Here is a 55,845-nt window from a genome sequence, read left to right as displayed (position 1 = left end):
GCGAGGTGTTCGAGCGGTTGCTTCGAGATCACCTGCAGGTGCTCGGGCGCATAGTCGTTGATGAAGGCAAAGGCCTCCTCCGGCGTCCGGGTCAGCACGATGCCGCCACTGCTGCCCCCGAGCACGGTCGACGAAAAGCCGACTCGCAAGTCGCTCATCTGTTTCCAGTATTCGGGCACCGCCGCCCGCGCCGCCTCTGCGACTTCGCGCGACCAGGTAACGAGGAAAGCCGAAGAGTCCGGACCATGTTCGCTTTCAATGATCAGGTCTAGCGCCGCGATCCGGCCGTTCGCCGTCTCATCAGCAAGGATCATGCTTTCGCTGGGGCCGGCGGGCAGGCCGGTGTCGATCCGGTCCGACAGCAGCCGCTTGGCGGCCACCACCCATGGGCTGCCGGGGCCGATGATCTTCAGGCATTTCGGTATGCTGGCCGTGCCAAATGCAGCAGCCGCCACCGCCTGCGCCCCGCCTACGCGATAGACGCGCTCCACGCCGCCCAATCGCGCTGCAACCAAGGTCGCCGCATCGATCCGTCCGTCGGGACCGGGCGGCGTGAGGAGGATGGCTTGCGGCACCTTGGCGACTGTCGCCGGGATCGTGGTCATCAGGGTGACCGACGGGAACGACCCCTTGCCGCGGGGCGCGTAGCAGGCGACCGCGTCGATCGGCGTCGTGCGCTCGCCGACCAGCACGCCGGGCCGGATTTCCTTCATCCACATCTCGGGCGGCATCTGCGCTTCATGGAAGCGCCGGATATTGTCGGCCGAGTAGCGCAGCGTCTCGATCATTTCGGGCTCGAGTTCAGCGAAGGCCTGGTCAAACTCGGCTTCCGTCGCCATCAGGTGCTCTGCATCGACCGGCGCCTTGTCGAAATCGCGCGCAAACCGGGCGATTGCCGCATCGCCTTCAGTCCGCACCGCCTCGATGATCGGGCGCACCTTCTCGATGAACGGGCCGAGATCAGCCTCGCTGCGAGTCAGCAGTTCGGTGCGTTCGGCAGCAGAGAGCTGGCTCAGCTCGTGGAGGGCTACAGGGTTGGTCATTGAAAGATCTCCGTCAGGCGGGGTCGAGCGCCATGACTTTCAGGGTTTCCTCGCGGATATCGGCGAGGATCTCACGCTTCAGCGCGGAAAATTCTGGACTGGTGACGATATCGAAGCGGCGTGGCCGCTCGAGCTTGACCGGCAGCACCTTCTTGACGCGGCCCGGGCGCGACGCCAGCACCACCACCCGGTCGGCAAGAAAGATCGCTTCTTCGACGTCATGGGTAACGAACAGCACCGTGACCTTGTGCTCTTCCCACACCTTGAGCAGCAGCTCCTGCATCATGCCGCGGGTCTGTGCGTCGAGCGCGCCGAACGGCTCGTCCATCAGGAGCAGCGAGGGCTTGTAGACCAGCGCCCGGGCAATCGCCACGCGCTGCCGCATGCCACCGGAGAGTTGGCGCGGATAGGCGTTCTCGAAGCCGGACAGGCCCACGGACTGGATGAACTCTCGCACAAGTGCGGCCTTGTCGGCTTTGCTCAGCGCCGATTTTTCCAGCGCAAACCGGATATTGCCCTCGACCGTCAGCCATTCAAAGAGGCTGTAACCCTGGAACACGAAACCGCGGTCCCGGCCCGGCCCGATTACCGGCGTACCGTCGATGCGGATGTCGCCAAAAGTCGGCTCGCTGAGCCCGCCCACCATGTTGAGCAGCGTAGACTTGCCGCAGCCGGAGGTGCCGACGATCGAGACGAACTCGTTGGCGGCAATCTCAAGGTCGATTCGGTCGATGGCGAGGAACTCCCCCGCACCGGTGCCGAAGACCTTGCCGACCGCGTCGATGGCAACTTTTGGCGCGCTCATCGGTCGGCCGCCCAGCGGAACATCGAGCGCCCGACCCGCTTGAACAACAGGTCGGTCACGAGGCCGAGGAGCCCGATGAACAGCGTGCCGAAGATGATCGTGTCGGTCGCGAGATAGCGCTGCGCATCCATGATGCGGCGCCCGAGCCCAGTTTGCGCGGCCACCAGTTCTGCGACGACCAGATAGGTCCAAGTCCAGCCGATGGTGATCCGGAACGTGTCCCAGATCCCCGGCATGGCCGCAGGAAGGATGATGCGCCAGAGGATTTCCGTGTCGGAAAAGCCCAGCGTCTGGCCGGCCCGGATCAGGTTGATGTCGATGTTCTTGACGTTGTCCATCACCATCAGCGCCATCTGGAAGAACGTGCCGAGAAAGAGGATCAGGATCTTCTGCTCGTCGCCGATCCCCGCCCAGAGTATCGAAAGCGGGATCAGCGCCACCACCGGCATGTAGCGCACGGTGGAGATCAACGGCTCAAGCGCGCCCTCGAAGATGCGGAAATTGCCCATCAGGATGCCGATCGGAACGGCGAGCACCATGGCGGAGAGCCAGCCGACGACAATGCGATAGGTGCTGACGGCCGCGTCCTGCAACAGGATACCGGTCGAGAGCTGACGCCAGGCCTCGTCCAGCACTGCGAACGGGCTGGGGAGGAACAGCGGCTTGACCAGTCCCAGTCCCGATACCGCCATCCACACCAGAACCAGCAGCGCCGGCACAACGAAGCCGACGCTGGTGAAGATGTTCTGGGGAATGGGCTGGCGCAGCCGGAACAGGCTTGCCTGTTTTTCGGCTTTGCGGCGATCCGCGCGGCCTTGAGCGGCCGCCTCGGCGACGGTGGGACTGTTGGGCATGGTCGGAGACAATAGGGCGGCGCCCCCCGGGTTTGGGTGGGGAAGGCGCCGCGCCAGCCTTACTGTGCGAGGCCCTTGAGGGCGGTGAGGTCGAGGATTTCGTCGCCGGTCGGGATGGTCTTGATCTCGTCGGGCTTGGCTTCCTGCATCAGCGCGCCGATCTCACCGACGGTCGCCTGGAAGTCGCCATCGAGTTCGGCAAGGTTCTCCTTGATGTCGAACAGCTGTACGCCGGCAAACGCGGTCTTGAACTCGTCGATCGGCGAGCCGACGGCATCGGCGATGATCTTGCCACCTTCATCGGGATTGGCACGCAGATACGTGACCGCCTGGTCCCAGGCCTTGATGATACCCTGCAACTCGGTCGGGTGCGCAGCAAGGAAATCGGATTGTGCGGCGAGGATATCGCTGATCAGGCCGGGCTTTTCGCCGGCAGAGAACAGGATCTTGAAATCGGGGCCCTGGGCGAGGGCGGCCGAGATATAGGGTTCGTAGGTCACCGCCACGTCGACACGGCCCGCGATCAGCGCCAGCCCGGCGTCGGAGGCGTTGATCGGCACGGCCTCGATGTCCTTGAGGCTCATGCCGTTGACCTTGAGGGCGTAGTTGATCAACAGGTCGCTCGTGGCGCCGAGCTCATAGGCGACCTTCTTGCCCTTGAGTTCGGTGATCGAGTTGACGGACTTGTTGGAGAGCACGGCGTCGGCCGTGGTCGAGCCGTCCATCAGCATGAACGCCTTGAGGTCGATGCCGTTATTGCGCTGCAGGATCAGCCCGTTGGTGGCAATTGAGGTGACGTTGATGTTGCCGCTGGCAAGCGCTGCCGCAAGGTCGGCGTCCCAGCTGAAGTTGACGAGCTGGACGTCGACACCCTGCTCCTTGAAGAAGCCCTGCTTCTCGGCAATCCACAGCGGGCCATAACCAAGCCAAGGCTGCAGCCCGATCTTGATGGTTTCGGCCTGCACGGGCGCGGCCATGAGGCCGAGACCGAGCGCGAACAGAGCGGCGGATGCAAACTTCATGGGCAGTTCCTTTTTTGATGCGTTCTTGAGCAGATCCGCATTTGGCACACTCGCTTTCACTTTGAAAAGTGCCGCAGCAGGTTGAGCGTCAGTCTGCCGACATCGTTGTCCCCGCCCTCACCCGGCAAAGCGCCCAGAAAGGCCACTGAGCTGGCCGAAAACACGCTGCCGCCCCTGCTATGGCGCCATAGCGTCATATCCGCGCGCCGGTGCGCCCGGCGTTCGGCCTCGCCCCCTTCGAACCATCTATTTGAATCGTCGACATAAGCGTCGGGGAAGCCGCTGGCGGTGGCGAGGATGATGATGTCCTCCGGGCTGCCCAGATGATAGTTCACCGCGTCGACTTCGTAGCCGGCCGCCGCACCGAGGACGATACCGCTATCGCCAAAGCTCTCCGACACACCGTCGAACAGCCACCCAAGGTCGTCCTCGTGGCTCCGCGCGGTGCGGACATAGGGGCGGCCCGGGCTGAACCCCATCAGCGAAATACCAACGCCGACAAGGCTGTATTCGCCGCGTCCCCGATCGCGGAGATAGCCGCCGGGCTCATTGGTCAGCGCCAGCCCCATCTCGGCCAGCGGCCCGTCCCATGTCCGCCCCGCCTGGGTCGGTCCACGCCGCAACTCCATCAGGTCATCGCGATAGGCGACCGTGGCAGCGAACCCGTTGCCGCCCAGATAGGCGAGGTCGCCGGATTGGGAGACGTAGTCCCTGTAAGCCTGCTCCATCCGGACGGAGAGATATTCCGGATGGCTTCCTGTGACGACGCAACGGTAGGGCGAAAGCAGAGCCAGCCCCTCGGCATGAAGCTCTGCGTCCGTCGCCACATCCACCGCGATTCCGTGTCGCGCGCAAAAGCGCAGGAAGTGCAGGTCGACCGGCAGGTTGTGCGGATCGCCGCAGAGCGGGTAGCGATAGTCGTCGCGCAGCGTCGCCTTGGGCCGGCGCGACGAGACCAGCGACACGCCGCTCTGGTCGGAGTGATAGTCGTAAAGCGAGCGCAACTGGTTGTCCCGGGCGAAGACGTGTCCGCGGTCCGTGCCGAACCACTCGTAAAGATGCGGCGGCAGGTACTCGTCGGCATAGGCGAGGTAGGTCGAGGTGGGGACGATGAACAACACCGCAGCCGTCGCCACGCGAGGGGCGACAAAGAAGGCGATCCGCTCCGTCACCCCGTCCGCGACCAGCTCAAAGGCATAAGCGCCGCTCTCAGCCGTCTCCGGTACGAGCACCTCATAGCTCGCCGGCCAGTCGAGCCCGGCCATATCGGTATCGTGGAAGTGGATCGCGTCGTAGTGCGCGGCATCGAGACGAGGATCAAGCACCGATCCATCCCATCGGGCCGAGGTGACACAGAACGTCGGGTTGCCGTGAAGCTTCAGCTCGACGCCCGCCGCCGAAAGCGGCTCGGCGGTGAACAGCGTCGGGAAATTCCAGGCCGCATTGCCGCGTTCTCCCGCCAGGTGCGGCTTGGCCATCCGGCAGTTCAATGTTGGAAAGGCTTCATCAGTATCAGACAGCAAGCAGAAGCAGTTGGGAGCAGGGGCTTCGAACGGCGCCGAGATCGAGTAGGGCCGCATGTCGTCAATTGCGTTGATGCTCACCTCCCGCTCGCTCCAGTCGATGACCAGGTCCAGCCACTGCTTCGCGGGGACATGGGCAAGCCAAGTCTGCACGTCATCTTGACGGAGGGAGAGTTGGTTGTCCTCGATCCATAGTGAGAAACTCCGGCAATCGAGGAGAACGCGTTGTCCCGCGTTCTCGGTCAACAGCAGCTCGAAGCGCAAACTCCGGATAGCGCCGAGACTTTCGAACTTGCTGATCTCCGCGAAGGCGCCTTGCGAAAACTCGCGGTGCGCTACTGCCGACAGTTTCTGCACGGGCCAGTCCATCCGGGGCATCCCATCGCGGTCAAGGCGGCGAATGGACACCGAGGTGGTTTCCGCGCTGGCCGACATGCTCAGCTGTCGCAGCGGTTCGGTGCCCGTCCAAGGCTCGACATATCCGGCAATGGCGAGGGCGCGGTGCTCGACTTTGCGGCGCATGACGGTCTCCAATCGCTGTGCATTGAGGCAGGATCGATGGGTTTGTGCAAACCGGTGTTTCCATAACGGCCAAACCACACTCATAGTGCAGACTTCTGACAGTCTTTCACGGTTAAGCCATGACCAAACGCAACCGCTTTGACCTCTCCGGCCAGCTCGCACTGGTCACCGGTGCCAGTCGCGGCATCGGTGCCGCACTCGCTTTGGGTCTGGCCGAAGCGGACGCCGATATCATTCTTGCCGCCCGCAGCATCGGCGATCTCGAATCGGTCGCAACCACCATCCGCGCGCTGGGACGCAAGGCGCACGTCGAACCCCTCAATGTCGCCGATGTCGATGATATCTCAGCGCTATTCGCCCGTCTTACTGCCGCCGGCCTGACCCCCAATTTGCTCATCAACAATGCCGGCACCGAGCAGGTTTCCCCCTCGCTCGAGGTCACCGAGCCGCTATGGGACAAGATCGTTGGCACCAACCTCAAGGGCGCCTTCTTCGTCGCCCGCGCCTTCGCAGCGCACCTAGCGGGCCAGCCGGGGGCCATCGTCAACCTCTGCTCGTTGAGCTCGGAAGTCGGCATCCCCACAGCGGTACCCTATACATCCTCGAAGAGCGGAATTGCCGGCATGACCCGCGCCCTGGCAGCCGAGTGGGCTGCCTTAGGCATCAGGGTCAATGGTCTCGGGCCAGGGTACTTCGCCACCGAGATGACGGCCGGGTTCTATGAGGACCCGGCTTGGAGCGCCGCCATGCTGGCAAAGCTCCCCATGCGCCGATTTGGCGAACTCGACGATCTCATCGGCGCCACCATCTTCCTGTGCGCACCTGCCTCCGCCTATGTCACGGGTCAGGTGCTCTACGTGGACGGTGGCTACCTCGCGAGCATCTAGCCTGCTTACGGGACGATATGCCCGCCGGCCTTGAACAGGCTGTACCATTCCTCGCGGCTCAACAGGATGTCCGACCCTGCAGCGCTGTCGTGAACGCGTTGCGGGTTGGTGGTGCCGAGGACGACTTGGATATTGGCGGGATGCCGGGTGATCCAGGCCACCGCGATGCCCGTGGGGGTCACGCCATATTTGGCGGCCAGCCGATCGAGCTCGCTGTTCAGTTCGGCATAGTTCTCAAGATCACCGATGAATACACCATCGAAAAAGCCCTTCTGGAACGGCGACCACGCCTGCAGCATCATGCCCTTGAGCCGCGAATAATCGATGAGGCCGACATCGCGGGAGATCGACTGGTCCGACCCGGCCATATTGGCGGCAACGCCCTGGGCGATCAGGTTGGAATGGGTGATGCTGAGCTGCACTTGGTTGAACAGCAGGTCCTGCTTGACCGCGGTCTTCAGCAGTTCGATCTGGCCCGGGGTCTGGTTCGAAACACCGAAATGGCGCACCTTGCCGGCCGCATGGAGGGTATCGAACGCCTCGGCGACTTCCTCAGGCTCGACCAGTGCGTCGGGACGGTGCAGCAGCAGCACGTCGAGATAGTCGGTCTTCAGCGCCGCAAGCGAGCCATCGACCGACGCGAGGATGTGGTCGCGCGAGAAGTCGAAATAGCCTTTGCGAATTCCGACCTTGCTCTGGATGACAATGGCTTCCCGCTCTGCGGCGGAGAGTGTCACGGCCTCGGCGAAGCGCTCCTCGCAGCGGTGGCGCTCACCGCCATAGACGTCTGCGTGGTCAAAGACCGTAATGCCGCTGTCGCGCGCCGCGTCGAACAGGGCGCGGATATCAGCATTGGCCATTTTGGCGATGCGCATCAGGCCAAGCACCACGCTCGAGACCTCGAGCGTGCTGTGAGGAACCTTGTAGAGTTTCATCAAAATCGTCCTTGCAAGGGGAAAGGGTCAGGCGCCGGGAACGTATTTGCGCCAGTTGTGCTGTTCCTTGAACCCCAGCACTTCCCGGATCTTTCGGTTCGAAAGCGGCGCCTCGCGCTCGCCCATCGGGCGGGTGATGGGCGTGTTCGGCGCGTACTTGCGGAGGATCTCCGCCGTTGGCTCGTTGGCGACAATCTCGTCATTGACCGCATTGAACACCTGGAACCCCAAGCCATCCTTGCCGACGCAGAGATCAACGATCTGGCCGAGGTCGCGCGCGTCGATATAGCTCCAGGCGTTGCGCTTGCGCGACGGCGGATTGGCGAGATAGCCGGGAAAGTTCGCGTAGTCTTCAGGCGACATCACGTTGCCGATGCGCAGCGCGTAGATATCGGCGCCGGTGCGCATGGCAAAGGCGCGCGCCGTCTTCTCGTTGACCAGCTTGGAGAGGCCATAGCTGTCCATCGGGTCCACGTCATAGTCTTCCTCAAGTGGGAAGGAGTGATAGTCCCGGTCGCCTTCGGCAAAGCAGACGCCATAGGTGGTCTCGCTCGAGGCGATGACGATCTTCTTGATCCCGAGCTTGGTTGCCGCTTCGATCACGTTATAGGTCGAAACGACGTTGGCCTTGAACGTCTCGTTGTCTGGCTGCAGCAGGACGCGCGGAATGGCACCGAAGTGCACAACCGCATCGACCGGTGCCGGCCCCTTGCCGGTCTTGAAGCCGTCGAAGTCGAAGTGCATCGAGAGCGCGTTGAACACCTGACCGCTATCGGTGAGGTCGGCATTGAGCGTATTGACGCCAGCAATATTGAGCGGCTTGAGGTCGAGGTTGAAGACGCTATGCCCCTGGGCAAGCAGATAGGCGACGGCGTGTTGTCCGGCCTTGCCGCTGCCGCCGGTGAAAACGATACGCTTGCTCATGAGTTCTCCTGAATTTGCCCGTGGCCGATCGGCCAGCCGCCATCCCGCCCGGCCGATGGTTTAGCCCTGGAGCAGGTGAAGGCCAAGCCTAGATCGGCCGCTTCAGGGTGGTAGCCTTGCCGGTGGCGTGGAACGCCTTGATCGCTTCGTACTGGTCGCAACTCGGCGCCATTTCCATGATCTCGATGCGGTTGCCGTCGGGGTCCACGACCCACATGCCACGATTGCCATCAACGCCACGCTTGGCTGGATCGAGTGGCGAGACCAATGGCACACCGACCTTGGCGAGGTGCGCTGCGGTGGCTTCGATATCCGGCGTCGTCAGGCAGAGGTGGTTGAGCCCGGCCGCCTGCTGGTCACCGGCACGGCCCGTGCCACCCGGCAGCAGCTCGATATAGAGCTCATCGGTGATCCTGAGGTAGACGATCCAAGTGCGCCCATCCGCCTGCGTCAGGCGCAGGAACTCGGGAAAACCGAGTTTGGCGTAAAAGTCGATCGAGGCCTGCAGGTCAGTTGCCTTGAGGTTGAAGTGACCGAGGCTGGTAAAGGGCTGCATTGAAATCTCCATGATGCGCGGCGCGAAGGGCCGGCGATGTCAGGTGTTGTCGCGCCTTGGGTAGGCGACATAGGCGAAGCGCCGGCTGTCCGGGGCCCAGCTGTTGACGTTGATGGTCCCCTGCCCGCCAAAGAACGAGGCGATATCGCGCTGCCCCGTCCCGTCCGCGCGCATGAAGCGCAGGATGACGTCCTTGTTGGGCGGATGGCCCGTCGTGCCGGTGGGGTAGCTGATGAAGACGATCGACTGCCCATCGGGCGCAATATGCGGGAACCAGTTGACCCGTTCGTCGAATGTCAGCTGTTCGATGCCGGTGCCGTCAGGCCGCATGCGGAAGCACTGCGAGTGGCCAGGCTGCGTCGCGGCGCGCTCGGAGCTGAAATAGATCCATCTCCCGTCAGGCGAATATTCCGGCCCGTCATTGGGATAGCCGACGTCGCTGAGACGGGTATCCGGGCCGCCGGTGGCGGGAATGGTGAACATGTTGATGCGCCGCCGCTCCGCCGGCCCCTCGACGGCCACGTAGGACAGGGTCAGGCCATCCGGCGAAATGCCGTGCAGATAATAGTGGTGCGGCGTGTCGTGGATGTTCGACACCCGGCGCCAGGCACCGCCACCGATCGGGAAAGCGTAGATGTGCCCATCATTGTCGCTGCCATAGATGGTCTGGCCATCAGGCGAGAGGACGTGATCGTTGTTGAGGTCGCGGATCGGGCCGGTGTCGATCTTTTCAACCGTGCCGCTGCCATCAGCAGCAATGCGCCAGAGCTCGCCGCCCGCGTTAAAGATCAGATGCCGGCCATCGGGCGTCCAGTTTGGCGCTTCGATAACCTCGTCGGCCTCGAGCAGCAGGGTCTCCCCCGATCCGTCCGCAGCGATCGTGATGAGGCGAGCCACCTGACCTTCGAGAAGGGTGCGGCCGCTACGGGTGAACTTGGGAGCAGCAATGGGGGGCATGGGGTCCGGGCCTGATGCCGGCAACGCGCCGGGAGAATAAGGAAGGCCGGCGAGAGACTGGGAGGCTCCCCGCCGGCCGATCGATCAGTTGAAGGTCTGATCGTATGCGTCTTTGAGCGCCGCGACGGCATCATCCGTCGTCTGGTTCTTGTCGCTCCAGAAGTTGTACATCGCGGTCCAGATGCCGTTGTTCCAGTCGCCGGTGATGACGTTGAAGGGGTTCTTCACCGCACCATTGGGCTTGTTCATCGCGTCCATCGCTACCTGGTTGCAGGCATCGCGGAACTCGGTCGGGGCGTCTGAGCGCGGGCTGGTCGAGCCCTTCTGCTGATTGGCCTTGGCCGAGATAATCGGATCGACGAACGCCGCGACGAGGTCAAGTTCGGCCTTGTCCTTTTCCGCAGGCTGGCCACCGAGGATGCCCATGGCATCGGAGGTGACAGGAACTGCAAGGGCGCCAGGGATCACTTCGCAGCCGAAGTCGACGCCCGGAACCTTGCCCGCAGCCAGCCATTCGCCTTTCATCCAGTCACCCATGATGTGGAACAGGGCCTGGCCGGAGATCACCGTATTTGTGGTCTCGTTCCACGGACGGTTCTCACTTTCGGGCGTCGCTTCATTGGAGAACGCGCGCACCACTTCGATGGCCTTGCGAACCTCGGGCGTATCGAAGGCGGTCGGGTCCGGGGTTTCCGAATAGATACGATTGTATATGTCCGGCCCGGCAAGGGCCGCAACCATGGCGTGGAACAGATACCCTACCTGGAACGCCTGTCCACCGACCGCAGCAGGCACAAAACCGGCCGCCTTGATCTTGGGGAAGTCGGCGATCATTTCGTCGACGCTCTTCCAGGCAGTCGGATCAACGCCCGCCTTCTTGGCAACATCCATGTTCCAATAGACCATGCCGTCGATGTGGAGGAACAGCGGCACCTTCACCATCTTGCCGTCTACGGTCGACAACTCGCGCACGATCGGGAAGAAATTGTCTGCCGCACCGATCTCCTTGTAGTAGTCGGTCAGATCGCGTTCGAGGCCGAGGCCAGCGAGGTCGCGGAAGATGTGCGGATCAGACGTCACGAACGCGTTCGGGGGATCACCGCCCGTCACCATGTTGACGATCGAGACGTTGACGCCCGAATTGTGTGGGATCGCCAGATCTTTCCAGGTGTGGCCCTTCGCGTTCAGGGCGCCCTGCAGGATGTTCAGCGCCGCCACTTCGGCCTTGGACGACCAGCCGTGATAGACGATCAGTTCTTCGGCTGAGGCTGCAATCGGCGCCGCACCGAGCAGCAACGCAGCCGCCATAGTCGCTAGAGTCTTCATACGCATTCTGTCTCTCCCTCTTGGCTCGCGTTCCGGCGGGCCGACGTTTTCACATCCCTGCCGGGACATCCGGCGATGGATCGTTCCCCGGCGGTTCCTCCAGGCAGCCGATTGGACTGGCTGCCTGCCTTGCCGGGGCCTTTGTGTGGCCTGCCGTCGCCGGCTGGGCCCATTCGTCCGGGCCAGCAGGTCCGGTCTTTGCTCCTTTGCGGCCCACAGCGCCAGGCCGGATCATCCGATCCGGTCCGCTGACTGGCCGTAGCCTAGAGTCGGCGCCCGCTTTGGGCGTCGAAGACGTGCAGCTTCCCCTGCGGGAAGGAGATGTTGACGGTATCGCCCTGCTTGAAGCGGCCGATCTGTTCGGGATCGACGCGTGTCGCGATCAGGCCATCACCGAACTTGAGGTAAGCGGTCGCGTCGCTGCCGGTCTTTTCGCAGTATTGAACCGGCAGCGAGAAATTGCCCGCCGGGTCCGCAACTGACGCGTCCGGCTCGCCAAAGTGCTCGGGACGGAGCCCGATGACGACACCCTGTCCATCCTTTGGGGCAGTGACGAAACCATAGTGGCTGACATCGAGATCAACACCCGCCGCCCGCGCCGCGACCTTGCCCCCAGACACCGAGAGCGTAGCTGGACGAAGGTTCATCGCCGGCGAGCCGATGAAGCCTGCAACGAACATATTGGCCGGCCGGCCGTAGATCTCGTCCGGCGTTCCGAACTGCTGGATGACGCCTGCGTCCATGACCGCGATGCGCGTCGCCATGGTCATGGCTTCGATCTGGTCGTGCGTCACATAGACGATGGTCGACTTCAGCTCATCATGGAGCTTCTTGATTTCGAGCCGCATCTCGGTGCGCAGCTTGGCATCAAGGTTGGACAGCGGCTCATCGAATAGGAACACGCCGACCTTCTTGACCAGAGCCCGCCCGATCGCGACGCGCTGGCGCTGGCCACCGGAGAGCTGCGCGGGCTTCCGATCGAGCAACGGCTCGATCTGCAAGAGTTTGGCGGCCCAGGCAATACGCTGCTCAACCTCGGCCTGCGGCAGCTTGTGTGCGGCGAGGCCGAACTTGAGGTTCCCGCGCACGGTCTTGGTCGGATAGAGCGCGTAGGACTGGAAAACCATGGCCAGCCCCCGGTCCTTGGGGTCGAGGTCCGTCACATCCCGGTCCCCGATGGTGATCCGCCCGGCAGTGACGTCGAGCAGGCCTGCCAGAAGGTTCAGCAGCGTGGTTTTTCCGCAACCCGAAGGCCCCAGGAGGACCAGGAACTCGCCGTCGTCGATCGCAAGGTCGAGATTCTTGAGAACCGTCAGACGGCCATAACTCTTGATGATGTCTTCAAATGCTACGCGTGGCATGCCCTACCCCTTGATCGCGCCGGCAGTGATGCCCTGGACGAAAAACTTGCCGAGAACGAAATAGATGACGAGCGGCGGGATGGCGGTGAGGAGCGCCGCCGCCATGTTCTCGTTGTAGGCAGCCTCGCCGGTGGTGGTGATCACCACATTGGCGAGCACCACACTCATCGGTTGGGTGCCGAGACCGCCGAAAGTGAGCCCGAGGAGAAAATCGTTCCAGATCGAGGTGACCTGCAGGATCAGCACCACGATGAAGATATTGCCGCTCATCGGCATGATGATCTCGCCGAAGATGCGCCAGAAGGACCCAGAGTCCATCATTGCGGCGCTCATGATCTCCTGCGGGATGCCCTTGTAGTAGTTGCGGAACACCAGCGTCAGGAACGGCATGGAGAGCACGGCGTGAATGATCGCGATGCCCCAGATCGTGCCGTAAACCTTGATCCCCGAGCTCAGGATGATCAGCGGGATCATGATGATCTGGAACGGCACGAAGGCGCAGATGAACAGGATGAACAGGAACGTCCCGGCCCAGCGCACATTCCACAGCGCCAGCGCATAGCCGGTGATCGAGGAGAGCGTCATCGAGAACACGAGGCTCGGGATCAGGATCGCCACCGAGTTCCAGAAGCCAACCTTCAGTCCCTCGCAGCGGATGCCGGAGCAGGCATTGTCCCAGGCGTTGATCCAGGGCTCGATCGTAATCGGCGAGGGCAGCGAGAAGATCGCCCCCTCGCGGATCTGCGCCATGGTTTTGAACGAGGTGGTGATAATGATGTAGAGCGGCACGCAGAAGAACGCGGCGCAGATGGAAAGGAAGATGAGGATCGCAATCGAGCGCCCCGAAATCCCCTTTGGCTTGCGCGGAAAGCGCGGCGCGCTGTCGACCACGGCTTCGCCGGGCTGGATGGCCATGCTCATGATGTCCTCGCACGTTCGCGCCAGGCGGTCAGCAGCACCAGCGGCAGGAAAATCAGCCCCGTGATCAGCAGCATCAGCACCGCCGCTGCCGAAGCGTAGGCGAGGTTCGATTTGACCCAGTAGGCATTGATGGTGAAGTAGCCCGGCACCCACGTCGCCTGCCCCGGCCCGCCATTGGTCATGGCGACCACGATGTCGTAGGCCTTGACCACACCAAGCGAGAGCAGGATGGCGCAGGTAAGGAAGGTGAACTTCATCATCGGGATGATGATTTCGGCGTAGAGGCGCCAGAAACTCACGCCGTCGAGCTTGGCCGCGCTCCAGATCTCGGTGTTGATGGATTTGAGCCCCGAGAGCATCAGCGCCATGTAAAAGCCGGCGCCCTGCCAGACCGAGGCGAGGATGATGCCGTACATCGCCGTCTCGGGCTTCGACAGCCAGTCGAAGCTGATCCATGTCAGACCGATCGAGTGCAGCGCGCCCTGTAGCCCGAAGCTCGGGTTGAACATCCAACGCCAGGCAACCCCGGTCACGATCAGCGACACAGCGAGCGGGTATAGGAAGATCGTACGGAAGAACCCTTCACCCCGCTTTTCGCGATCGATCATGGCGGCAAGGATGAAGCCGAAGACAATGGCGAGGAAACTGCCGATGCCCAGCACCAGCATGTTTTTCAGGGCGATGGTCCAGCCCTTGTCCTTGAACAGCCGTTCGTACTGCTTGGCCCAGTCGGTCACATCAATGCCGTAGGTGGCGAATGCCTTGGACGTCGTGAACGACACGTAGATCGTCCACAGGATCGCGCCGATGAACACCACCGCGGTGATCACAACCGCCGGAGTCAACGCAAGCTGCGGCGACCATCGGCTCCACCGAAAGGCCATGCAATCCTCCCTCCTGCACCACAGCCGGCTTTTGCCTCGCTGCGTTCCCTTGCCCTGTTTCAGGGTCGTATTATCGATAATCTAAAGAGGACTGTGCGCTGCCGTCAATGGCCTATTTTCTGTGCGCGCCTCAATCCGTCTCGCCTTCTCGTTGACGTGTTTTTGTCAATCAGCAGACCATCCAATGCTGATGCAAATCTTCGGAACCGAACATAATATAATAAAATCAAGGTACTAAAGACGGTTCACTAACCCGCCGCAGCTGCTAGGCGACCCAGGAGAGGTGAAAAGGCAATTGACAACTGAGCTTCGTTCGGACACCTCATTTCCGTATTAGCGTTCACTACGAAGGCGCATTGGGAGGCTGTCAATAGCCTCGCAGGGTGGACCTACAGGGAGGAAAATATGCAGGGAATCAATGGTGTGGGACATGTCGCCATCAAGGTGACGGACCTCGACCGGTCGCTCGACTATTACGTCAACAAGCTCGGTTTTCCCGAAATGCTCCGGCTCGCAAAGGACGATGGTACCGTCTGGCTGGTCTACCTTCGGATCACTGACGAGCAGTATCTCGAGGTGTTCCCCGGTGCCGAGAACGACCGGGCGCCGGGCTGGAACGCCAATGGCATGAACCACATGTGCCTGACGGTCGACAACATCGACGAGGTGCTGGCGAGGATCGCTGCCGCCGGGCTTGAACTGCTCTTGCCGCTGAAGACCGCTATCGATGGCAACCGCCAGGCCTGGCTTGAAGACCCGGACGGCAACCGCATCGAGCTGATGGAAATGGCGACCGACAGCCTGCAATACGCCGCTATCCAGCGTCTGCGCAGAGAGGGCGCGATCACCTGAAAGGCGAGCGAAACTGCGCGCCATGGCGGAACGAGTGAAGGTGACCCGCACCGAAGACCCGTGTTATCGATGGCGCGCTGATTTGTGCGAAGGATCGCCTGTGCAAGCGCTGGATGGACATCTTGGGTAAAGGTATTGTCCGCCTCCGCGATATTGCTGCACGGACAGGCTTTTCACTCAACACGGTGTCCCTGGCGCTGCGCCACAGCGAGCGCATTCCGGTTGAGACGCGGAACAAGATCCAGTCGGCAGCGCTGGAATTGCGCTATGTCCCCAATCAGATCGCCAAGTCGTTGGTCAGCCGCGAAACGCGGACCATCGGCCTGGTGCTGACCGATATCCTCAACCCGACGCTGACCCAGACCGCACAGGCCGTGGAAATCGCCTTGGCCGCGAAAGGTTATGGCACGCTGTTCGCCACCTCCAACAACACGCTGGAAGAGGAGATCAAGGTCGTCGACATGTTCCGCTCCCGCCAAGTCGATGGCATCCTGATCTATCCAGCCCGCCACCGCGACCTCGAGCACCTGCGGCCGCTTCGACGGGCCAATTTTCCGCTGGTGCTGTTGATTGCCGACCCCGACGCTGGGATCGACGGCGTGAGCGTGGACGATCGCAGCGGCGGCTACCAGGCGACGCGCTACCTCATTGGCCGGGGCCACCGGCGCATCGGCTTTCTCGACGCTTCACATTCAAACGGCAACGACGAAAAGCTTGAAGGTTATCAGCAGGCCCTGACCGAGGCCGGGATCGAGATTGACCGCGACCTCATTGCACCGACCAATGGCCACTACGGACGCCACGGCTATTTCGCCCTCGATATGCTGATGAATGGTGCCAAGCGCCCGACAGCGGTGCTGGCGGATAACGACTCGCTTGCATTGGGCGCGCTGCGCTGGTGCCACAAGCACGGCGTCCGCATCCCCGACGATCTCGCCATCATGGGCTATGACAACATCGCTTTCACCGAGTTCGGCGAACCGCCGCTGTCGACGGTGAACTACGACGCCGCCGCCGTATCGCAAATGGCCGTCGACCGGCTGATGCATCTGATCGCCGCAGGCGAAAAGCTGCCGTCCCCGCGTGTGACCCTGATCAATCCCGAACTCATCATCCGCGAAAGTACGTGATCGATCATGACCATACTCGCATCCGGTCCGCGCCCAGCCCCCCTCGCCAACAATCCCTTGCCCCTGCTGCCCATGGCGCAAGGCGGCTCATGGTACGCCAAGGATGTGGCGGATGCAGATCTGCTGAGTGCCCTGGAGGCAGCCTATCGCGCCGGCATCCGGCACTTCGACACTGCGGCAGGTTACGGCAATGGCAGGTCTGAAACCCTGCTCGGCCAGTTCCTTGAAGGCAAGCGCGAGAGCGTCTTTCTCGCCTCCAAGTCGCACACCGATAACCTCACGGCAGCGGCGAGCCTCGCCGAAGTCGAGGGCAGCCTCAAAAGGCTCGGGGTCGAGTTCATTGACCTCTACTACATCCATTGGCCTCGCGCCGGCCGGGACATGCGCCCCGTCATGGAAGGGCTCGAAATCGCACGCGCCCAGGGCAAGATCGGCGCCATTGGGGTCAGCAACTTCAGCGTTGCGCAAATGGAGCAGGTCTCCGAGGTCGGTCGCATCGACGTCCATCAACTCGGCTACAACCTGCTGTGGCGGTATGCCGAAGTTGAAGCAATTCCCTATTGCCGCGGAAAGGGTATCGCGGTGGTGGCGTACAGCGCCCTCGGTCACGGCATCCTGACCGGAAAATTCGGCCTCGACCCGGGCCTTGTCGCGTGCGATCAGCGTCATTCGATCCTGCCGTTCAGGGCGGATATCTGGCCGCACGTATACGCTGGTGTTGAAGAAATGAAGCAACTCGCCCACAACTTGGGCCTGCCACTCTCGACCCTCGCGATCCGCTGGATCCTGAACCAGCCAGGGATCCACTCAGTCGTCGTGGGGGCTCGCAGCCCCGACCAGGTCACCGCAAATGCCGCCGCGCTGGAACCCGAAATCTCCGCCGGCGCCTTCACCCGCCTGACCGCAATCAGCGACAAAATAATGTCACACGTCCCCGACGCCGGAAACCTGTTCAACCATTACCCGTGAGCGGGCGTAAGTCTGGTCGGCGGCCGTGGGAGTACGCGACACAGTTCCGCGGAAAAGTTGCCAATCGTGATGGAAATGTCACTTCTTTTTGACTTCCGCGCTGCTATTCTACTGTTGAGTTGCGTTGGGCATTGGGGGACTTTTGAATGATTTCAAGAAGTGGTTTGGCTGTTGGCTTTTCCGTTCTGGCGTTTGGCTTGGCCATGTCGCCGACAGCGCAGGCTCAGGACCTGAGCTTTGACAGCCCCTATGTTGAGTTTGGTGCCGGTGGAAACTGGCAAGAACTGGCGCTGGACAACCTTTCGAGTTCCTCGAACTACACACCGAGCTCAACCGAAGTCAGCAATCTTGAACTTGGTGCCGATCTCTACGCCGCAGTGGGTGCGACACTGATCCCGGGGTTGCGAGCCGAGATCCAGGGCAGTTACCACACCAATTCGGGCGCCCGCTTCGACGTGCAGTCTGAAGGTTCAGCGACGCTGACAGCCGACTCAGCGACGTTTATGGTCCTTGCCAACCTGTGGAAAGACTTTGCCGTCACACAGGGGATGACCTTCAGTGTCGGCGCCGGTCTAGGTCTGGGTTCCTCGCAGCAGACCGCTGAGAGCGGTGCCTACACCACGGACATCAATACTACCGGCCTCGCCTACATGATCGGCGCCGGTGTCGGCTTCGACATTGGTTCGGGCATGGTGATCAGTCTGACCTACTCGTTGAGCGGAATCGCTGGCGGCACCAGCGGGCAAGTGGCCTTCGACAGTTCGGATAGCGACGACGAACCCTTTACCGGTGATCTGTCGAGTTCGATGAACCAGTCCCTGACGGTCGGCCTGCGCATCCCGATGTAAGACGGACCTCCGGTCTCTTTGAAGTGAGATTGCTTGAGCCCGGCCACAGTGCCGGGCTCAGTCTATCAGGCAGACGAATTCCTGATACTTGCCGCCCGGCTCCCGCGGAATCTCATCGACATAGCGGAAGTGTATCGTCATGGGCTCGGGCAGCTTCTTCGCGATGGCCTGCCGAATCCTGTCCTCGGTCTCAGCCGAGACGGTGTCTTTTGTGGCAAAGACCACTTCCAGTTCATCGTAGCTGAGCTGACGGAACTGGTGTTGCACCACGTGCACCAGCGACGAGTAGGCCTTGGCGCCAAAGCTCGGCCAGAAGGTCCGGCCGTCCCGGACACGAAAGATGTTGCGGATGCGCCCAACGACCCGATTGAGCACCCCGAAACAGCGACCGCACGAGCAGACCGCGCCACGCTCGGCAAGGTCACCGATATCGTACCTGAGCAGCGGCGTTGCGTAGTTGAAAAGTGGCGTGATCACCAGCCTGCCGGTCTCGCCCGGGGCAACGGGTCGGTCATCCTCGCTCAGCACTTCCACGATCAACGCATCGTCCATGGTGTGGTACCGGCGGGTGTTCGGACACTGCAGAGCAATCACCCCCAGTTCCTCGGCGGAATAAGTGTCATAGAGTTCAGCGCCCAGGTCATTCCGGCAGGCATCGCGCAACTCGGCGTCCACGGTTTCGCCGACCGTAGAGACGCCGAGCAGGCGGAACGGCATCCTCCCCTCCCGTGCCGCACGCGCCGCCATGGCCCGAATAATGGACGGGTAGGTCAGCAGGTAGTCGGGCTTGATCCGCGACAGCCATTCCCATTGCTGCTCGAGACTTGCCTTGGTGTCGAGATGGGCCGACGGCCCGGTTTGCAGAGGCACTGTCGTGACATTGCCCCAGCTCGGTTCGATGACACCTTCAGGGTAGGGCGCCATGGTCTTGAAGTGCACCCGGATCGTCGCATAGGTCTTGCCAAAGTCCCGGCCAGCCCAGAGTTGGGCGCGCAGGTTCATGCCGGATTGCCAACCGTGGCTGATATTGGTGGTTTCCACCGCGACGACCTGACCGCTGGTTCCGGATGACCGCTTCTGTCCTCCAAAGCTGTGCCCGGTGGGCAATTGCAGGCTACGGTAGTCCAGCGGATTTCGCGCCAGCGCACCACGCGTCAGGATCGGAATAGCCGACAGCGCTTCCGGCAAGGTCTTGGCGCTGCTGACGGAAGCAGCGAAAGCGGCATTGGCATAGGCTTCTACCTCGCGTGTGCCAAAGCCGACCAGGCGTTTGAGGTGATGTAGCTGGTACGCGGCGAGTTGAGGCTGATCCATCAGGGCGCCCGCTTCGAGCTGCTTTTGGAAGGCAAACGCCTGCTCTGCCGCCGGTCCGGGTAGTCTCTGGGCCGTCAGCTTGTGGAGTGGGACTGCTCTATCTCTCATGGGATAAGTCTGTATCCTGCGCCGACCGATGGCCATCCATGCCGCGCATTGGTAGTTATCGCAAGCTCTGGGAGGAACGACATTGACCATGACCACACCGCTAGCTCTCCGCCGTCGGCACTTTCTCGGAATTCTTGGCGCGGTGGCGGCCACGTGCGCGTCGCCCGGCCTCGCCTGGGCGGCACAGACCCTGCGCATTGTCGTTGGGACCGATCCCGGTGGCACACTCGATGTTTCGGCGCGCGCCTTCGCGACATTGCTCAAGGACTACCGCGGCGACGCAGCTATCGAAGTGGAAAATGACGGTGGTGGCGGCGGACGCTTTGCCCTGAGCGCGGCGTTCGAGGCCAAGGGTAGCCCCGACCTCATCTCCTTTGTTCCTGGCAGCATGATCTATGGGGCGTTGTCCGACGACGAGCTGTCCAGCCAGTTCGCTGCCGTGCAGTTCCTCGGCTCGCTCGGCCGTGACCAGCGCGTGCTATTTGTTACGGAGAGGGCCGGCGTCAAGAGCTTTGCCGAGCTCCTTGCGTCACAAAATGCAATCACGGTGCCGACGCCGCGTGCCACGTCATCATCACATTTCGAGACGCTACTGACCAATGCAGTGAGCGGCAGCCGCATCAAGCCGGTTGGCGGCTATGGCAGCGCCGGTCGCAAGGTGGCAATCATGTCGGGCGAAGTGAATGCAGCACTGGGCTCCTACGATACGTTCTCAGACCTTGTCGCTGATGGTACACTTATGCCCATTCTCGCCCTCAACGCTCCCATAGCCGGGTCTGCGCTGGCCGACCTCCCTGTGCTCAGCAGCTTCGCGAACACCGAGACCAAAAGGCAGATCCTCGACATCATGACTGCCGCCGCAGAATCCGACCAGATGGTTATCGTGCCGCCCGACATTGACGCGGTGAGCTTCGCCGCCCTCGAAGCAGGCTTCGTCGCCTGCGCGCCCAAGGTTACTGACGCATTGCGCGCCACGAGCGGCAACGGGTCGGCGTTGCCGGTCGATACTGCAGCGCTAAGACAGACCATCAGCGCCATCTTTTCCGAGCGGGAGCTATACGCCAAGGTGCTGAAGTCGGCAGTCGCGTGCGGAGCAGCCCTGAGTGATGGACAGGCCTGCGTCCTGTAGGCAAAAGGTGGGCAGATGATGATCACTCCGTTTGATCGGCCGGACGCTCTTGTCGGTCTCGGGGTAGGGTCGCTCATTGGCGTCATCATTGGGCTGGTGCCCGGTGTCAGTGCCCGCGCAGCATTGCTCATCATAACGCCGTTTCTGCTTGGTCTGCCACCGCTGGTGGCGGCCATCCTGCTAGTTGCCATGCATGCCGCTGCTCAGGTGTCGGGAACTGTTCCGGCTGCCTTGTTCGGCGCACCGACGTCTGCGGCGGAGGCCGCAACTGTCATCAACGGCTATCCGCTGTCGCTTCGCGGCGAGGCATCGCGGGTGGTTGGTGTGATCCTTGGGTCAAGCGCCTTCGGAGGCGTAGCTGGTGCACTGGTACTGCTGCTGGTGGCGCCCTTCATGGCCAAGGCGCTGCTGTTCATCGGCACCCCAGAGGTTGCCGCTCTGGCCTGCCTGGGGCTGGTGGGCATCTCGGCAGTTTCAAGCAGTGGACTGCCCGCGGGAATTGCCCTCGGCGCGCTGGGAATCCTCTGTTCGACCGTCGGGGTTGATCCCATCCAAGGCGTCGTCAGGCTGACCTTTGGCGTGCCTCGACTAATCGACGGGTTCGGCATTCCTGCGGTCATAGCGGGTATCATCGCTATCCCCGAACTGCTGCGCCACGAGCGAGCGACAGAGCGGACACGCGCCAAGCCGGCGCTCCGCCTGACCATCGATGGCCTGCTCGAACCGTTCCGGCACCTCGCCCTCTCCCTCAAGTCGGCTGCCATCGGGGTGCTCGTCGGCATCACCCCCGGGATCGGCACCAGTGTTGCGGTCTGGATGTCCTACGGCATGGCCGCACGCGCGAGCCCACGTGAACTGCCGTTCGGGGAGGGGGCCGTCGAGGGTATCGTTGCACCCGAAGTGGCCGCCGGCTCCAAGGAGGGCGGGGCTTTTATCCCGACCCTGTTCCTCGGCGTGCCGGGGAGTTCCGGCATGGCGATCATCCTCGCTGCTTTCGCCATGATCGGCATCCAGGTGGGCCCGGCGATGATGCGCGTCCAGCCCGAACTACCCGCAGCCATAGCCCTGACCATCGGTGCCTCCAACCTGCTGGGGCTTGTGATCTGCCTGCTGTTTGCGCCGCTTTTGCTCCAACTGGCGCGCCTGCCGCGTCGCGGTATCGCCGTTGTCTCGCTTTGTAGCGCGCTGATCGCCACCTACTATACCGCACCAAACGCTGCGACCGTCTGGCAGATGCTCGGCTTCGGCATATTCGGGCTGCTGCTGATCCGCGCCGGCATAGCGCGCGCGCCCTTCCTGCTCGGGTTCATTATCGGGCCGGTGCTCGAATCTGCCCTGCAGCGCTCAACCATCCTTTATGGCTGGGGGACACTGCTTCGCCCGGGCGTCCTGATCTTGCTCGGACTGACTGCAGCGCTGGTGTTTGGCGCGCGCCTGACGCGGCGCCGGGGAGCGGCACGGGCAACTGCGCCGAACGGCGTTTCACCCGCTGCCATCGCTCCGCTCGGCCTCGGGGCCGCAACTGCCATTTTGACGCTGTTTGTAAGCCAGTACTATGCCCCGATGTCCGCCATGATGCCGCGCGTCGCCGCCATCACCACCCTTGGGGCGCTCGCGGTGCTCGCTGCGCTGCAACTGCTGCGACGGCCGCCGGCCAAGCCCGTTGAGACGATCGAATGGCTTCCGGCGGGGCTGGGGTTGGTGGGACTTGCAGCCGCGAGCCTCGTCGGCTGGGTGGCATTGCTGTTGCCACTCGCGGCATTGCCACTCTCCCTGATACGTCCACGTGCCCGACAAGACATCAACAGCGAGGTCTCAACATGAGCCCAGTGAGTGCTCAGGATCTGGCCGATGCGGCCGAAGACTATGCCTATGCCGTGGCCAACTGCGCTGGTTGCACCGACTACCATGCGACACGCCCCTATCTGGTGCTGTCGGGCGAGCGCATGGGTGCAGAGCGCGACAAGGAACAATTCGGCGCACTTGCTTCTGGCCTGTTCCCCGCCTCGGGTGATTTGCTGATTGCCGGAGCAGCCGACGCGGGGCTGCTGGAGTTCGCACTGGATGTGCTGGGGACCAGGCTGCACCAGGTCCACGTCGCCGATCTCTGCCCTTCACCGCTCCACGCCAGTGAACGTCTCGCGAAACGGCGCAGCGCTCCACTCACCACCTTTGTACGCGACCTGACGGCGGCGGCTCCATTTGGCAGCTACGACATGATCATAGCGCACCTGATCCTCCACTTCATGCCGCCAGCCGGGCGTCTCCGCTACCTGCGGCTGTTGCAGCAGATGTTGAAACCAGGGGGAGTCGTTATCGTGGCCACCTCCGGCGGACGGCTAGTGCCTCGAGCCCCCGGCGATCACGCTCAGCAGATACTCGACGCCCTTGCCGAGCGCCACATTTCGCTGCCGGCCACCGTCTCTGAACTCCGCGCGCGCATTGCCTCCATCGTCAACCGCCCACCAACTGAAAGCGCCATGGTCGACCTGCAGCACAGCGATCGCAATTTTGATCCGGATGAGTTCCGAACTTCGGGCGCCTACGAAGCGGCGGGATTGCGCATTGTCGATGTCCACAAGTTCCATTCCGACAACGGGGGCCGCACCCGCCGACGCACCTACACGGTCGCCAAAGCGGCGCCTTGAGCCCGGAGGCACCTCGGTGCATAAACCGGATGGACTTGGTAAATCGTAGGCTACTGAGTAGCAGACCAGCGCCGCTTCAAACCCAGAGTGTCAGTAGAGCCAGAAAGGAATGGCGGAGAGAAAGGGATTCGAACCCTTGAGACGGTTCCCCGCCTACACACTTTCCAGGCGTGCGCCTTCGACCACTCGGCCATCTCTCCGCATGCAACCACACCAGGCGGTGAACTGCAGTGCCTGTGCCGATGATACGGCGGAAGCGGCGGTCAGACCCCTTCGCAAGCGGGCGCACTATACTCAGGAACGTGCCGACCGCAAGGGATCAGATCGATGTCTTTGGCCATAGTTTTCATGCCTCGGTTGGCGATGATCTTGTGCACGGGCGAAGGGGCGTGCGACAAGTGCCTTGAAGTGGGGCGGTCGCTCCTCAGACGCTGAAGGTTCGGCAGACAGAGATGCGGCTCATTGTGCGAGTGTTGGGCACCTGGCTCGTTGGCCTAGCGCTGATCCTGCTGATCATTGATGGCACAAAGTCGTTGGGCGCCGATCATCTGGTGCTGACCTCATTCGAGCAGACCTGGAGCTGGATCAACGCCGAAAGCCTCGCTGCTGCGCGGACATTCATTGCGAGCCGCCTGTTCGGCCCTGTCCTCGAAGTGAGCGTGAATGCTATTCTGGCTTTCCCCGGTTGGGCGGTGCTGGCGGTTCCCGGGGCCTTGCTGGCATGGCTTGGCCGGTCGCGGCGCACCCGGCTCTTTGTGCGGCATGACCAGATCTGACGGGCTGCCATGACCCTCCACAGTCACGATGGATTTGTCCGCTTTATCGCCGGGTTACCGGCCACCACCACTGTCGCGCAGTGGGGGAGTTTGGTCGCGAAGGTAGGTGGCAAGGTGTTCTGCCTCCTGGGCGACACGGAAGGCGCAATTGCGTTCAAGGTCACCGAGATCGCCTATGCGGGGCTCGTTGACCTGCCGGGAATCGCTCAGGCCCCATATTTCGCCAAGGGACAATGGGTGCTGGTTAATCCCGGAGCGCTGGAGGAAGTTCTGCTTGCCGGCTACCTGACTGAAGCCCATCGGCTGATTGCTGGAAAACTCACGCGCAAGGCACGGGCGGAACTCGGCCTATAGCGGCTTGACGGTGTAGATCTCCAGCGTTGCGCCGGGAACGCTGACCAGCTTGAGCCAATCGGGCAGCGTGTGTTGTGCATAAAGGTGCACGAATGCGCCTGCGTCCGCATCGGGCAGGCCTTTGAGTTCCGGCATCGAGGGGCAGATCACAACGAGCGAAATGCCGCGCGAAACGAGGATGGCGCGCGCCTCTGCGATCGGGGCGTTGAAGAAATCGAAGCTGTCGTGCAGCCCGGCGACATCGCGGTGATAGGGGGCGCCGACCACTTCGTGCGGCGTGAAGGCCAACAGGTGGGACCCCAGGTCGATCGGGGCCATGATGCGCGCTTTGGGCAGGCCAGCCAGTGGTACGAAAGCGGCCGGCATCAGGCAACTTGCCTTCTGTGCTGATTGCGGCGTGTTGTCCGGAGCACTCGTGGCGCCGGGGAGCAGTGTGAGGACGGAGTTGGCCATCAGGGCGAGGGCAAGTCCAGCAAAGCCCACCCACCCGGCCACGAGACCCATCACCGGAAAGACACCCTTTTGCGCAAGATAGCTGGCCCGGGCGGCAACAATGAGTGCCGCACCGGCTGGCGCCGCCAATGTCGTCGCGAGCCGGGCGCCACGCACCTGCAGCAGCATCACAGCGATTGCGAGGAGCAGTACAACCGCATAGGCCACCCATCGGCTGCGCCACGCCGTGTTGGGATGGAACAGGTGATACAGCGTCACCAGGACTGCCAACAGGGGAGGCAGGCCGACAGCCGCGACGTAACTCGGGTTGCTGAAGAACGCAACCCAGAGCGGCTTGGCCTCATCAATCCGGTCGATCCAATGGGTGATCAGCCATGGGTCGAGATTTGAATAGGCGCCGTGAAAGCAGGTGGGGAACACCTGGTAGAGCAGCGCAACCACGGCCACGCCAGCAAAGCCGCCTGCCGCCAGCCGTTGTGTTGGCACGCGGCGCGCCAGAGGCAGGAGCGACAGCAGCACAAAAAACAGCCCGGTGCCGACCGCAGCCGCAGCGTAGACCACTGAAATCGCATCGCAATACGGCTTGAACCAGCGCTCTGGGGGGAGGGCCAGGACCAAAAGTGCCAGTGTGCCGAATGCGAAACTTGCGCCAAAGTTGCGCAGCAAGGCCGCGTGGCGACCATCGATGACCCAGATGAGCCCGGCGGCAAGCGCCCCTGCTACGGCCGTGGGCAGGCTTTCGGCGCCAATTGCGATGGCACACGCTGTTGCGAGGCCTGCTGCAAATGCCATGCGGGACCGCTCAATTGCCTCGATGAGACAGAGCAGCATGGTCAGCGCCAAGAGGATCTGCACGGAGTGATGGTCAATACGGCCGGGCGCAAACTCGACCATTGAGATCAATGAGAAGGCCGGCAGGACCAGCCCGGGGAGAGCGGCCTCTGGGCCGGCGAGGCGGACGCTGATCCCGGCGCTCAGCTGCATCAGGACACCCAAAAGGAGCAGCGGCCATACATAGGCGGCGACCGATTCCGTCAGGTCCCCCGCCAGCGGGTGAAGCAGAAGCATCAGCCCGGCGATCGGGGCATCGATCAGCCGTGACCAGTGCATTTCTGCGCCGAATGGCGTGTTGAGCCTGTGCTGGATCAGGTCGTACCAGCCCTGGCCGCCAAGAAAGTCGCGGATTTCGACGAGACGCATGGCATCGTCGGTATCGTTGAACAGGGGCACTGAGCCTTGCGTCAGCACGGCTCGCGCCACATAGGCTGCGGCTGTGAGCGCAAACACCAGGGCAAAAAGCCTCCAGTCCACTCCATTGCGCTGCGTCGTCATCAAGTGCTCCCAGTCGGGAAGACACTAGGCCCGTCGCCGTTAAGATCGGCTGAAACGCGGAGGCGGTTGACGAAATCTCCGCTGCCTCATCTACTCAGATTGCATTCAAGAGGGGGCGAACGTGGTTGCAGGTCTTTTGTTCATCATCGGGCTGGTTTCGGTGCTGGTGAGCGTGGTGATGCTGGGCTTAGGTGCGCCGGGGGTGCTGCAAATGGCGCAAGCTGCGCTGGCAGCGCCTGATGCCAGCTACTTGGCCGTTGCCATGGATGTGGCGCGAACCACGTCGTGGTCGGTGGCGCCCATCGTGGGCGGGCTGCTGCTGATGGGCGTGGCCCGCATCATAATGTTGCTCGCCGCCATCAATCGAAGCCTGCGGGGCGCGGCCTGACGAAATAAAGACGGGCGACCGCTCGGGTCGCCCGCTCACAAGTCATGGATATCTGGACGAAGTCAGGTGCGCGGCTGCGGCACGAGGCGCAGATACGGCCGCACCGTCTTCCAGCCCTCCGGGTACTTCTCCCGAGCCGCTTCGTCGGTGACGGATGCCACGATGATCACGTCTTCTCCGACCTTCCAGTTCACAGGAGTTGCCACCTGGTGGCGTGCTGTCAGTTGCAGGCTGTCGATGACGCGAATGATCTCGTCGAAGTTGCGGCCGGTCGACGCCGGATACTCGATCTTGAGTTTTACCTTCTTGTCGGGGCCGATCACGAAGACCGAGCGGACGGTGAGGGAATTGTCGGCATTGGGGTGGATCATGTCGTACTTGCGGGCGATCTCCTGGGTGGGATCGGCGATGAGCGGAAAGTTGAGTGCCGTGCCCTGCGTCTCCGCAATGTCGGCTGCCCAGCCGGCGTGGTTTTCGAGCTTGTCCACGGAAAGGCCCAGCACCTTGACGCCACGCTTGTCGAACTCGGGCTTCAGCTTGGCGGTATAGCCGAGCTCAGTCGTGCAGACCGGCGTGAAGTTCTTGGGGTGCGAGAAGAGAACAGCCCAGCTGCCCTCGATATAGTCATGAAAGCGGATATGGCCTTCTGTGGTGTCGGCCTCGAAATCCGGGGCGATGTCGCCGATGAGAATTGCCATCTGGGTCTTCCTTTGCAAACCGCTGCTGCGCCGGATCGGTTGGCGCGCACTGCCAGCACTATCCTCCCCACATGGCAGCAAGGCGACCAAGTCAGAGAAAATATCTTTGCAAGTTTAGAGGGTTAGGCGGAACAGGCGCTTAGTATTGCTGGATCGGAAAGGATAGCGGTCCCGAGCGCGCTAGATCAGGCCGGGCGGGCCTTGCATGACCAGGCGGTCCATCGCGAACAGGACGAGCGCGGGGAGGATCGCCAGCGTAATCGCAAGCGGCTGGCTCAGGCGCGCGACTCGGCCAATCAGGAACACCACGACGATGAGCAGCACCGAGGCAAACAGCGTCGCGGCGTGGGAATAGAGCGCGGCAAGAACGATGGGCGACATGATCTGCTCCACGCGTAGGGAGCCTCATACTGTCACCCTTAGTGCTGCCATGCCGTTGCCGACATGGCTCGCCCTTGCTTCAAACTTGACGACAATTGGTTTCGCTTACTGCGCCGTGGCAGCAGCTTTCGGCGCGCCCTTGGTCCAGGTGACGCTGCCATCAAGCGGGATGACGGAAAGCGACATCTTGCCCGAGCCCTGCTGCAGTTCGCGGGTGTGAGCGAGGTAGACCAGTGAATTATTCTCGGCGTCATAGATGCGCGACACCCTGAGGCTCTTCCAGATCAGCGAGCGGGCCTGCTGGAAAATCTCCTCGCCGCCCTTGTTCATGTTGATGTCGCCGACGGTGATCGGGCCGGAGGCGTTGCAGTCGACAGCCGAGTAAGAAGGGTCCTCGAACCAGTTGCCCTGCTGCAGGCGGTCGATGACGCTGCGGTTGAAGTAGGCCACATGGCAAACGACGCCCTGCACTTTAGGGTCGGCGACGGCCTCGACGGAGATGTCATTGCCGGTCCAGTCGACCCCCACGCTACCAACATTGGTCGACTTCGCATCACCACAGGCGGCGAGCGAGACCGCGACGATGGCGGCGAGACCCAGAGTTGCTATGCGCTTGATCATGGACGGCATCCTTGTTGGCCGGGTTGCGACGCGCCGAATGTGGTGCGTGCCAGCCCGCTCCACAATAGTTTACCGGTCCGATTGCTTGAGGCGCTTCTCGAGCGCGCGGACCAGCAGCGACAGGGTGATGGTCATAGTCAGGTAGAGGAAGGCCACGACGTTGTAGGTCTCGAAGAACTTGAAGCTTCCCGACGAGTAGACTTTGCCCAACTGGGTGATGTCCTGGACGCCGAGGGCTGAAACCAGGGCGGAATCCTTGATCATCGAGACGAAGTCATTGCCGAGCGGTGGCAGGATAGTGCGGAGGGCCTGCGGGGCGACGATGTGGCGGAAGGTGTTCGCCCGCGATAACCCCAAAGACCGCGCCGCTTCGATCTGGCCGCGGTCGACCGCCTCAATTCCGGCGCGAAAAATCTCGGCGATGAACGCCGAATAACAGACCGTGAGTGCGACGATGGCGCGGGCGGTGAAATCGAACTCGCGGACGGTCAGCGCTTTGATCCAGCCCTGCGAGAGCAGTGGCGTCAGCACCCAGTTGGCCGCGACCACCATGGCGGGAGCGCCGACAAAGGCGACGTAGAACAGCGCGACGAGAATGGGTACGCCGCGGATGATCTCGACGTAAAAGATCGCGACCTGCTGCAGCCACGGATTGGGCGAGGTGCGGGCAAGGGCGACCACCAGTCCGAGGGCGGATGCAAGGGCGAACGCCAGCAACGTTACCCAAAGCGTCGTGATCACGCCCTTGGTGAGGGTATGGAAGATTTCGGCGTAGCCCGCGTCAGCGACGATGGCCCAGAGCGTCAACAGGCCGAGAAGCGCGATGGCAAGGAGCCACCACGGGAAGGGTTTCGAACGGGACTTCGGAGGGGATGCCGGCATGGAGAGGGGGACGCGAGCCAAACGGTCGCGTCCCGCAGGAGCCTTACTTGGCCTGGCCGTATTCGAAGAACCATTTCTTGATCAGCGCATCGAGCGTGCCGTCGGCGCGCATCTGGTCGATGGCTGCGTTGAACGGCCCGACGAGATCGGAACCGGGAGTGAGGATCAGCCCGAGCGGCTCGGACTTGATCGGCTCGCCGACCTGCTTGAAGGCCCCTGGATCGGCGCCGATATAGCCGGCCGAAGCGGCCTGGTCGGCGATCACCGCGTCGACGTCGCCGGACTTCAGGGCCTGCACCGAGGCGCCGAAGGTGTCGAACAGTTTGACGCGCGGGTTGGCTTCGTCGCCGTCGAGCACATCGTAGATCGCAGTGTAGAACGCCGAGGTGCCCGACTGGGCGCCGAACAGCAGGCTGGTGTCCTCAGCAAAGCTCTTGAAGCCGGTGATGCGCTTCTCGTCGGCACGCACCAGGAAATACTGGTCGACGGTGATGAAGGGCTGGGTGAAGTCGATCTGCTCTTCACGCTCGGCATTGATGGTGATGCCATCCGCGCCGACGTCGAACTGGCCCGTCTTGACCGCCTCGATCATCACGTCCCAGGCCGAAAGGCTCCACTCGACCTTGGCGTTGAGACGCTTGCCGATCTCATTGATCAGGTCGTACTCGAGCCCGATCCCCTCATTGGTCTTGGGGTCGGCGAAGTTGAGCGGATAATAGGCGTTCTCGGTGACCGCCTTGATGGTGCGGCCGGCAAGATCGGGCAGCTCGGCAGCGGAACCCGGCAACGCGAGCGAGAGCGCCAGCAACGGCGCGGCGAGGGCGGCGATAAACGACTTCATGAGGCGGCATTCTCCCGGATTCGAGGGGCGGGCGCTGGCCCGCCGGGCAATCATTGCGGCGACATTAGCCACGATAGCGCTGCGCCCTCAACCGGATTCTGGGAAACAGCCTTCTGCGTTTCAGTCTGCCGTTGGATTGGCTTTGTGCAAAGCGGAAGGACCGTGCGGCCGGTCGATATGACCGAGGTCGCGCTCGGGGTCGATCCGGTCGCGCACCAGTTGCTTCAACTGCTTGACGTCGGGAAAGCCGCCATCGCGTTTCCGCTCCCAGATCAGCACGCCGTCGAGATGGATTTCAAAGATGCCGTCGGTGCCGGGCTTCAGCGTCACCTCACCCATTTCAAGGCTGAACGTGGAGAGCACTTCCTGCGCCATCCATGCGGCGCGCAGCAGCCAGTTGCACTGTGTGCAGTAGGTGATGGTGAGGATGGGCTTGTCCATGCTCACACCTGCGGGTCCGACCAGTTCGAATAGATGCTGGTGGGAAGGATCAGCACGTCATCTTCCTCTTCGCCGGCCTTCTGCTTGAGCGCGACCAGTTGCGCGGTGGTGGCATTGACCCGCTGCGCGAGGAGGCGCGCGATCTGCAGCAGCCAGGAGGGATGCGCCTCCAGCACCTCAATGGCATTGTCGATGATGTAGAGCTGCACATCGGTCACCGCCCGCACAGTCGCCGAGTGCGGGCGACCGAGCAGCACCGACATCTCCCCGAAGATTGCGCCGGGCTGGCGGATCGAGGCGACAAACTTTTCGTCGCGGATGATCTCCACCTCACCTTCCTTGAGAACGATCAGGCTGCCAGACAGCGGACCGCCCTGCTGCATGAGGATACGACCGGCAGGAAAGTAGTCAAAGCGCAGCCAGTTTTGGGTCGGCGTCTCAGTCATGGTGTGTCCTCTCGTCGACCGGACGATGGTAGCTCAGGTTCACACCGTTGCGAAGCGTCCCGAGCCGAATGTCAGGGCTGTTGGTTCCTGACGCCAAAGCGGATAGGACACGCTGGCGCCGGTCAGCTGCCGGACGCATCCCCGAAATCTCCCGTCCCCGGTCAATTGCCGGGCGCGATAGAGGAGCCAGACATGTCTGAACCTGCCGTCCTCGGCCGCGAGGCCGCCATTCCGCTCACGCCCGAGACTGCTATTCTCGACCGCGTCCCCAATCCGCACCCCGACATCGACTACCTGATCCGCTTCGCGGTGCCAGAGTTCACCGCGCTTTGCCCGATCACCGGGCAGCCGGATTTCGCGCACCTCGTCATCGACTATGTGGCGGATCGCTGGATGATCGAATCCAAGTCGCTCAAGCTCTTCATGTTCTCGTTCCGCAACGCGGGCGCATTCCACGAAGCGACCACCATCGATATCGCCAAACGCCTGGTCACGGCGCTGGAGCCGCGCTGGCTCCGGATCGGCGGCTACTGGTATCCGCGCGGCGGCATTCCGATCGACGTCTTCTGGCAGACCGGTGCACCGCCAGCCAACCTCTGGCTACCCGAGCAGGGCGTCGCATCCTATCGCGGCCGCGGCTAACGTATGGGTCTGGCGGCGCACGGCGCTCGTGGCTAAGAGATCTGATCGACTATCTGAGGACTTGGTCTTGAGCGAAACCACGACGCCGCTGCCCCAGCGCTATCAGCTGTTCGATATGGCCCGCGGCGTTGCGATCCTCGCCATGGTGGTGTTTCACGTCGCCTGGGACCTTTACTATTTCGGGTTCTCGCCGACCGATGTCACCACCGATCCGCCCTGGGTGGCCTTCCAGAAGACCATCCTCACCAGCTTCCTGCTGCTGGTGGGCGGCGGGCTGGTGCTCGCGCATGGCAAGGGCATCCGATGGCGCGGCTTCTGGCGTCGTTTCGCCATTCTGCTGGTCGCGGCACTGCTGGTGACGGCCGGTACCTACTGGATGTTCCCCGACTATTTCGTCTTCTTCGGGGTGCTGCACGCCATCGCACTGTTCTCTCTGATGGCGCTTCCCGCCTTGCGGCTTACGGGATGGCAGGCATTGCTGCTGGGGACGGCAGTGGTTCTGGCGTCCTTTACCTTCACCGATACGATCTTCACGCAGCGCCAGCTCGCCTGGATCGGGTTCTGGCCGGTCTCACCGCCTACTGCCGACCTTGTGCCGATCCTGCCCTGGTTCGGTGTGGTGTTGATCGGCATGGGCGGCATGCGGCTGGTATTGACGAGCCAGATCGCAGTGCGGTTTCAGGCCTTTCACAGCCGCGAGCCGGCAGTGCGGGGCCTCGCCTTCCTAGGGCGGTGGAGCCTGCCGTTCTATGTTCTCCACCAGCCGGTGATCATCGGCATCCTCTGGGCGTTGATGCAGCTCCAGTCACCAGTGCTAACGCCGCCGATCGCCCAGACCGACCAGGCGGTGAGTTTTTCCGCGTCCTGCCAGCAGAGTTGCGAGGCGGCCGGCGGGGAAACCGGCCACTGCACGCGTTATTGCTCGTGCGCGCTTGACCAGATCGAGACGGGCAACCTCTGGGATGCCATCGATCTCGCCAGCCGCACGGCAGAGCAGCAGGTCAAGATCGATGCATTGACCAAGCTCTGCCGCGCCATGGCGAACTAGGGGCGGTCAGGCCTTTTCCATGTGGCCGCCGAATCCGAGCCGCATCGCAGAGAGCATCTTTTCGGCGAAGTTGTGCGTCTGCCGCGACCGGAACCGCGTGTAGAGCGAGGCGGTGAGCACCTCAGCCGGCACCGCTTCTTCGATCGCCGCCTCCACCGTCCAGCGTCCTTCGCCGGAATCCTCGACATAGCCGGAGAAGCCATCGAGATGCGGGTCACGCGCGAGTGCTGCCGCTGACAGGTCGAGGAGCCATGAGGTGACCACGCTGCCGCGCCGCCAGACTTCGGCAATGTCAGCGACATTGAGCGCAAAGCGTTCGTTGACCGGCAGCGCCTCGGCATTCTTGCTCTCGAGGATGTTGAAGCCCTCGGCATAGGCCTGCATCATCCCGTACTCGATGCCATTGTGGATCATCTTGACGAAATGACCTGCGCCTGCGGGACCTGCATGGATATAGCCCTGCTCGACGCGTGCGTCCGACCCGGTGGCGCGTTGGGTTGGAGGAATATCCCCGCGGCCCGGGGCGAGCGCGGCAAAGATCGGGTCGAGGTGGGTGACCGCGTCAGTTTCGCCGCCGATCATCAGGCAATAGCCGCGCTCGAGCCCCCACACGCCGCCAGAGGTTCCAACATCGATGTACTGGATGCCGGTCTTTGCCAGCTCGGCCGAGCGGCGCATGTCGTCCTTGTAGTAAGTGTTGCCGCCATCGATGATGATATCGCCCGGCGCGAGGCATGAAGCGAGATGGGCGATGGTGCCTTCGGTGATTTTGCCGGCGGGCAACATCACCCACAGGGCGCGGGGGCCATCCGTCAGCGAGGCGACCAGCCCCTCGAGCGTTTCCGCGGGACGTGCACCGTCCTTGCTGAGGTCGGCACGGGCCTGGGCGCTGATGTCGTAGACCGCGCAATCATGGCCGGCGCGCATCAGCCTGCGGGCGATATTGCCCCCCATCCGGCCTAAGCCGATAATCCCGATCTGCATCCTTGGTCTCCGTTTTCTGCAAGGTCGAACCGATGTTATACGCGTTCTCGATCATGGGGGGATGAACATGCGAGTCGTGATTACAGGTGCGGCAGGAAATCTTGGCAGCAAGCTCCGGGAGCATCTCGAAGCTGCCGATTGGTGCGAGAAGATCGTCGCCATCGATGTGCATGCGTTCGACGTCGGCCCCAAGACCGAACTGGTTCTGGCCGATGTGGGCGACCCAAATGACGCCAGGTGGCTGGCCCCGGTCCGCGCCGCCGATGCGGTGGTGAACTACGCCTCGGCCAATCCGGCGCCCAACGGTAACTGGACGGAGTCTGCAAAGTCCTTCGACATGACGATGAACCTTCTGGAGCAGGCGGGTGGCGATCGCCCGTGCCGCTTCATCTTTGCCTCCTCCAACCACGCTATGGGTGGCTACAAGGATGCGCCGCTGCCGGCCGACGGCAAGCTGAGGATGGAGACGCCGCCGTTGAGCGGTACCCGCTTCTATGTTCCGGGCGTGGGCTATCAGTACGGCGCGGCCTACGGAGCGACGAAGATTTTGGGCGAACGCGCCGTTGCGATGCGCGCTGCCGCGACGGGAGGCCGGCTCACCGGGGTGTCGCCGCGTATCGGCTACTGCCAGCGCGGCGAGAACGTTGCGACGACGCTGCAATCGAGCGGCGCCAAGCCGGGAGATGCCTCGGGGCAGGACCCCGCGGAGATGGCGCGCGATTTTCGCTGGTTCCGCAACATGTGGCTTTCCAACCGGGACCACAACAGCCTGATCGAGGCGGCGCTGCGCGCTGACGCGTCCCGCTGGCCGGCACCGGCAATCGTGGTCTCGGGCGTTTCCAACAATCGGGGCATGGCCTGGGACCTCGAGGAGGCGGCCAAATGGATCGGCTACCGCCCGGTCGATGACGTGTGGACAGAACTCGCCAAGGCCGGGATGGCCTGAGCCTTTCCGGGGCTACGGCGCCAGATCTGCCGGGACCGGAGGCGGCTGGTAGAGCACCGTGATCTTGATGCGGCCGTTGCCAGCGAGATACGGATCGTTGGGGAACAACGGATCGGCGGCGGCGCTGCCCGTCACCGAGCGGATGTGATCGTCAGACAGGCCAAACTCGCTGAGAATGCTACGAGCGACGTTGGCGCGGTCGGTGGAGAGTTCCCAGGCGCCGTAGCCTGGATCATTGTAGACCGCACCGGCCGCCGTGTGGCCAGAAATGACCACCTGGCTGCCGAGCTTTTGCAACTGCGGTGCAAGCGCCGCGATGGCCTTGCGGGTCAGCTCATAGGGGAACTTCGAGCCTTCGGGGAACATCGGGCGTCCCTCCTGGTCGGAGATCTCGATGTCGAGCCCCTCTTCGGTCACGTCCACCCGCAGGCTGTCGGCGATCGAGGTGATATCGGGCATCGCCTGCCAGGCCTGCCGGATGCTGGCCGCAGCGGCGTGGTAGTCATTGTTCAGCTTGGATTTGAGATCGACCGACGACGACTTGGTGGTGTCGTGTTCAGCGCCGCCCTTTTCGCCCATGCCGCCCATCGACTGCACTTTCGGGCCGGCGAGCGAACTGTCGGGCGCGGTCATGGCGTCCATGCGGGAATCCGCAACGACCTTGGCACCCTTGTCGTCGAACGCCTGCCCGGCCATCACGCCACCGGCGCCGCTGGTGGTTTCGGAGACGTTCGGGGGTGCGAAATAGTCGGCGAGACCCTTCTTCTGCTCGGGCGTCGTCATGCTGATGAGCCACAGCAGCAGGAAGAACGCCATCATCGCCGTCACGAAGTCGGCGTAAGCGATCTTCCACGCCCCGCCATGGTGGCCGTGGCCACCCTTCTTGACCTTCTTGATGATAAACGGCTGGTCGTCCGAGGCCATGGCGATCCCTATCGCTTAGGAGGGGGTCAGGTCAGCGCCGGCAGGCTGGCCGTAGCTTCTTCGACTTCGGCAAAGGATGGGCGAACTTCCGACATCAGCGCCTTGCGGGCGAACTCGATGGCGATCGGCGGGCCATAGCCAGCCATGTTGGCGAGGAGGCCGACCTTCATCGACAGGAAGTATTTCGATTCAGCCTCGAAGATGCCGCGCAGCGACTGCGCCATCGGGCCGAAGAAGCCGTAGGAGATGAACACGCCGAAGAACGTACCCACCAGAGCGCCGCCGATCATGTGACCGAGCACTTCGGGCGGCTCGCTGATCGAGCCCATAGTGTGAATAACGCCAAGCACGGCGGCCACGATGCCCAGCGCCGGCGTACCGTCTGCGAGCGCCTGGATGGCTGAGACCATCCGCTCGGACTCCTGGTGATGGGTCTCGAGCTCCTCATCCATCAGCGCTTCCATTTCGTGCACGACGCGCGTGCCGAGCGTCACCATGCGCAGGTAGTCACAATAGAACTCCACCGCATGGTGGTTGTGCGCAAAGGTCGGGAATTGCTGGAAGATCGAGGATTCTTCAGGATTTTCGATGTGCGGCTCGAGCGCCAGCACGCCGCGCGACTGCATCAGCTTGTAGATGGTGTATTGGAGGCCCAGCAGTTCGACATAAGCCGCCTTGTTATAGCGCGGGCCGCGGAACAGGATGCCGAAGATGCCCATGCTCTGCTTGAGCACAGGGCCGGTATTGCCGATCACGAAGGCGCCGATGGCCGCCCCCAGGATGATCAGGAATTCGAAGGGCTGGAACAGCACATCGATGTGTCCGCCCGGCGCCATGTAGCCACCGAAAACGCTGGCGAAAATGATGACAGTTCCGACGATGAGCCGCACGCGCCCGCACTCCGATGTTACGCCCGCTGGCAGGTTTGCCGCAGCGTCACATGGGGTGGTCCCATGAGGGCACTACTGCTCGCTCAGATCGTCCAGCATCCTGCCGTGCTCACCCAAAGTCGGGGAGCGCAGTTGGTAGCTCAATCTCTGCTGTCACGGTTAAGATCAGGCTAATTTCGCCCTCGACACGGAGGGTGCGACACCATGTTCTCGTGGGGAGCGCCGGCCTACTCGTGCATGTAGGAGCGGGTCTGGCGTGAGCGGGGTCTTGGCGGGCCTTTGGGCGGCGCGGTGAGCGCCGTCAGGATGCGGCTGAGCAGCGCCTGGTCCTTGTCACGGCCCGCAAGGTTGCGGCGCAATTCGACGAGGAGGGCCGAAGTGGCGTCGAGGCGCGCGCAGGCGATAGTCGCGATGTGGAGCGCCAGCTCAGCGTTTTGCCCCAGGTTCTCCACCGCATCTTCCATCACGCGCACGCTGACGAGCCCGTCCGCGCGGACAGTGGCACTGTGCGGCGTGCCGAGGAGCGCCGCCATTTCGCCGATCACGGCACCGGGCTCATCGATCTTGGCGAGGATCACCCCCTCGCGCAGCACCGTCAGCCGGCCCTTTTCGAGGATGAAGAGGCGGCCCGAGTGAGAGCCTTCCTCGGTGAGGAGCGTCCCATGCGTCATTTGCTGCAAAGGCAGTGAGTCTGTGAAGGAGGCTAGCGGCGACATCGGTGCACCCGGTCGATGAAACCCCGGCAACCTGCCCATCTCGACGCGGGAAAGCAAGCCATCAGCAGCGCCATGTTTACGGCCGATTAAGCCTGATGAGCGGCAGGCGATTTCGTTTACCAAGCGGTATCCATGGCCTCGCTAGGGTTTCAACTGCGGTCGCACAAGAATGGCGCGACCTCGGCCTGGGGGCTTGGTTATGAATCTTCGCTGTCGGTCATCCGTTTGGGTGGGCCTAGTGGTTGCTGCGTCGCTGCTGAGCGGGTGCAGTTCAGGCAATCTGGCCGGCTTTGCCACCAATGGGTCGAGCAAGGTCCAGATCGCCGAGATCTCCAACATCGGAACCTACCCGGCCGACCGCGCCCTCATCGAGGCGCGCAGCCACTTCCGCAACAACGATTTCGGATACTCGGCGACCTTCTATAAGCGCGTCGTCGAGCTCTCCCCGACCAACGCCGAAGGCTATATCGGGCTTGGCGCATCATATGATCGCCTCGGCCGCTTCGACCTCTCGGACCGGGTCTATGCCACGCTGTTCGAGATTTCCGGCGGCACCGCCCAGTACTACAACAATGTCGGCTATTCGCAGATGCTGCGTGGTAACCTCGAGGGTGCGCTCAGCAATTTCCGCAAGGCGCAAAAGCTCGACCCGGCCAATATCGTGGTGGCCAATAACCTCAAGATCCTCGCAAACGTCACCGCCGAGGGGCGCGCCTAAAACGCGGCTCCAAAGCTGGTGTCGAAGCGGCGACTTATGGGGTAGCTGCGGGAGGCGGCATGACGTTGCCGTTCTTTCCCAGGCCCGACGTACTGTACATTGATGCCTTGGTCGGATTGGTCGTCTGGATGGCGGTGTTGGCCTGCACCGCATTGCCGGCGTGATAGGCAACGCGATCAGTCCGCTGCAGGTAGTCGTAAGCACAGCCAGAGAGCAGTACTGCAACGCCGGCGAGGGCAAGTACCCTGCGTACGAGCCGTGATCTAAAAGTCATGCTCATCTCAGGCCTCACTGCAGATCGATGATGTAGCCGAACGGACCGGATGTGCCGACACCGGTCTGGAGGCTCTTGAGCATTTTCGGGGTGACTTCCATCTGGCCGAGCGCGAAGAACTCGACGTCATTGGCCGGCTGGGTCGCATCGAGCGGGGTCGCGAGGACCTGACCGGGCGTTGCCGGATGGACCAGCCGCGGCGTGACGATCACCACCAGCTCGGTGTCGTGCTTCTGGTAGCTCGATGACTTGAACAGCGAGCCGAGGATCGGAACATCACCGATCCAGGGCAGCTGGTTCTGGTTCAATGTGGTGCCGCTCTGCAACAGCCCAGCGACGGAAAAGCTCTGGCCGTCCCGCAGTTCGACTGTTGCATCGAGCGTGCGGGTATTGAAGATCGGGTCGTTGTTCTCGGTAAAGCCGTTGATGCCGCTGACTTCGGGCGTGAGGTGGATCTGGATCCGGTCGCCGTCGAGCACGACGGGCTGGAACACCAGGCGCACGCCAAAGTCGCGATAGCTGATCGTGGAATTGCCATTGCTGTCCGGCACCCGGATGGGGATTTGCCCGCCAGCAAGGAAGCTGGCACTGACGCCTGACAGCGTGGTGAGGTTGGGTTCTGCCAGCGTGCGAACGAGGTTCTTGCTCTCAAGCGCATTGATGGTGGCCCTGAGATCGAGACCTGAGTTAGCGGCGATGATGCCGGTGACGAACTCGGAAAAGGACTCCGCTTTCGCCTGCGGGTTGCCGACCTTCACGCTCGTGCTGCCTTCTGACCCTCCGGCCCAGCTGATCCCGAGGTCGCGCCCAGCATCGCGCTGGGCTTCGAGAATGCGGACTTCGAGGTTAACCTGCTGGCCACCGACGAGCGTGATCGTGTTGATCACTGCCGGGCTGCCATATTGATCGACAATGGTGAGCACCTTCTGCATCGAGTCTGCATCGGTGACGGTTCCGCTCAGGCGGACGCGGCCATTGACGGTACCGACCTTCACGTTGGACGTCGGAACTGCAGCATGGATCGAGCGCGAGATATCGGCCGTGTCAGCGCCAACTTCTACCGCCAGGAGCCCCACGGGGGCGCCTGCAGAGGAATAGAGGTTGACGGTAGTGGTACCGAAGGCCTTGCCGACGAGATAGATTGACTTGTCGGTAATCGGCTGCGCGTCAGCAATCAGCGGATCGGCCGAGACAACCTTGCCGACGGCCTCAGAAATCGTGACCGTCACAGCCTGCGAAACGGGAAGCTTGATCCGCATCACCGAGGTGGTTGAAAGGTCGTAGTGGACTGTCTGGGCAAGCGCCGGCGCTGCACTAGCGAGCAAGAGCCCAAAGATCCCCAGCGTCAGCACCCTGAGGGCGACATGCATGAGGCGCGCAAGGGGGCCGGAAATACCGCCCGTGTGGAATGGTGTCGTCACTCTGTCCTGCTTTACCAAACTTGCCTGTCCACTTCGAAAACCCTAAGCCTCGTGGGTCAACGGCGGCTTAACGGACGACGCGATTTCGCCACAAAGTGCGCCGTCGCGCGGCGCGCGGTCGACGGTCACTTGGCCCAGAACGGACTGGTGACCCGGATCTCCTGGTTCGTTGCCTGTTGTTCGGCCGTCGTCGTCTCGGCGACATCGAGGGTGGGGCGCAGTACCAGCGACAATCTGCCTGCGGCGGTCGAGTTGATCATCACTTCAGCCTGTTCGGGATCGAGTTCCAGGGTGGCAATGGCTTCCTTCCCGAAGCTTTCGGCCTTGGCCGGTGCGTCGTCCGATACCGGCCCCTCAACCTCATTGCCGCCGATCACCTGGGCGTTGATCCCGAGGACCCGCACATTATGGACGATGGTGTCCGAAACCTGCCCCATGCTTGTTGCGCGTGTGAGGACGACGTCGACCCGGTCGTCCGGCACGATGAAACCGCCCGCCGCAGATTCGGCTGCGACCGAAACCGAGACGCCACGTTTGCCCTTGTCGATGAGCGTAGCGAGGAGACCCTTACCGGCCTCGCCCAGCTTTTCGGCGCGGATCGGTTCGCCAGCGAAAAACTGCACGCGCGCCGCCGACTTCGACATTTCTGTCATCGCATCGGGTGCGCTGGCGACGGTGATATACTCGGGCCGCAGCGCTGAATCCGGCCAGTCCGCCCATTCGAGCAGATCGGCGCTGAGCTGTTCACCCACTGCGATATGCGATTTTGCGACCAGCACCTGTGTGGTCGGCGCAGCTACGGTCACGGCGGGAGCCGCAACGACCTCAACAGGAGCAGGCGCCGGAGTGTAGGTTTGTGTAGCGAGATAGGCTGCGAGGCCGCCCGCGACAACTGCTACCAGCACCAGCACGATCCGCATGCGGTTCATGCCGCGGCCCCAGTGCACGCGGTTGCGAAGGCCGCCGAAATTCTTGTCTTCAACCCGGGAAATGAGCGTCTTCAGGGCCTCGTCACGCAGGGCGTCCATGCCCCGGCGATCGGCTTTGCGGCGATCGACTTTGGGGGCAAAATTGACTTCTGGCTCACGGGCGGGCGGAGCGGGCTCATTTGCCGGATCGAACCGGTTGGAGCTACGGCGTGGAGAGATGGTCTCGATGGGGGCGATCTGCGGGCTGGCCACGACAGGATCCTCGCTGGCAGGCTTCTGGATATCGAGCGGTTTGCGCTTCAGGGGCGAGGTCTCGAGCGGCGAGAACGCCTTCTCGATTTCCGCTCGCATGGCGCCCACTGTTTCAGGTTCCGCCTTGACGGCGATTTGTTCGGAACGGCGGAGCAATCGGGCCTCACGTAAGGTGCCATATTCTGTGGCGGCGCCATCCACGGGACGGCACCCAATTGCATAGCGACAAAGGCTCACGGCTTCGTTTCAAAGCCCGGCGATTTTAGAAGCTGGAGTTCACTGCACGTTTACTAAGGAGGAGAAGCTGCTCGGCAGAAGGTCCTGCGCGGTGTGTCACACAACCGCGCCGCACCCTGCGATATCAACCTCGACGCAGGTGCCGCTTGGTGTAGCATCCGAGCCAATGACCACAATGAGGACGATGGACGTGCAGATTGCCAATGATCACTTGAGGGTCGAAATCGCAGCCCGTGGTGCAGAACTTCGCTCTATCCGCACGACCGATGGGGCAGAGTGGCTCTGGAATGGCGATCCGGCATTCTGGACCGGTCGCTCCCCACTGCTTTTCCCGGTCATCGGCCGCAGCCCGAACAATCAGGTCAGTATCGGGGGTGCCAGTTTTCCGATGGCTGCGCATGGCTTCGCGCGTATTCTCGACTTTGCCGAGGATGGCTCGGGGCCGGACTGGGCGCGGTTCACCCTCGATGAATCGGACGTGACGCGCGCCAGCTTCCCGTACGCTTTCCAGCTCTCAATGACCTACCGGCTCGACGGCACTTCGGTTTCCTGCCTCGCCAGCGTCACCAATATCGATAGCGTGCCGATGCCGTTCCAGTTCGGTTTTCATCCCGGCTTTGTCTGGCCGCTGCCGGGTTCGGACGGCAAGCGGCATACCGTGACGCTGGGCAATGGCGCAGAACCCGGCCTCTATCGCCTCAACGCTGATAAGCTGCTCATCGACGAACCGCACCCTTCGCCCTTTGCGGCGGGCCGGCTGGAGCCCGACCGTTCCATGTTTGACGATGACGCCATGCTGTTTCCGGCCGGGGCTGGCACTAGCTTCAGCTTTGCCGCCGAGGGGGGCGCGCGGATCGACATGAAGACCGCCAACCTCCCCAACTTCGCCATCTGGCAGAAGCCGGGCGCGCCCTTTCTCTGTCTCGAGCCCTGGCATGGGACCGCACCATTCAGCGGAACCGGTGATGCGCTTGAGACCCGCAACGGGGCGGCGAGCCTGTCTCCAGGTGAGCAGATGGACTTCAGGATGGAGCTGAAGTTCACCGGCATCTAGCGGGCTTTCCAGACAACTTTGCCAGCTGGCTCAACGCTATGTCGCCGCTCTGAAAACGGGTGCGACAGACTGCTCGGGCTGTCGATAGACGGGGCGGTGGACATCTGCTGCCCACGTAGCCATTTGATTATAAACAGAGTTATCGAATTGCGGTGACGCATGACGCGTCGGCTGCGACCGTGACGCACAAACCGGCTTGCAATCGCTTCATTAGTTGATAACGTTTCAACTTACTTGATCAAGCGACGGCCATAATGGCTGCGTCAAGGGAGGAGGAAACCAATGACCATCACCGGTGGAACTATGTCTGCGATCACCCGGCGCACGGCGCTCGGGGCGATCAGTCTTGCGGCGCTGCTGATCGCGTCGCCGGTCTTCGCTGAAGACCTGACAGGCGATCTCGTCATCCTGCAGTGGCAGGGCGGCACCGACGCCGAAATGTGGAAGAAGGTTGAGGACGCCTTCGTTGCCAAGAATCCCGGCGTCAAGATTCGCGAACTCACCATTACCGCTCAGGGCGATGCGCGCGGCGGTATCCGTACGGCACTGCTCGGCGGTGAAGTCGTCGACATCGTGATCAACACCTGGCCGGCCTTCCGCGCCGAACTGGCCTCGGCCGGAATCCTGCGTCCGATCGACGATCAGTGGAAAACCTTCAACTGGGACAGCAAGCTCAATCAGTCCTGGAAAGACCTCGGCTCGATCGACGGCAAGGTCTACGGCCTGACCTATACCTACGGCGACCGCTCGGCCGTCTGGTACAAGACCGAGCACATGGCCAAGGCCGGCATCGCCGACACTCCCAAAACCTGGGAAGATTTCCTTGGCAGCTTCGAAAAGCTGAAGGCTGCGGGCTTCGCGACCCCTGTTGCCATCGGCGCCAAATACTGGGCCCATGCCGAGTGGTTTGAAACGCTGCTGCTGCGTACAGCGGGCGTCGAAACTGCGGCCAAGCTGGCGCGGCACGAAATCCCGTGGACCGACCCGGCTGTCAAGGGTGCGCTCAAAAAGTTCGCCGAGATGCTGGCAGCTGGCTGCTGCGGCGACGCGGCGACCATGTTCGCCAACGATTGGGACGGTGCTGCCGACCTGGTCTTCAAGGCGAACACCTCCAACTACATGATGATCGGCATGTGGAACAACGCCCGCGCCAAGAACGATTACGCCCTGACCGAAGGCAAGGACTATGGGATCTTCCAGTTCCCGGCCCTCGGCATGGGTCATGACGATACGTCGAGCGTCGACACCAAGGAACTCGACGTCACAGCCAACGGCGCCAACCCCAAGGTTGCCGATGCCTTCCTAGACTTCATCGTCAGTGCGGATGCCGCCAACCTGATGGCCGGCTACGGCTATGCGTCGCCGTCCGCAGCAGCCGACAATTCGCTGCTCGGACCGGTTCAGCAGACGGCGACGACCGCAGTTGCGAGCTCCAAGGTGCAGTTCGTTCTCGGCGATCTGCTGCCTGGAGATCTTGTCGATGAGTATCGCGTGCAGTTGCAGAAGTTCCTGCAGGATCCCTCTGACGCCAATATCGACGCCGTGACGGCTGCCATCGAAGCCAAAGCCGCGGAAGCCTACTGATGCAAAATACCGTCGCTCCCAATGCGACGGCTACGGAAGCCGAGCGGTCCTCCCGAGTGGCCGGCGAGCAGCGAAAGCTGCTCGCCACCCGCGGCCGCAGGATCACGGATTGGCCCGCAGCCTGGTTGCTGATCACCCCCGTCATCATCCTGTTCGGGATCTCGGTGGTATTCCCGCTGTTTGAGACCATTCGGCTGAGCTTTTTCGACATCAAGGGGCTGGGTAAGCCCAAATATGTCGAGTTCGGGAACTACATCCGGCTCTTTGCGGATCCGGCATTCCGCAATACGCTTTCGACGACCCTGATCTTCACGCTTGCGACCACGGCCGTGTCAGTCAGCATTGGCTGGCTGCTTGCCATGCTCTGCTCATTTGCCCCGCGCCAGACTGCAGCGTTCCGCGTCATGATCTTTTGCGCCTTCGGGATTTCCGAAGCCGTCGCAGGTTACATGTGGATCGGCATCCTCCGGCCCGATGCAGGCGGTCTGCTCAACACAGTCATCGGCCTGTTCATCCCGGGTTTCTCTCATCCCTGGCTTGGCGATGCCAATACGGCGCTCTGGGCGCTGGTGGCGACGGCCTCATGGGGCGGCGTCGGACTGCCGCTGATGCTGTGCTTCGCCTCGGTGCAGGCCATTCCGAGAACTGTGCTGGAAGCAGCCTATCTCGATGGCGCGACGCCAAGCCAGATCATGACCAACATCATGGCGCCGCTGTCGCTCCCGGGCGTGCGGGTTGCGATCTTCATCAACCTGCTGGGCGCTTTGCGCGCCTTTGACATCATCTTTATCCTCACCGGAGGCGGCCCCGTGCGGGCCACCGAGACCGTGGGTTACTTCATGTACCGGGAGTCGATGACCCAGTTCAAACTGGGCTACGGCGCGGCTGCCACAGTGATCCTGCTGGTCGCGGTGCTGATCATTTCGGTCCCTGCCATCATCCAGCGTACGGCAGGTGCACGATGATCGGCCGTGTTCCCGCCTGGACCGTCTGGGTCGTCGGCATCATCGCCGTCATCTGGGTCATCCCGATCATCGGCATCGTCGTCACCTCGGTGCGTCCGCCCAGCGAAGTGGCCCTGGGCTGGTGGCGGCTCGATGACCTGAGCTTCACGCTCGATGCGTGGTTCAAGGTCTGGGACGAGTATCCGCTCGCCAAGGCGTTCTGGACCACCGCAGAGCTCGCGGCGATCGCCACCGTCGCGACCATGCTGCTGACGCCCGCCGCGGCCTATGCCTTCCACTTCCTCAAGTTCCCGTTCCGGCGCACGTTGCTGATCATCATCATCAATGCGTTCGTCTTGCCGCAGCAGGTGGTGATCATCCCGCTGTTTCAGCTCTGGCGCGACCTGGGGATGATCGACAATATCTTCTCAGTGCTCATTCCCTATGTCGGCATGAGCTTTGCCTGGTCGATCTTCCTCGTGAAGAACTTCCTCGAGGACTTCCCCAAGGAGCTCGTCGAGGCCGCCAAGATCGACGGCAGCGGGCCGCTGACGACTTTCTGGTACGTGGTGCTGCCCAACGCCCTGTCGCCAGTCTTTGCGGTCGGCATCCTGCAGTTCCTGTGGACCTGGAACGCCCTGCTGCTGCCCATGCTCTACCTCAGGACCAACATCCCACTGCCGGTCATGCTGGCCCGTGTGTCGGGAACCTATGAAGTCAACTGGGACCTGCGGTCGGTGGCCGCGATCGTCACCACGATTGTCCCGCTGATCGTCTTTCTCATCTTTCAACGTCAGTTCGCCGCGGGTGCTGAAACCCGCTCAGGCGCCAAGGAATGAACATGCCCGCCAAGACCAACAAGCCGATGCGTTACCGCCAGATCCACCTCGATTTCCACACCTCCGAGCATATTCCCGGCGTTGGCTCGGCGTTCGACCCGGATGACTTTGTGGCAACGCTCAAGGCAGCGCATGTCGACTCGATCACCATCTTTGCCAAGTGCCACCATGGCTGGTCGTACTACCCGACCAAGGTCGGCGCTCCGCATCCGAACCTTGCGCGCCCCGACCTGCTCGGCGACATGGTGACCGCGCTGAGCGCTGCCGATATTGATTGCCCGATCTACATCTCGGTGCAGTGGGACGAGCGCAACGCGCGCCTCCATCCCGAGTGGCGCCTGCGCAGCCCCGTGCCGTCGCGGTTCGATCCGGACCAGCTGGAGGCGGGGTGGCACACGCTCTGCCTCAACCACAAGGCCTACCGCGACGAGCTGCTGGCTCATGCCCGCGAGGTGGCGCGCACCTATCCCACGCAGGGACTGTTCTTCGACATTGTGCTCTCGGCCGAATGCGTCTGCGCCGAGTGCCTGGCATCGATGGAATCGCACGGGCTTGATCCGGAAAATCCGGCGGATCGGCTGCAGAACATCGAATGGGTCAACGAAGTCTTCCGCAGCGAAATGAGCGCGGCGCTGAGAGAAGAGTTCCCCGGGCTGCGCATTTTCTACAATTGCGGCCACATCCACAAACAAGGCCCCGAGCGCTTTGCGTCCTATACGCATCTCGAACTCGAAAGCCTGCCCACTGGCGGCTGGGGCTATGATCACTTCCCGCAGAGCGCCCGCTATGCGGCAACGCTCGGCCTCGACTTCGTAGCCCACACCGGCAAGTTCCACACCTCCTGGGGCGAGTTTGGCGGCTTCAAGCATCCTGACGCGCTGGAGTTCGAAGCCGCCCAGATGGTGGCGCTCGGCTCCAAGTGTCTCGTCGGCGATCAGCTGCATCCCGATGGCTCGATCAATCCCGACACCTATGCCTCGATTGCTCCCGCCTATGCCCGGATCGAAAAGCTGGAGCCCTATCTCGAAGGCGCCCGCCAGGTCTCGGATATCGCCATCCTTGCCGCCGAGTTCTTCCACCCCGTCGGTGCTCGCAACAACCTCAGCGATGATGGTGCCGCCCAAGTGCTGCAGGAACTGAAGCAGCCATTCGACGTCATCGACCCTTCGGCGCGTTTCGAGGACTATCGCCTGCTGATCCTCCCCGACGAAGTGCCTGTGGACGTCGGCCTCGCAACCCGGCTCAATGGCTACGTCAGGTCAGGCGGCAAGCTGCTGCTCACCGGTACGTCTGCGATGCGCGAGGACGGCAGTTTTGCCGTTGCCGCCGGCGTCAAGCGCGCCGGGCCGCCGGTAACCTTTGATCCCTCATATATGCGGGCAAGCCCCGCGCTCGACGCGTCGATCACGAAGACCCCGTTCGTCATGTACGGCATCGGCCAGACCATTGCCGCCGATGGGGCCGAGGTGCTGGCCGAAATCGGGCCGTCCTACTTCAATCGCACCTACAGGCACTTCAGTTCGCACCAGCATGCGCCTGATGATCCGAAGGCCACAGCGCTTGGCGCCGCCGTAGCGGTGACCGACGCGGTGGGTTACATCGCCTATCCGATCTTCCGGATGTATCACGCGATGGGGCAGCCGCTTTACAAGTACCTGGTCCGCGGCCTCCTCGCGCGCCTCTTGCCCGATCCGGTGATCGTGTCGGACCTGCCCTCGTCCGCACGTGCGACGCTGACCCGGCAGGCCAATGAACGCCGGCATATCCTGCATCTGCTTTATGGCGCGCCGCAGGTGCGGGGTAAGCAGGTTCCGTCGGGCGACGGTGGCTACCGCGTCATGGAAATGATCGAGGATATCCCGACCCTTGGCAGCATCACCGCCAGCGTCCGGCTTCCCCAGAGCCCGACGCGGGTCTATGACGCGTTGACCGGGGAGGATGTTGCCTTCCGTGTCGATGGGCAGAGGGTCGAGGTGAGCGTCCCCAGTCTCAGGATCCACGCGGCACTGGTATTCGAGGGAACAGCTTGACCACAAACGATGATACGACCCGGAAGCGGCAGGCGACGATAGTTGAGGTCGCCGACCGCGCCGGTGTCGCCATCGGCACGGTCTCGCGCTACCTCAACGGTCACCCGATTCGCCGCGGCAATCGTGACCAGATCGAGCGGGCGATTGCTGAGCTGGGCTATCGCCGCAACGCGCTTGCGGCGGCCATGAAGACCGAGCTTACCAATACCGTCGGATTCATGGTGCCGTCCCTGTCCGAGTTTCATGCCGCCATACTGGAGCGGTTGAGCTCGACCATGCGCCGGGCCGGGCGGGCCTTGATTGCCTATTGCCACAACAACGATCAGGCCTCCGTTCTTGAGGCACTCGATTTTTTCGACGCACACCGGGTGGACTGCCTGGTGATGGATGGACAGATCGGGTTCGACGACCGCATCCGCGAACTGGTCAACACCGGCATGCCGGTGATCCTCTATGACAACGACATGCCCGGTATGCCGGTTGATCGGGTGCTGGTGGAAAACAAGGCAGCCAGTTTCCGGGCTGTCAGTCACCTCCTGGATATCGGTCACACCCGCATTGCCGTGCTGACGGGCGACATCAACAATTTCACCGGCAGGCAGCGCTATGACGGCTATCTCGAAGCGCTGGCAAGCCGCGGAATGGCAGTGGATGAACGCTACGTCCTCGATACCCATTGGCATGAGAACGAAGCCTATTCCGGCATGCTGCAACTGCTCTCTCTCGCTGACCCCCCGACCGCGCTCTATTGCTGCAACTACAACATGACATTAGGCGCGCTGCGGCTGCTCAAGGAAGAGGGCCTCAAGGTCCCGGACGATCTGTCCCTGATGAGCTTTGACGACGTGCCGCTGTTCCAGCTGCACGAGGCTGGCATCACCGCGGTGGCGCAGCCGGTCGACAAGATTGCTGAAACCATCACCAGCATCATGTCGTCCCGCCTCTCCGGGCGCGGCGCCGCACACGAACCGCACGCCATCACCCTCAAATGCGAGATCATCCTGCGCGGCTCGACCCGTCGCCTGTTGACCCCGCGCGACATCGAACAAGGCCACAAATAATGTCTCAGCACCTGCTCTGGTATCGCGCCCCCGCCACGGTGTGGACGGAGGCGCTGCCGGTTGGCAATGGCCGGCTCGGCGCCATGGTGTTTGGCGGCACGGTGCGCGAGCGGCTGCAGATTAATGAGGATACGCTTTGGGCCGGCGGGCCCTATTCGCAGGTGAACCCAGACGCGCGCCCTCATCTTGCGCAGGTCCGCGAACTGATCTTTGCCGGGCACTATGCCGAGGCGGAGGCGCTGGCGGAGGCCAAGCTGATGGGCAAGCCGATCAAGCAGATGCCCTATCAGCCGGCCGCCGATCTGTGGCTGGATTTCGATCTCAAGGGGCCTGTCGCGGATTATCGCCGCGAGCTTGATCTCGACGCCGCTATCGCCACGACGCGCTTCAGTGCGAGCGGTGTGACGCTGACCCGCGAGGTGTTTTCGACCGCCGCCGATGGCGTGCTTGTGGTGCGGCTTTCGGCCGACAAGGCGGGCGCCCTGTCGTTCGCCCTGTCGCTGACCTCCGAGCAGCCGGGGTCGATGGCGATGACGGCGCCCGGCCGCATGCGCTTTGAGGGCACCAATCGGTCAGCCGAGGGCATTGCCGGCCGGCTCAGGTTTGCGGCTGAAGCCCGGGTGCTGACGGACGGCCAACGCACTGATTCGAGGGATCGGATCACCGTCTCGGGCGCCACCGAGGCGCTGATCCTCGTCGACGTCGCGACCAGCTTCCGGCGCTTCGATGATGTGTCGGGCGATCACATCGGCCCGCTGGAAGCCCGGCTCGATGCCGCGATGGCCAGGTCGTGGACCGACTTGCGCACCGCGCATCTGGCCGAGCACCGCCGGCTCTATCGGCGACTCGCCATCGACCTCGGGCGCACGCCGGCGGCTGACCTGCCGACCGATGAGCGGATTGCTGCCAATGTCACGCTGGCCGACCCGGCGCTCGCAGCGCTCTATGTGCAGTATGGCCGCTACCTGATGATCTCGTCGTCCCGGCCGGGAACGCAGCCAGCGAACCTGCAGGGGATCTGGAACGACCTGACCAGCCCGCCCTGGGGGAGCAAGTACACCGCAAATATCAACCTTGAGATGAACTACTGGCTGCCGGATCCGGCGAACCTTGCCGAGTGCTTTGAACCGCTGATTGCGATGGTTGAGGACCTGACGGTGACCGGAGCCGAGATGGCGAAGGCGCATTATGGGGCGCGGGGGTGGGTGCTGCATCACAACACTGATCTCTGGCGCGCCACCGGGCCGGTGGATGGCGCCAAGTGGGGGCTGTGGCCGACGGGCGGGGCGTGGCTCTGCGCGCAGCTGTGGGATCATGTTGCCTATGCCGGCGATGATGCGCTGGTCCGCCGGGTCTATCCGCTGCTCGCGGGGGCGGCGAGGTTCATCCTCGATGTGCTCGTGCCGCTGCCGGGGACGGATCGGCTGGTGATCGTGCCCTCGCTCTCGCCCGAAAACGTCCACCCCGAAGGCGCGGCGCTGGCGGCTGGGGTGACGATGGACAACCAGCTGGTGCGCGATCTCTTCGACGCGCTCATCGATGCCACGACCCGCCTCGGCGCGGACCCGGCGCTGGCGGCCGAGGTCGCTGCTGCGCGGGACCGGCTGCCGCCGCACAAGATCGGCAAGGCCGGGCAGCTGATGGAGTGGCTCAAGGACTGGGACATGGAGGTGCCGGAAATCCACCACCGGCATGTCTCGCACCTTTATGGCCTCTATCCCAGCCAGCAGATCAGCCTCGCCAAAACCCCCGAACTCGCCGCCGCCGCGCGCAAAACCCTCGAGATCCGCGGCGACGATGCGACCGGCTGGGGGATTGGCTGGCGCATCAACCTCTGGGCCCGGCTGGGCGATGGCAACCACACCCATGACGTGGTGCAGTTGCTGCTGACGCCCGAGCGCACCTACCCCAACATGTTCGACGCCCACCCGCCGTTCCAGATCGACGGCAATTTCGGCGGCGCGGCGGGCATTTTGGAAATGCTGGTGCAATCGGGTGGCGACGAGATTTTGCTGCTGCCGGCGCTGCCCGATGCCTGGCCGGAAGGTTCGGTACAAGGCGTGCGCGCCCGCGGTGGCGTCACGGTCGATCTGAGCTGGCGCGACGGTAAACTCGCCGAGGCGAGCCTCACGGCCAAAACCGCGCGCCAGGTGCTGGTGCGCTTTGGCACCTGCAGCCAGACCTATACGCTGTCGCCCACGCCCACGGTGATTGCGCCGCTCTAGAGGTGCGCCGAAGCGCCCGGCCGCCCTCGGGCGCCGGGAAGATGGATAGAGGACTGCGCCGGCGGGGCTTGGCCCCAGCGGTAGACCGCAGGTTTAGTGGCAGGGCCTTGCCCCGCCGGCGCGACCGGAATTTTCCACCTCGCTCCGGCGGACCGCGGGGACTTCCCCGGAACCGCAGTGCCTGGCCACCGGCGGATTGCTCCAACCGGCCTCCCGAAGGAGAGGGCTTATCCCCGCAGTCCAGATCCACGGAGCCAAAACCCCGGACGTTTCTGCGCAGGCACCCCGGCTCCCCGTGAGGGGAGCTTCGACCCCTGGCCGCCCGAAAGCGGCCGTGACACCACTGGCGGCCCTCGCCTCCCTGAAGGAAAGCATCCGGCCGGCCGGAACTTCGGCAAGGAGGGCGCGACACCCTCCATCCGACCCTGTCCCCGCAAACCGTTCGCTCGCGATCCCGTCCAGCGCGGGGGCAGTGAGCGCAGTATAGGGCAGGGGGAAGCGGCGGGGATAAGTTGGGGGAAATGGTGGGGGATCAGGGGGTTAGGGGGCAGGTCGCCAGTGGCGCCGCCCTGTTCTTCTCCCCGTCGGGGAGAAGGTGGCGCGCAGCGCCGGATGAGGGGTCTTTCTCCCAACTATCCGCTCCTCACTCCGCTCCGATCGCGCATCGCCAGCGATGCGGCCCCCTTGCATGTTGGTTTTTGCGGCATTTGTTGGAAGGATGCCGCGATCCCCGGCAGATGGCCGTCTGCCGGGGATCGGACGTGCGGGACCGTCGACCCCTTGGGCTTTGGCCCGTGGATGAGTTTGGTCCGTTCGTCCTTGGCGCTGGTCCTGAACAGATGATGGGGAGCAAGTCCCGCATGCAAGGCAAGGTAATGCCCGAACCAAACGCGACGCCAGTTTATGCTGGTGTCGATGTGTGTAAAGAGTGGCTGGATGTGCACGTGCACCCGTCCGGCCAGACGCTGCGTGTCAGCAATGATGGGGTCGGTCTGAGGCGGTTGAAACGGCTGCTGGGTGGACTGGTGGTCTGCCGTGTCGTGATGGAAGCGACAGGTAAGCATCATCGGGCGGCACTGCGCTCGCTGCATGCGGCGGGTCTGGCGGTGGCGGTGGTCAATCCGCTGCGGGCCCGGCTGTTCGCCGAAGCGGCCGGCCAGCTCGCCAAGACCGATACGATCGACGCCAGACTGCTGGCGATCATGGGTGCGGCGCTTGAGCCGGCCGTGACGCCGCCACCGCCTGAGGCGCTGGAGGAGGTGTGCGAACTGGTCAATGCGCGCACCGCGGCCATGGCTGAGCGCACTGCGTTGTCCAACCGGCTGGCGACCGCCGGGACAGCCTTTCTCAAGACCGAACTGCGGCGTCTGCTGCAGACCTCGGAGCGCCATATCAAGCGGCTCGATGCCGAGATCGAACGGCGCATCATGGCCGACCCCGGGATGGCACGACGCCATGCGATACTGTGCTCGATACCAGGCATCGGATCGGTCACCGCAGCCAGCTTCCTCACTGGCCTAGCCGAACTCGGACACTGTTCGGCAAAGCAGGCCGCCATGCTGGCCGGCGTCGCGCCCGTCGCCGACGACAGCGGCGCGCGAACCGGCCGGCGCGCCATCAGGGGAGGAAGGAGGCAGGTCAGGAACGCAGCCTACATGGCCGCGCTCTCGGCAAGCCGCTACAACCCCGACCTCGCAGCCTTCGCACGACGCCTCCAAAGCACCGGCAAACGACCAAAAATCGTCCTCGTCGCCGTCATGCGAAAACTCATCGTCCTCGCCAATACCCTCATCAAACAAAATCGCCTCTGGAGCCCAATCAACCCTTGACCGAAAACACAGATGCTCATCCGTCCTGCGGTCCCCGCCATTCGAGCATAGCTCTCATGGCCTTCTCCCCTCAAAAGGCGCCACTGGCGCCTTTTGCCCTGCGGGACGGCTCGAAGTCCCCGACGGGGAGAAGAATGGGCCGGAGCGCTTGGCGAGAACGGTGACGGAAGGCCCCCTCACCCGGCCCCACCCCGTCCCTCCCCTTGACGGGGAGGGACGGGGTGGGGTGTGCGGAGCCCGTGGACAACCTGCGCTCACCGGGGCACCTCACCCCCCACCCTAGCTCCGCTAAGGGCCCGATGGCCCTAGCTGCGCTACCCTCCCCGCAAGGGGGAGGGAGGACTCCCACCCGCGTCAAACCGAGCGGAACTTCGGCATCGGGTCGCGGGGTGGTTTGCCGGCTTGGGCGTCGCGGTAGCCGTCGAGAGAGATGTGGTTTTCGCGCTCGATGAGGCGGTTGCGCACCTTGTCGGCGTTGATCTTGGTGAATTTGGCCTCTTCCTCATCCCAGGCGGGCGCACCCTTGGGCGGGGTGCGGGGCAGCAGCCGGGCAATGGGCTGCTGCTTGCCATCAAACACCCAGCAGATCGCCTGGTGCCGCGCGGAAAGCCGGGCATGCTCGCCCTCGAACGCTTCGAGCCCCGCCAGCGCCTGGCCCAGCGCAATGGCGAGCGCCGCGTTATCGATGCCGGCCTCGCGCGGCACGGCAATGCCGCGCCCCGCCTTGCCCAGAAACCGCGCCACCTCCCCACACAACTCCCGCCCCAGCCGCACGCTCTCCACCGGCGCCGCCTCATTCCCCTTGGCCCGCTCGACCTGTTTCAAAAGCGCCGCCACCCGCGGATAGAGCCGCTCATGGATCGCTAATGCGCTCGCGGGTGAGGGGAGGGGTGGTTTCGGTGGGTTTTCGTCATCGGGTGTGTCCTTTTGCGAGAGGAGTTTGGCGAGAGGATACAGCGGGTGGAGGGAGCGGGGATAAGTGGCGGGTGAGTTAAGACGCAAAGCTTGGGCGAGGAGGGACTTGGCCACGTTGCGAGTGGCCGTGGGGACGGGCTGATCGGAGTACCGGGCGAGTAGAGGGAATAAGGTGCTATTTGACACTGGGGGTGGACGAAACGTCCGCAATCCCAATCGCGAACAGGCCTCCCGCGTGTCTAGATATTTCAGAGACCGCGGCTACCTCGGACTCGATGCGATCGAAAATCGCATCGATACGATCCTTCCGACCCTTAGGATCAGCTGACACGGTCGCGCTCGTTCGTTGAGCACGCTCAAACAGGGGCCGCAGTCCTGAGTTGTCTACAGCGATATGACCCAATTGATCCCGCGTTGCAGCTATCAAGTCTACTCCACGGGGTTCACCCTGTTCATTTTGGAAATGAACGAGCATTGCTCCAATCAATTGGTCGGCAACGTCAGTCTCAATAACGCCGAAGCCGCCCCCAAATTCAGCCCTAGTGACAGTGTCGACAAGATGCCTAACGAATGTAGAGGAAAAATCTAGAAGCGTTCGCCCCGCAGCAGTTGAACGGTTCGTACGAGCCTCAATGAAGCTTCGATTGGCAAACTCGGGAAAACGGCCCCGGAGTGCCTCAGGTAGGCGCAGGTCAAATCGCTCCGGATCGTCGAGGAGCCCGACATCAACCCCACACAGCGCTGCAGATCGCTTGATAAACGTAGCCAGATCTTTTGTCGTAAAAGCTCCAAGGCGCTGCCAACTATTGCCATCGAGAGTAGACATGTTGGCTAGTATGTCGTCCTGGAGTCTCTTGGACTCGCGTGCTCGCTGAATTGCGTCATCCACTCGCTGAGTAGTTCGTTCGACGCCTCCAGTTCGCGCTTCCTCAAGCAAGTCGTTAATGTCTAGTCGATCCAACAGGTCGCCTAATACCTCCGAATGATGCCTTTCATCGTACTCCGTACTCACTTGCCCCATCTGCCGCACAACTGCTTCCAGACGCTCTAGGACCGTAGCAAGAACTTCGTTGTCAATTGTGTCTTTTGATGTTAGGTTGATAACAACGACCTTCTCCTGTTGCCCGTACCGATATAACCGACCTATGCGCTGTTGCAGCCTAGCGGGATTCCAAGGTAGGTCATAGTTTACTAGTACATGACAATTACGTTGCAGATTTAGACCCTCGCCGCCTGCCTCCGTCGAAATTAGTATCTGCGTATCACTATCGAAGGCATCGATGGCCTCTTGCTTCTCATCTACGGTCATCCCCCCATGAATCAGGACCGCCGTCCGTCCTACTTCTTGCTCAATTCGCCTTTTGATGTAACTCTGAGTCGCGCGATACTCAGTAAATATTAGTAATTTCTTGTTCTGCGAAACAACCAGGTCAGCAGCAATCTTCTCCAGCTCTAGTATTTTTCGGTCGGCGGCAATACTCGCTCGAGCTTGGTCCAGTACCGCGTTCAGGCTGTGGAGCTCCTCGTCGAAGAACAGGCCGGTCGGCTCGCCGGCGCTTACCTCGGCTAAGTTGTCGTTGTCCTCTCCGATCTCGTATTGGGCTTCGGCCTCAAGATCCACCTCGGAAGGGCCCGTCGGCAGCTCTCCCAAGAGTCTCTGCTTTCGCTTTGTCATCGCAACGAAGAGCGCCCACACCGACGACGATGCCAACTTTCGATAGATCGTCATCACAAAGCCAATAGCACGGCCTGACCTGCCTCCAATGCTATCGCCTGCGCGATATCCGCGCCTGAGGTAGAGTCCTAACCTCCTCTCGAGTTCGAGCGTCTCAGGACTGTTTGGTATCTCGGCGCGACGAACAAGCAGGCCCCGAAAGATAAACTTTCCCTCCGCATCGACCACATCTATTTTACGGTTGCGCAAAACAATGTCAGCAACAACAGATGGATCGTCCTCGATTTCGTCAATTGATTCAGCCAATTCCGGACGAACAAGTTTAAGGAGATTTTTGAAGCGACCCACATCACCTTGATGAGGAGTTCCAGTCAGAAGTATGACCGAGTCAGACTGTTCCCGCAGCGCCCTCGCTAGTTTGTATCGAAGCGTCGTACGACCCGCGATGTCGCGCGACAACCTATGCGCCTCATCGAAAATAACGATATCCCACTTGCCAGCTCCCAAGACGGTGCCGAATCGGGTTGAGAAATCGATGCCGTCATCCTCGGCATTTCTCGGCTTTGCTAGATCCAGG

General features: G+C 62.6%; 54 protein-coding genes and 1 tRNA gene (2 of these 55 running past the window's edge). 23 read left to right on the top strand and 32 right to left on the bottom strand.

The genetic code is table 11. The annotated features are described in order from the left end of the window. The 5 genes in view from hisD to ACO06J_RS14860 are tightly spaced (at most 59 nt apart) and all read right to left on the bottom strand, a layout consistent with a single transcriptional unit that may run on beyond the window. Positions 1-1,043: the 5' portion of a histidinol dehydrogenase gene (gene hisD, locus ACO06J_RS14880; protein ID WP_421761499.1), read on the bottom strand. 286 nt of this gene lie to the left of the window's left edge; only the first 1,043 of its 1,329 coding nucleotides appear in the window; the start codon lies at positions 1,041-1,043; the stop codon falls past the left edge of the window. 13 nt (positions 1,044-1,056) lie between these two features. Then, entirely contained in the window at positions 1,057-1,848 is a 792-nt protein-coding gene (locus ACO06J_RS14875) for an ABC transporter ATP-binding protein (RefSeq protein WP_421761498.1), read from the bottom strand. Continuing rightward, on the bottom strand, positions 1,845-2,702 hold the full coding sequence (locus tag ACO06J_RS14870) for an ABC transporter permease (protein WP_421761497.1): 858 nt from the start codon (positions 2,700-2,702) through the stop codon (positions 1,845-1,847). Before ACO06J_RS14870 ends, ACO06J_RS14875 begins: the two co-directional genes overlap by 4 nt. A 59-nt stretch (positions 2,703-2,761) precedes the next feature. Beyond that, positions 2,762-3,724, bottom strand: coding sequence for an ABC transporter substrate-binding protein (locus ACO06J_RS14865; protein WP_421761496.1), 963 nt, complete (start codon positions 3,722-3,724; stop codon positions 2,762-2,764). A gap of 56 nt (positions 3,725-3,780) precedes the next feature. After that, on the bottom strand, positions 3,781-5,769 hold the full coding sequence (locus ACO06J_RS14860) for a N,N-dimethylformamidase beta subunit family domain-containing protein (protein ID WP_421761495.1): 1,989 nt from the start codon (positions 5,767-5,769) through the stop codon (positions 3,781-3,783). 119 nt (positions 5,770-5,888) lie between these two features. Here ACO06J_RS14860 and ACO06J_RS14855 point away from each other — a divergent pair, with 119 nt between their 5' ends. Further along, the gene (locus tag ACO06J_RS14855; RefSeq protein ID WP_421761494.1) at positions 5,889-6,656 is read left to right on the top strand and encodes an SDR family oxidoreductase; all 768 of its coding nucleotides are present in this window, start codon (positions 5,889-5,891) and stop codon (positions 6,654-6,656) included. Between the two features lie 5 nt (positions 6,657-6,661). Here ACO06J_RS14855 and ACO06J_RS14850 read toward each other — a convergent pair whose 3' ends face one another. The 8 genes from ACO06J_RS14850 to ACO06J_RS14815 form a co-directional block, all read right to left on the bottom strand. Continuing rightward, the gene (locus ACO06J_RS14850) at positions 6,662-7,591 is read right to left on the bottom strand and encodes an aldo/keto reductase (protein WP_421761493.1); all 930 of its coding nucleotides are present in this window, start codon (positions 7,589-7,591) and stop codon (positions 6,662-6,664) included. Positions 7,592-7,618: 27 nt separating this feature from the next. Beyond that, on the bottom strand, positions 7,619-8,515 hold the full coding sequence (locus ACO06J_RS14845) for an NAD-dependent epimerase/dehydratase family protein (RefSeq protein WP_421761492.1): 897 nt from the start codon (positions 8,513-8,515) through the stop codon (positions 7,619-7,621). An 88-nt stretch (positions 8,516-8,603) separates the two neighbouring features. After that, complete coding sequence (locus ACO06J_RS14840; RefSeq protein WP_421761491.1) at positions 8,604-9,071, bottom strand: VOC family protein; 468 nt, start codon at positions 9,069-9,071, stop codon at positions 8,604-8,606. Positions 9,072-9,110: 39 nt separating this feature from the next. After that, on the bottom strand, positions 9,111-10,028 hold the full coding sequence (locus ACO06J_RS14835; protein WP_421761490.1) for a TolB family protein: 918 nt from the start codon (positions 10,026-10,028) through the stop codon (positions 9,111-9,113). Between the two features lie 84 nt (positions 10,029-10,112). Continuing rightward, a complete protein-coding gene (locus ACO06J_RS14830; RefSeq protein WP_421761489.1) occupies positions 10,113-11,360 on the bottom strand; it encodes an ABC transporter substrate-binding protein in 1,248 nt (415 codons plus the stop codon). Between the two features lie 257 nt (positions 11,361-11,617). Further along, positions 11,618-12,715, bottom strand: coding sequence for an ABC transporter ATP-binding protein (locus tag ACO06J_RS14825; protein WP_421761488.1), 1,098 nt, complete (start codon positions 12,713-12,715; stop codon positions 11,618-11,620). A gap of 3 nt (positions 12,716-12,718) precedes the next feature. Next, positions 12,719-13,636, bottom strand: a complete 918-nt coding sequence (locus ACO06J_RS14820) for a carbohydrate ABC transporter permease (RefSeq protein ID WP_421761487.1) — start codon at positions 13,634-13,636, stop codon at positions 12,719-12,721. Beyond that, positions 13,633-14,520 (bottom strand): carbohydrate ABC transporter permease, encoded by an 888-nt coding sequence (locus tag ACO06J_RS14815; protein WP_421761486.1) that lies wholly within the window; start codon positions 14,518-14,520, stop codon positions 13,633-13,635. The genes ACO06J_RS14820 and ACO06J_RS14815 overlap by 4 nt, the downstream gene beginning before the upstream one ends. 405 nt (positions 14,521-14,925) lie before the next feature. Between ACO06J_RS14815 and ACO06J_RS14810 the strand changes: the two genes are divergently transcribed. The 4 genes from ACO06J_RS14810 (at position 14,926) to ACO06J_RS14795 (ending at position 18,319) form a co-directional block, all read left to right on the top strand. Further along, the gene (locus tag ACO06J_RS14810; RefSeq protein ID WP_421761485.1) at positions 14,926-15,372 is read left to right on the top strand and encodes a VOC family protein; all 447 of its coding nucleotides are present in this window, start codon (positions 14,926-14,928) and stop codon (positions 15,370-15,372) included. Between the two features lie 113 nt (positions 15,373-15,485). Further along, positions 15,486-16,502, top strand: a complete 1,017-nt coding sequence (locus ACO06J_RS14805; RefSeq protein ID WP_421761484.1) for a LacI family DNA-binding transcriptional regulator — start codon at positions 15,486-15,488, stop codon at positions 16,500-16,502. A gap of 6 nt (positions 16,503-16,508) precedes the next feature. Next, positions 16,509-17,471, top strand: coding sequence for an aldo/keto reductase (locus ACO06J_RS14800; RefSeq protein ID WP_421761483.1), 963 nt, complete (start codon positions 16,509-16,511; stop codon positions 17,469-17,471). A gap of 146 nt (positions 17,472-17,617) precedes the next feature. Beyond that, positions 17,618-18,319, top strand: a complete 702-nt coding sequence (locus ACO06J_RS14795; RefSeq protein ID WP_421761482.1) for an outer membrane protein — start codon at positions 17,618-17,620, stop codon at positions 18,317-18,319. A 57-nt stretch (positions 18,320-18,376) separates the two neighbouring features. On the opposite strand, the gene ACO06J_RS14790 is transcribed toward ACO06J_RS14795, so the two are convergent. Further along, a complete protein-coding gene (locus ACO06J_RS14790) occupies positions 18,377-19,831 on the bottom strand; it encodes a hypothetical protein (RefSeq protein ID WP_421761481.1) in 1,455 nt (484 codons plus the stop codon). Here ACO06J_RS14790 and ACO06J_RS14785 point away from each other — a divergent pair. Genes ACO06J_RS14785 through ACO06J_RS14775 form a run of 3 tightly spaced genes read left to right on the top strand, consistent with a single transcriptional unit; the run spans position 19,830 to position 23,518 of the window. Continuing rightward, a complete protein-coding gene (locus tag ACO06J_RS14785; RefSeq protein WP_421761480.1) occupies positions 19,830-20,870 on the top strand; it encodes a hypothetical protein in 1,041 nt (346 codons plus the stop codon). The genes ACO06J_RS14790 and ACO06J_RS14785 overlap by 2 nt on opposite strands. Positions 20,871-20,885: 15 nt before the next feature. Further along, on the top strand, positions 20,886-22,694 hold the full coding sequence (locus tag ACO06J_RS14780; protein WP_421761479.1) for a tripartite tricarboxylate transporter permease: 1,809 nt from the start codon (positions 20,886-20,888) through the stop codon (positions 22,692-22,694). Further along, a complete protein-coding gene (locus ACO06J_RS14775; RefSeq protein WP_421761478.1) occupies positions 22,691-23,518 on the top strand; it encodes a class I SAM-dependent methyltransferase in 828 nt (275 codons plus the stop codon). The genes ACO06J_RS14780 and ACO06J_RS14775 overlap by 4 nt, the downstream gene beginning before the upstream one ends. 110 nt (positions 23,519-23,628) lie before the next feature. Here ACO06J_RS14775 and ACO06J_RS14770 read toward each other — a convergent pair. Then, positions 23,629-23,718: transfer RNA gene (locus ACO06J_RS14770), tRNA-Ser, on the bottom strand. Between the two features lie 252 nt (positions 23,719-23,970). Here ACO06J_RS14770 and ACO06J_RS14765 point away from each other — a divergent pair. Continuing rightward, positions 23,971-24,294: a hypothetical protein gene (locus ACO06J_RS14765; protein WP_421761477.1), complete on the top strand. Its 324-nt coding sequence runs from the start codon at positions 23,971-23,973 to the stop codon at positions 24,292-24,294. Positions 24,295-24,303: 9 nt separating this feature from the next. Further along, positions 24,304-24,648: an MmcQ/YjbR family DNA-binding protein gene (locus tag ACO06J_RS14760; RefSeq protein WP_421761476.1), complete on the top strand. Its 345-nt coding sequence runs from the start codon at positions 24,304-24,306 to the stop codon at positions 24,646-24,648. On the opposite strand, the gene ACO06J_RS14755 is transcribed toward ACO06J_RS14760, so the two are convergent. Next, a complete protein-coding gene (locus ACO06J_RS14755) occupies positions 24,643-26,433 on the bottom strand; it encodes a hypothetical protein (protein ID WP_421761475.1) in 1,791 nt (596 codons plus the stop codon). The two genes, ACO06J_RS14760 and ACO06J_RS14755, sit on opposite strands and share 6 nt — an antisense overlap. Before the next feature lie 121 nt (positions 26,434-26,554). Between ACO06J_RS14755 and ACO06J_RS14750 the strand changes: the two genes are divergently transcribed. Beyond that, a complete protein-coding gene (locus tag ACO06J_RS14750) occupies positions 26,555-26,821 on the top strand; it encodes a hypothetical protein (protein ID WP_421761474.1) in 267 nt (88 codons plus the stop codon). Positions 26,822-26,883: 62 nt separating this feature from the next. Here ACO06J_RS14750 and ACO06J_RS14745 read toward each other — a convergent pair whose 3' ends face one another. From ACO06J_RS14745 to ACO06J_RS14715, 7 genes are all read right to left on the bottom strand, one after another. Then, on the bottom strand, positions 26,884-27,519 hold the full coding sequence (locus ACO06J_RS14745; protein ID WP_421761473.1) for a peroxiredoxin: 636 nt from the start codon (positions 27,517-27,519) through the stop codon (positions 26,884-26,886). A gap of 180 nt (positions 27,520-27,699) precedes the next feature. Next, entirely contained in the window at positions 27,700-27,900 is a 201-nt protein-coding gene (locus tag ACO06J_RS14740; RefSeq protein ID WP_421761472.1) for a hypothetical protein, read from the bottom strand. Positions 27,901-28,005: 105 nt separating this feature from the next. Beyond that, positions 28,006-28,521, bottom strand: a complete 516-nt coding sequence (locus ACO06J_RS14735) for a CreA family protein (protein ID WP_421761471.1) — start codon at positions 28,519-28,521, stop codon at positions 28,006-28,008. A gap of 69 nt (positions 28,522-28,590) precedes the next feature. Then, entirely contained in the window at positions 28,591-29,403 is an 813-nt protein-coding gene (locus ACO06J_RS14730; protein ID WP_421762520.1) for an amino acid ABC transporter permease, read from the bottom strand. Between the two features lie 43 nt (positions 29,404-29,446). Beyond that, a complete protein-coding gene (locus tag ACO06J_RS14725) occupies positions 29,447-30,244 on the bottom strand; it encodes a substrate-binding periplasmic protein (RefSeq protein ID WP_421761470.1) in 798 nt (265 codons plus the stop codon). A 120-nt stretch (positions 30,245-30,364) separates the two neighbouring features. Then, the gene (locus ACO06J_RS14720; RefSeq protein ID WP_421761469.1) at positions 30,365-30,685 is read right to left on the bottom strand and encodes a SelT/SelW/SelH family protein; all 321 of its coding nucleotides are present in this window, start codon (positions 30,683-30,685) and stop codon (positions 30,365-30,367) included. A gap of 2 nt (positions 30,686-30,687) precedes the next feature. After that, positions 30,688-31,131: a Crp/Fnr family transcriptional regulator gene (locus tag ACO06J_RS14715; RefSeq protein WP_421761468.1), complete on the bottom strand. Its 444-nt coding sequence runs from the start codon at positions 31,129-31,131 to the stop codon at positions 30,688-30,690. Between the two features lie 192 nt (positions 31,132-31,323). Between ACO06J_RS14715 and queF the strand changes: the two genes are divergently transcribed. Both queF and ACO06J_RS14705 read left to right on the top strand, forming a co-directional pair. After that, positions 31,324-31,773 (top strand): preQ(1) synthase, encoded by a 450-nt coding sequence (gene queF / locus ACO06J_RS14710; RefSeq protein WP_421761467.1) that lies wholly within the window; start codon positions 31,324-31,326, stop codon positions 31,771-31,773. A 67-nt stretch (positions 31,774-31,840) separates the two neighbouring features. Then, positions 31,841-32,821: a DUF1624 domain-containing protein gene (locus tag ACO06J_RS14705; protein ID WP_421761466.1), complete on the top strand. Its 981-nt coding sequence runs from the start codon at positions 31,841-31,843 to the stop codon at positions 32,819-32,821. A gap of 6 nt (positions 32,822-32,827) precedes the next feature. On the opposite strand, the gene gnd is transcribed toward ACO06J_RS14705, so the two are convergent. Then, the gene (gene gnd, locus ACO06J_RS14700) at positions 32,828-33,805 is read right to left on the bottom strand and encodes a phosphogluconate dehydrogenase (NAD(+)-dependent, decarboxylating) (protein WP_421761465.1); all 978 of its coding nucleotides are present in this window, start codon (positions 33,803-33,805) and stop codon (positions 32,828-32,830) included. A 67-nt stretch (positions 33,806-33,872) separates the two neighbouring features. On the opposite strand from gnd, the gene ACO06J_RS14695 reads away from it, so the two are divergent. After that, entirely contained in the window at positions 33,873-34,751 is an 879-nt protein-coding gene (locus ACO06J_RS14695) for an NAD-dependent epimerase/dehydratase family protein (protein WP_421761464.1), read from the top strand. 12 nt (positions 34,752-34,763) lie between these two features. Here the strand turns inward: ACO06J_RS14695 and ACO06J_RS14690 are convergent, their stop codons facing one another. The 3 genes from ACO06J_RS14690 to ACO06J_RS14680 all read right to left on the bottom strand — a co-directional run bounded on the left by ACO06J_RS14690 (position 34,764) and on the right by ACO06J_RS14680 (position 37,281). Further along, complete coding sequence (locus ACO06J_RS14690) at positions 34,764-35,675, bottom strand: flagellar motor protein MotB (RefSeq protein WP_421761463.1); 912 nt, start codon at positions 35,673-35,675, stop codon at positions 34,764-34,766. 26 nt (positions 35,676-35,701) lie between these two features. Beyond that, entirely contained in the window at positions 35,702-36,565 is an 864-nt protein-coding gene (gene motA, locus ACO06J_RS14685; RefSeq protein WP_421761462.1) for a flagellar motor stator protein MotA, read from the bottom strand. A gap of 227 nt (positions 36,566-36,792) precedes the next feature. Beyond that, positions 36,793-37,281, bottom strand: a complete 489-nt coding sequence (locus ACO06J_RS14680) for a cyclic nucleotide-binding domain-containing protein (RefSeq protein ID WP_421761461.1) — start codon at positions 37,279-37,281, stop codon at positions 36,793-36,795. Positions 37,282-37,519: 238 nt separating this feature from the next. Here ACO06J_RS14680 and ACO06J_RS14675 point away from each other — a divergent pair, with 238 nt between their 5' ends. After that, complete coding sequence (locus ACO06J_RS14675) at positions 37,520-37,999, top strand: tetratricopeptide repeat protein (RefSeq protein WP_421761460.1); 480 nt, start codon at positions 37,520-37,522, stop codon at positions 37,997-37,999. Between the two features lie 34 nt (positions 38,000-38,033). Here ACO06J_RS14675 and ACO06J_RS14670 read toward each other — a convergent pair whose 3' ends face one another. The 3 genes from ACO06J_RS14670 to cpaB form a co-directional block, all read right to left on the bottom strand. After that, complete coding sequence (locus ACO06J_RS14670) at positions 38,034-38,273, bottom strand: hypothetical protein (RefSeq protein WP_421761459.1); 240 nt, start codon at positions 38,271-38,273, stop codon at positions 38,034-38,036. A gap of 14 nt (positions 38,274-38,287) precedes the next feature. Beyond that, positions 38,288-39,694, bottom strand: coding sequence for a type II and III secretion system protein family protein (locus ACO06J_RS14665; protein WP_421761458.1), 1,407 nt, complete (start codon positions 39,692-39,694; stop codon positions 38,288-38,290). Between the two features lie 125 nt (positions 39,695-39,819). Further along, entirely contained in the window at positions 39,820-40,974 is a 1,155-nt protein-coding gene (cpaB, locus tag ACO06J_RS14660) for a Flp pilus assembly protein CpaB (RefSeq protein ID WP_421761457.1), read from the bottom strand. Between the two features lie 304 nt (positions 40,975-41,278). Here cpaB and ACO06J_RS14655 point away from each other — a divergent pair, with 304 nt between their 5' ends. The 8 genes from ACO06J_RS14655 (at position 41,279) to ACO06J_RS14620 (ending at position 52,678) form a co-directional block, all read left to right on the top strand. Next, entirely contained in the window at positions 41,279-42,166 is an 888-nt protein-coding gene (locus tag ACO06J_RS14655) for an aldose 1-epimerase family protein (RefSeq protein ID WP_421761456.1), read from the top strand. A 282-nt stretch (positions 42,167-42,448) separates the two neighbouring features. Further along, a complete protein-coding gene (locus ACO06J_RS14650; protein WP_421761455.1) occupies positions 42,449-43,750 on the top strand; it encodes an ABC transporter substrate-binding protein in 1,302 nt (433 codons plus the stop codon). Further along, positions 43,750-44,715, top strand: a complete 966-nt coding sequence (locus ACO06J_RS14645) for a carbohydrate ABC transporter permease (RefSeq protein WP_421761454.1) — start codon at positions 43,750-43,752, stop codon at positions 44,713-44,715. The genes ACO06J_RS14650 and ACO06J_RS14645 overlap by 1 nt, the downstream gene beginning before the upstream one ends. After that, on the top strand, positions 44,712-45,533 hold the full coding sequence (locus ACO06J_RS14640; protein ID WP_421761453.1) for a carbohydrate ABC transporter permease: 822 nt from the start codon (positions 44,712-44,714) through the stop codon (positions 45,531-45,533). Before ACO06J_RS14645 ends, ACO06J_RS14640 begins: the two co-directional genes overlap by 4 nt. A 2-nt stretch (positions 45,534-45,535) precedes the next feature. Further along, entirely contained in the window at positions 45,536-47,563 is a 2,028-nt protein-coding gene (locus ACO06J_RS14635; RefSeq protein WP_421762519.1) for a beta-galactosidase trimerization domain-containing protein, read from the top strand. Continuing rightward, the gene (locus ACO06J_RS14630; protein ID WP_421761452.1) at positions 47,560-48,624 is read left to right on the top strand and encodes a LacI family DNA-binding transcriptional regulator; all 1,065 of its coding nucleotides are present in this window, start codon (positions 47,560-47,562) and stop codon (positions 48,622-48,624) included. Before ACO06J_RS14635 ends, ACO06J_RS14630 begins: the two co-directional genes overlap by 4 nt. Further along, the gene (locus ACO06J_RS14625) at positions 48,624-50,849 is read left to right on the top strand and encodes a glycoside hydrolase family 95 protein (RefSeq protein ID WP_421761451.1); all 2,226 of its coding nucleotides are present in this window, start codon (positions 48,624-48,626) and stop codon (positions 50,847-50,849) included. The genes ACO06J_RS14630 and ACO06J_RS14625 overlap by 1 nt, the downstream gene beginning before the upstream one ends. 860 nt (positions 50,850-51,709) lie before the next feature. Then, positions 51,710-52,678 carry an IS110 family transposase gene (locus tag ACO06J_RS14620; RefSeq protein WP_421758914.1) on the top strand — a complete coding sequence of 323 codons (969 nt, stop codon included), beginning with the start codon at positions 51,710-51,712 and terminating at the stop codon, positions 52,676-52,678. Positions 52,679-53,032: 354 nt separating this feature from the next. On the opposite strand, the gene ACO06J_RS14615 is transcribed toward ACO06J_RS14620, so the two are convergent. Both ACO06J_RS14615 and ACO06J_RS14610 read right to left on the bottom strand, forming a co-directional pair. Further along, on the bottom strand, positions 53,033-53,503 hold the full coding sequence (locus ACO06J_RS14615; protein ID WP_421761450.1) for a hypothetical protein: 471 nt from the start codon (positions 53,501-53,503) through the stop codon (positions 53,033-53,035). 265 nt (positions 53,504-53,768) lie between these two features. After that, positions 53,769-55,845, bottom strand: the 3' portion of a protein-coding gene (locus ACO06J_RS14610) for a helicase-related protein (RefSeq protein WP_421761449.1). 398 nt of this gene lie beyond the right edge of the window; 2,077 of the gene's 2,475 nt are visible here — the last part of the coding sequence; the start codon falls outside the window, past its right edge — the gene reads right to left on this strand; it ends in the stop codon at positions 53,769-53,771.

The sequence above is a fragment of the Devosia sp. genome, assembly GCF_965229025.1.
GTDB lineage: Bacteria > Pseudomonadota > Alphaproteobacteria > Rhizobiales > Devosiaceae > Devosia_A.
Note: the sequence above shows the minus strand (reverse complement) of the source record. Positions and strands in the feature narration are given on the sequence as shown.

Excerpts from the sequence above, each read along its gene's own strand:
- ACO06J_RS14670 (WP_421761459.1), bottom strand. The coding sequence starts at position 38,273 with ATGACTTTTAGATCACGGCTCGTACGCAGGGTACTTGCCCTCGCCGGC.
- ACO06J_RS14620 (WP_421758914.1), top strand. The coding sequence starts at position 51,710 with ATGCAAGGCAAGGTAATGCCCGAACCAAACGCGACGCCAGTTTATGCT.
- ACO06J_RS14810 (WP_421761485.1), top strand. The coding sequence starts at position 14,926 with ATGCAGGGAATCAATGGTGTGGGACATGTCGCCATCAAGGTGACGGAC.
- ACO06J_RS14830 (WP_421761489.1), bottom strand. The coding sequence starts at position 11,360 with ATGCGTATGAAGACTCTAGCGACTATGGCGGCTGCGTTGCTGCTCGGT.
- ACO06J_RS14725 (WP_421761470.1), bottom strand. The coding sequence starts at position 30,244 with ATGAAGTCGTTTATCGCCGCCCTCGCCGCGCCGTTGCTGGCGCTCTCG.
- ACO06J_RS14760 (WP_421761476.1), top strand. The coding sequence starts at position 24,304 with ATGACCCTCCACAGTCACGATGGATTTGTCCGCTTTATCGCCGGGTTA.
- ACO06J_RS14805 (WP_421761484.1), top strand. The coding sequence starts at position 15,486 with ATGGACATCTTGGGTAAAGGTATTGTCCGCCTCCGCGATATTGCTGCA.
- ACO06J_RS14865 (WP_421761496.1), bottom strand. The coding sequence starts at position 3,724 with ATGAAGTTTGCATCCGCCGCTCTGTTCGCGCTCGGTCTCGGCCTCATG.
- ACO06J_RS14740 (WP_421761472.1), bottom strand. The coding sequence starts at position 27,900 with ATGTCGCCCATCGTTCTTGCCGCGCTCTATTCCCACGCCGCGACGCTG.
- ACO06J_RS14800 (WP_421761483.1), top strand. The coding sequence starts at position 16,509 with ATGACCATACTCGCATCCGGTCCGCGCCCAGCCCCCCTCGCCAACAAT.
- ACO06J_RS14820 (WP_421761487.1), bottom strand. The coding sequence starts at position 13,636 with ATGAGCATGGCCATCCAGCCCGGCGAAGCCGTGGTCGACAGCGCGCCG.
- ACO06J_RS14655 (WP_421761456.1), top strand. The coding sequence starts at position 41,279 with ATGACCACAATGAGGACGATGGACGTGCAGATTGCCAATGATCACTTG.
- ACO06J_RS14875 (WP_421761498.1), bottom strand. The coding sequence starts at position 1,848 with ATGAGCGCGCCAAAAGTTGCCATCGACGCGGTCGGCAAGGTCTTCGGC.
- ACO06J_RS14790 (WP_421761481.1), bottom strand. The coding sequence starts at position 19,831 with ATGGTCAATGTCGTTCCTCCCAGAGCTTGCGATAACTACCAATGCGCG.
- ACO06J_RS14640 (WP_421761453.1), top strand. The coding sequence starts at position 44,712 with ATGATCGGCCGTGTTCCCGCCTGGACCGTCTGGGTCGTCGGCATCATC.
- cpaB (WP_421761457.1), bottom strand. The coding sequence starts at position 40,974 with ATGCGAGCGGAAATCGAGAAGGCGTTCTCGCCGCTCGAGACCTCGCCC.
- ACO06J_RS14730 (WP_421762520.1), bottom strand. The coding sequence starts at position 29,403 with ATGCCGGCATCCCCTCCGAAGTCCCGTTCGAAACCCTTCCCGTGGTGG.
- ACO06J_RS14690 (WP_421761463.1), bottom strand. The coding sequence starts at position 35,675 with ATGGCCTCGGACGACCAGCCGTTTATCATCAAGAAGGTCAAGAAGGGT.
- ACO06J_RS14870 (WP_421761497.1), bottom strand. The coding sequence starts at position 2,702 with ATGCCCAACAGTCCCACCGTCGCCGAGGCGGCCGCTCAAGGCCGCGCG.
- ACO06J_RS14715 (WP_421761468.1), bottom strand. The coding sequence starts at position 31,131 with ATGACTGAGACGCCGACCCAAAACTGGCTGCGCTTTGACTACTTTCCT.
- ACO06J_RS14780 (WP_421761479.1), top strand. The coding sequence starts at position 20,886 with ATGATGATCACTCCGTTTGATCGGCCGGACGCTCTTGTCGGTCTCGGG.
- ACO06J_RS14635 (WP_421762519.1), top strand. The coding sequence starts at position 45,536 with ATGCCCGCCAAGACCAACAAGCCGATGCGTTACCGCCAGATCCACCTC.
- ACO06J_RS14650 (WP_421761455.1), top strand. The coding sequence starts at position 42,449 with ATGACCATCACCGGTGGAACTATGTCTGCGATCACCCGGCGCACGGCG.
- ACO06J_RS14625 (WP_421761451.1), top strand. The coding sequence starts at position 48,624 with ATGTCTCAGCACCTGCTCTGGTATCGCGCCCCCGCCACGGTGTGGACG.
- ACO06J_RS14825 (WP_421761488.1), bottom strand. The coding sequence starts at position 12,715 with ATGCCACGCGTAGCATTTGAAGACATCATCAAGAGTTATGGCCGTCTG.
- ACO06J_RS14855 (WP_421761494.1), top strand. The coding sequence starts at position 5,889 with ATGACCAAACGCAACCGCTTTGACCTCTCCGGCCAGCTCGCACTGGTC.
- ACO06J_RS14860 (WP_421761495.1), bottom strand. The coding sequence starts at position 5,769 with ATGCGCCGCAAAGTCGAGCACCGCGCCCTCGCCATTGCCGGATATGTC.
- ACO06J_RS14835 (WP_421761490.1), bottom strand. The coding sequence starts at position 10,028 with ATGCCCCCCATTGCTGCTCCCAAGTTCACCCGTAGCGGCCGCACCCTT.
- ACO06J_RS14850 (WP_421761493.1), bottom strand. The coding sequence starts at position 7,591 with ATGAAACTCTACAAGGTTCCTCACAGCACGCTCGAGGTCTCGAGCGTG.
- ACO06J_RS14785 (WP_421761480.1), top strand. The coding sequence starts at position 19,830 with ATGACCACACCGCTAGCTCTCCGCCGTCGGCACTTTCTCGGAATTCTT.
- queF (WP_421761467.1), top strand. The coding sequence starts at position 31,324 with ATGTCTGAACCTGCCGTCCTCGGCCGCGAGGCCGCCATTCCGCTCACG.
- ACO06J_RS14735 (WP_421761471.1), bottom strand. The coding sequence starts at position 28,521 with ATGATCAAGCGCATAGCAACTCTGGGTCTCGCCGCCATCGTCGCGGTC.
- ACO06J_RS14815 (WP_421761486.1), bottom strand. The coding sequence starts at position 14,520 with ATGGCCTTTCGGTGGAGCCGATGGTCGCCGCAGCTTGCGTTGACTCCG.
- ACO06J_RS14745 (WP_421761473.1), bottom strand. The coding sequence starts at position 27,519 with ATGGCAATTCTCATCGGCGACATCGCCCCGGATTTCGAGGCCGACACC.
- ACO06J_RS14840 (WP_421761491.1), bottom strand. The coding sequence starts at position 9,071 with ATGCAGCCCTTTACCAGCCTCGGTCACTTCAACCTCAAGGCAACTGAC.
- ACO06J_RS14775 (WP_421761478.1), top strand. The coding sequence starts at position 22,691 with ATGAGCCCAGTGAGTGCTCAGGATCTGGCCGATGCGGCCGAAGACTAT.
- gnd (WP_421761465.1), bottom strand. The coding sequence starts at position 33,805 with ATGCAGATCGGGATTATCGGCTTAGGCCGGATGGGGGGCAATATCGCC.
- ACO06J_RS14680 (WP_421761461.1), bottom strand. The coding sequence starts at position 37,281 with ATGTCGCCGCTAGCCTCCTTCACAGACTCACTGCCTTTGCAGCAAATG.
- ACO06J_RS14695 (WP_421761464.1), top strand. The coding sequence starts at position 33,873 with ATGCGAGTCGTGATTACAGGTGCGGCAGGAAATCTTGGCAGCAAGCTC.
- ACO06J_RS14765 (WP_421761477.1), top strand. The coding sequence starts at position 23,971 with ATGCGGCTCATTGTGCGAGTGTTGGGCACCTGGCTCGTTGGCCTAGCG.
- ACO06J_RS14755 (WP_421761475.1), bottom strand. The coding sequence starts at position 26,433 with ATGACGACGCAGCGCAATGGAGTGGACTGGAGGCTTTTTGCCCTGGTG.
- ACO06J_RS14845 (WP_421761492.1), bottom strand. The coding sequence starts at position 8,515 with ATGAGCAAGCGTATCGTTTTCACCGGCGGCAGCGGCAAGGCCGGACAA.
- ACO06J_RS14795 (WP_421761482.1), top strand. The coding sequence starts at position 17,618 with ATGATTTCAAGAAGTGGTTTGGCTGTTGGCTTTTCCGTTCTGGCGTTT.
- ACO06J_RS14720 (WP_421761469.1), bottom strand. The coding sequence starts at position 30,685 with ATGGACAAGCCCATCCTCACCATCACCTACTGCACACAGTGCAACTGG.
- ACO06J_RS14645 (WP_421761454.1), top strand. The coding sequence starts at position 43,750 with ATGCAAAATACCGTCGCTCCCAATGCGACGGCTACGGAAGCCGAGCGG.